We start from the raw sequence: 57,671 nt of genomic DNA, 5'->3' as shown, positions 1-57,671 counted from the left end.
AGGTGGTGTCCTTCGCGGACTCACGGCCCTTCGCGTCCTTGGCGACCGCGTGCACCTTGTACTTCGTCGCCGAGGCCAGGTGCTGGTCCGGCTCCCAGCTCGCGCCGTCCGCCGCGATCTTCCCCTCGACCTCCGACCCCTTGGGGTCCGAGACCTTGACCGTGGCCAGCTTGCCCTGCTCGGCGGAGATCTTCAGCGCCCCGCTCGTGGCGACGGAGTCGGCCCCGTCCTTCGGCGCGATGTTCACCACCGCCTGCGAGGCGCTGGTGTCCTCGGCCTTCGTCCCCCCGCGCTTGCCGCCCTTGCTCCCGCTGTCGGTGTCTCCCCCGCCGCATGCCGTCACCAGCAACAGCAGCGCACCCAGCACCAGAGCCAGCAGACCCGTGGCCCCGCGCCCACGCCTCCTGCTGTCCGCCCCGGCCGATGCCCCCGATATCGGCTGCCCGTTCAATGTGGTCGTCTCCCCTCGCACGGCCTGGCCCCGCCAAGACCCTGGGAGCCTGCAAGGCTCCCTCCCCCGCGCGCTGCACATGCGCGCTCAGCGAAAGATAATCACACCGACTGTGGGCAGATCTCCTCACGAATGTCACCGTTCAGTCCCAACTCGTCCCGGGGCTCGGCCCGGTCGCGGGCGGCGGCGGTGACGGGGCCGGGCGGTCCGGACGGCGCGACCGATTCGGTCGCGCCGTCCGGACCGGCTCCGGGAACACCGGAGGGCTCGTCAGCGGAGTGCGGAGCCCGCCTTCCACTGGCTCCAGTTCAGGTTCCAGCCGCTCAGCCCGTTGTCCGGGGCGACCTTCTTGTCCTTGGAGTTGACGACCTCGACGACATCCCCGATGAGCGTCCGGTCGAAGAACCAGCCCGCCGGGGTGGAGCTGCTGCCACCCTGCACGTCGCGCAGGCCGATGCAGCCGTGGCTGACGTTGGTCGAACCGAAGATGTCCTCGTCGGACCAGTAGTTGCCGTGCAGAAAGGTGCCGGACTCGGTGAGCCGGATCGCGTGCGGGACGTCCTTGATGTCGTACTCGCCGCCGAAGCCGACGGTCCGCCCGTCCATCCGCGTCACGTCGTGCATCTCGCTGACCACCATCTTGCCGTTGTACGTGGTCGTCGTCGGGGAACCCGCGGTGATCGGGACGGTGGAGACGAGCTGTCCGTCCCGGCGCACCTGCATCGTGTGCGCGGCCGAGTCCACCGTGGACACCTGCTCCCGGCCGACGGTGAACCTGATCGTCTTGCGCTGGCTGCCGTACACCTGCGCCGCCCCCTCCACATCGCGCAGCCCGACCTCGACCGTGACCTCGGTGCCCGGTTTCCAGTACGCGGCGGGGCGGAAGTCCAGGCGGTTGTCGCCGAACCAGTGCCCCGCCACCTCGACCGCCGGATCGGCGGTCACCCGGATGGCCCGCTGTACGGCCGCGCGGTGGGTGAGCGGCCGGTTGAACTCGAAGGAGACGATCATGCCGGTGCCGACCGTCGACCGGTTCTCCGGTTTGAAATAGCCGATGAAACGGTGCTCGGGGACCACCGTCGTGAAGGTGGTGTGGCGGGCCGAACGATGGCCCGCACCGTCCACGGCCACCGCGTCGACGCTGTACTTCGCGGCGAGCCCCAGCCGGCCCGCCGCCCCCTGCGGGGACCAGGAGAGTCCGTCCTGCGCGATCAGGCCGCGCACCTCCTGCTTCTGCGCGTCCTCGATCCGGGTCACCCTGACGCTCTCGAGCCGCCCGTCGGGAACCCTCACCCCGACCCGGCTGTCCGCCCGGACGTCCTCGGCCCCGTCCTGCGGGGTGATCCGGATCAGGTCCTGCGACGACCCCGCCTTCCCGCCGATGATCGAATCCGTACCCGAGCAGCCGGTCAGTGCCGCCAGTACGGCCAGTACGGCGAGCAGTCCCGACCGGGCCGGCACGGTCGCCGGGCTCGCCCCTGCCTTCTTCGCTACGTGGTTCACGCTCCCCCAACGACGGGGGCCGGTCGGGGGAAACGTGAGTGCGGGCCCCGTCGTGGGCAGAACAGAGGGGACGACCACACTCGGGGAGCCGCGGCCGGGACGCCGCGTGCCCCCCTTTCGGTGCCGGTCCCAAGAGCCGCGGGAGGCGAGCAGGTGTCGAGCGCAGCCGAGCAGGAGGCAGTGCCGAAGCCCGATACGGGGCCGGCCGGGTCCGCGGTGGAGCGGGTCCCGGCGACCGGATCCGGACCGTCCACGGGTAACGGGCAGCGGCCGCCCACCGTATGGCCCGGTGCGCCGACGCCCCTCGGAGCCCGCTTCAGAGTGGGCCCGGACGGGGTCGCGGGCACCAACTTCGCCCTCTGGGCGGGCGGGGCGGAGGCCGTCGAGCTCTGCCTCTTCGACGAGGACGGTGCGGAGACCCGGATCGCGCTGAGCGAGCTGACCCACGAGATCTGGCACGGCTTCGTGCCCGGCGTGCGGCCCGGCCGGCGGTACGGCTACCGGGTGCACGGCCGCTGGGATCCCTGGACGGGCGCCCGGTGGAACGCGGCGAAGCTGCTGCTCGATCCGTACGCACGGGCCGTGGACGGTGATTTCACCCTTCCGGCCGAGGTGTACGGCCATGTGAGGGACTGGCCGCAGCAGCAGGTCGCCGACACCGTGCGCGACGAACGGGACTCCGCTCCGTACGTACCCAAGGGGGTGGTCGTCCACGATGACGACGACTGGGCCGAGGACCGCCGGCCCAAGACGCCCTGGGCCGACTCCGTCATCTACGAACTGCACGTCCGCGGTTTCACCGCGCGCCACCCCGGCATCCCCGAGGAGCTGCGGGGCACGTACGCCGGACTCGCGCACCCCGCGGCCATCGGCCATCTCAAGCGTCTCGGGGTCACGGCCGTCGAGCTGCTGCCGGTGCACCAGTTCGCCCACGAGGACCATCTGCTGCGGCGCGGGCTGCACAACTACTGGGGCTACAACTCGATCGGCTACTTCGCCCCGCACGCCGGCTACTCCGCGAGCGGCACCGCCGGACAGCAGGTCGGCGAGTTCAAGCGGATGGTCCGCGCCCTGCACGACGCGGGGATCGAGGTGATCCTCGACGTCGTCTACAACCACACCGCGGAGGCGGGCGAGCTCGGCCCGATGCTGTCCCTGCGCGGCATCGACAACCGGGGCTACTACCGGCTCCAGTCCGACGCCCGCCGGTACGCGGACTACACGGGGTGCGGCAACACCCTGCACGTGGTGCAGCCGAACGTACTGCGGCTGATCACGGACTCGCTGCGGTACTGGGTGACCGAGATGGGCGTCGACGGCTTCCGCTTCGATCTGGCGGCGGCGCTCGCCCGCTCGATGCACGACGTCGACATGCTGTCCCCCTTCCTCGCGGTGATCGCCCAGGACCCGGTGCTGCGCCGGGTGAAGCTGATCGCCGAACCGTGGGACGTCGGCAACGGCGGCTACCAGGTGGGGGCCTTCCCGCCGCTGTGGACCGAGTGGAACGACCGCTATCGCGACGCCGTCAGGGACTTCTGGCGCGGCGCCCTGCCCGACGTGCGCGATCTCGGCTACCGGCTGACCGGATCGAGCGACCTGTACGCGTGGGGCGGCCGGCGCCCGTACGCCTCGGTCAACTTCGTCACCGCGCACGACGGCTTCACCCTGCGCGACCTGGTGAGTTACGAGCACAAGCACAACGAGGCCAACGGTGAGGGCAACCGGGACGGGACCTCGGACAACCGGGCCTGGAACTGCGGCGCGGAGGGCGAGAGCGACGACGACGACGTCAACGCGCTGCGCCGCCGCCAGCTGCGCAACCTCCTCACCACGCTGCTCCTGTCGACCGGGGTGCCGATGCTCGTCGCGGGCGACGAGATGGGCCGCACCCAGGGCGGCAACAACAACGCCTACTGCCAGGACAACGAGATCAGCTGGGTGGACTGGTCCCTGCTGGAACAGCCGCAGTGGCGGGAACTGACCGCGCTGACGGCCCGGGTGCTGGCGCTGCGCCACACCCATCCGGTGCTGCGCCGCCGGGCGTTCTTCTCCGGCCGGGCGCAGGCCCCGGACGGGCTGCGGGACCTGGCGTGGTTCACCCGGCAGGGCGCGGAGATGACGGAGGAGGACTGGTACGCACCGGCCGCGACGGTCGGGCTCTACCTCTCCGGCCGCGACATCCCGGGCCGCGACGCCCGGGGCGAGCAGGTGACCGACGACAGCTTCCTGGCGGTCCTGCACGCCGGGGACCGCCCGGCGGACTTCCTGCTGCCGGGGCCGCCGTGGGCGGACGCGTACGAACTGCTCCTGGACACCTCGCGGGAGGACCAGTCCGCCGCACCGGGCACGGTGCACCGCGGCGGGCGGACCCTGACCGTCCCGGCGCGGTCGGTCCTGCTGCTGCGGGTACGGGAGTGAGCCCCGGCGCTCAGCCCAGGATGCCGCGGTCGTAGGCGACGGCGACGGCGGCCGCCCGGTCCTTGGCGCCCAGCTTCGCGAAGACATGGGTGAGATGGGTCTTCACCGTCGCCTCGCTGATGAACAGGACGGCGGCGATCTCCCGGTTCGAGGTCCCCTTGGCCACGAGTGCGAGCACCTCGCGCTCACGCGCGGACAGCGCCTCGTTGCCGGGTGCGGCCGGCGTCCGGACCCGCGAGACGAGCCGGGAGGCGACGGCCGGTGACAGGACGGTACGGCCGTCGGCGGCGGCGCGGACCGCGGTGAACAGTTCCTCGCGCGGCGCGTCCTTCAGCAGGTATCCGGTCGCGCCCGCCTCGATCGCGGGCAGGGTGTCGGCGTCGGTGTCGTACGTGGTGAGGACCAGGACCTTGGAGCGGGCGCCGCGACGGGTCAGCTCGGTGATCGCCGCGACACCGCCGCCGCCCGGCATCCGCAGGTCCATCAGGACGACGTCGGGGTCGAGCCGGACGGCCATGTCGACGCCCTCGACACCGTCGGCCGCCTCACCGAGCACCCGGAACTCCGCCGCCGACGCGAACATGCCGCGCAGTCCGTCCCGTACGACGGGGTGGTCGTCGACGACGATCAGCGTGATGACGCGTGCGGGTTCCCGGTCCATAGCGGCCAACCGTACTGCGCCGACCGAAAGGCCCTATCCCTGACGGACCATCGGTACCCGGGCGCAGACGGCGGTGCCGAGCCCCGGCCCCGTCTCCACCTCGACCGTGCCCGCGATGCGTTCGGCACGGGCGCGCATGCCGCCGAGCCCGAATCCGCCGGCGCCCCGGTAGGGCGGCAGCGCGGCCGGGTCGAAGCCGCGTCCGTCGTCCCGTACGTCCAGCGAGATCTCGTCGCCCATGTAGGACAGGGTGACGCCGGCCCGGGACGCGGCGGCGTGCCGGGCCGCGTTGGCGAGGGCTTCCTCGGCGATGCGCAGCAGGGTGGCGCCGACCTCGTCGTGCAGCGGTTCGGCGGTGCCGGTGACGGTGAACTCGGCGCGCACACCGGTCCGTTGCGACCAGGTGGTGACCGTCTGCTCCAGGGCGCCGGGCAGGTCGTCGTGTTCCAGCGCGGCCGGCACCAGATTGTGCACGGACCGGCGGGCCTCGCCCAGGCTGTGCCGGGCGAGGGCGGCGGCCCGCAGGAGGTGCTCCCGGGCGAGGGCCGGGTCGGTCCCTGCGGTGGAGGTGACGGCCTGGAGCTGGGCGATGATGCCGGTCAGCCCCTGGGCGATGGTGTCGTGGATCTCCGCGGCCAGCCGGCTCCGCTCGTCGGCCACCCCCGCCTCGCGGGCCTGCACGAGGAGTTGGGCGTGCAGCCCGGCGTTCTCCGCCAGGGCCTGTTCGAGGCGGGCGTTGGCCGACTCCAGGGCGGTGATGGTGTCGGTCTGGGAACGGGCCTGCTCGGCCTCCCGGTTGCCGATCTGGGCGAAGACCATGGTGAGGGATCCGTGCACGGCCAGCACGATGGCGAAGACGACCCAGTTCATGAGGGTGGCGGGCGGCAGACCGCTGCCGGACTGGGCCCCCGCCATGATGACCGCGGTGACCAGCAGCCCGGCCCGCATGGCCCGTCGCGGAAGCACCCGGCCCGCGTCGAAGTACCCGAGCACCGCGTAGATCGAGTAGAAGGGGTTGCACCAGGTCAGCCCGAGGGCCAGCAGCGCGCGGACGACGAAGTAGCCCTGCCCCGCCCGCGATCCCGGCCGGGCCGGGGTGCGGCTCCACCAGAGCTGGAGGGCGAGCGCCGCCGGGAGCAGCACCGCGGCGGCGTACACATCCGTGCGGGACATGATGAGCCCGCTGGTCACGGCCGAGACCACGGTGGCCAGGGCGAGCAGTCCGTACGGTCCGTGCCGGAAGAACCGCTCCCACCACTGCTCGGCCGTCGTCACGGCGGTCACCGCCGCCTTCTCCCCCGTGTCCATGGGTGAAGTCTCCCCCCTGCCGGCTACTCCCACCGGAAGGTGCGGATCGCGGCCGCCGCCGCCAGTACGGTCCACAGCGCCATCACCCCGAGATACGCCCAGCTCGGCCAGGCTCCGGAGGCGGCCCGGTCCAGCGCCTGGGAGGCCGCGCCGAACGGGGTGAACTGGACGATGCGGCGGAGGGTGTCCGGCATGGTCTGCACCGGCACCCAGACGCCCGCGGTGAACATCATCACGAAGAAGACGACCGAGCCGATCGCGGCCGAGATCTTGATGGTGCGGGAGACCGAGCAGACCAGGGCGCCCAGGGCCAGCACGCAGGCGACGGCCAGCAGCAGCGCCAGCAGATAGCCGAACGGCTGCCCGGGCAGCCGCACTCCGAAGGCGATCCGGCCGACGGCCGTCACCAGGACGGCGGAGCCGAGTGCCGCTCCGCCGTGCAGCGCGATCTGGGCACCGAGCAGGGCAAAGGGCCGCACCGGGGTGGTGGACATGCGGCGCAGGATGCCGCGTTCGCGGTAGCCGGTCAGTACGGGCGGCATCGCCTGGAGACCGGCCATGATCATGGCGAGCAGCACCGCCACGGGTACGTACAGGTCGATGACGCGACGGCCGCCGAGAGCGTCGTCCGGGTCCCGGAAGGACGGGATCAGTCCCAGGACCGTCATGAGTGCGGTGGGGAAGACGAGGATCCAGAACAGGCTGCCGGGTTCGCGCAGGAAGAGCCGGGCCTCGGACCTCAGGACCGCGAGCTTCGGGCCGGCGGAGGCGGTGCGGGGCGCGGTGCCGGTGTTCGCTGTGGCCATCTCAGGCTGCCCGTTCTGTCAGGCCGCGCTCGTCGGCGGGGCCGGGATGCTCGGTGAGGTCGAGGAAGGCGTCGTCCAGCGTGGCTTCGGCGACGCGCAGTTGGTGTGCGGTGATACGGAGCCGGGCGAGCAGCGAGATGACGGCGTTGACGGTCTCGTCGGTGCCGTTGATGACGACCCTGCCGTTCCTGTTCTCGCACGAGGCCGCGCCGGGCAGGTGCGCCAGCTCGGCGTCCGGCAGCGGCTCGGAGGGGGTGAAGGAGATGACCGTGGAGCTGCCTGCCCCCGCGATCAGCCCGGACGGGGTGTCGAGGGCGGCGACCCTCCCGCGGTCGATCACGGCGATACGGTCGCAGAGGCGCTGGGCCTCCTCCATGAAGTGGGTGACCAGCAGGACGGTGACGCCGCTGTCCCGTACCTCCTCGATCAGCTGCCAGGTGTCGCGCCGCGCCCGCGGATCCAGTCCGGTGGTCAGCTCGTCGAGGACCACGACCCGGGGGCTGCCCACGAGAGCCAGCGCGATGGACAGGCGTTGCTTCTGGCCGCCGGAGAGCCGGGCGAAGCGGGTGGTGAGCCTGGTGTGGAGCCCGAGGCGTTCGGCGAGCGGCCGCCAGTCGGCGGGGTTCGGGTAGAAGGCGCTGTACAGCTCCAGCGCCTCGCCCACCGTGATCTTCGGCTGGAGTTCGCTCTCCTGGAGCTGCGCGCCCAGCAGGAGTGTCACGCGGTCGTGGTCGGCGACGGGGTCGAGCCCGGCGACGCGGACCGTACCGGCGTCGGGGACGCGCAGCCCCTCGACGCACTCGACGGTGGTCGTCTTGCCCGCCCCGTTGGGGCCGAGAATCCCGAAGATCTCCCCCTCGTCCACGGAGAAGCTCACCCCGTCGACCACGGGGCGGCCGGCGTAGGCCTTGCGCACCCCGTTCACTTCGATGACTGCCATGCCCACGAGCATCCGGCCGCACGGCCGCGGCCGGTATCCGCCATCGCGCTCGAACCGGCATCGTCCGATCGGTTGATGCCGGGGTACGACCACCGGGGCTCTTTCGGGTCCTGGCCGGTACCAACCGTGTGCCCGGCGACCGGTTCCGGCTGCCGGGTCGACGGCCGGGTTGATGGCGTGGAACGAGCCACAGTTCGACTCCGTCTCGACTGGTGGTCACTTACCGGTTGTTCACACTCTTTTCGAACATGACGACTTCGGTCCGGACCTCAACGCCCTCTTGGAATTCAGGCCCCCGAGGCCCCCGGGCAACATCGCGGTAATGGTCGGCGAAACGTCCGCTTAACGAACATGACCAATCCGGCAACGGACGAATTCCAGCCAACTTGTTGACGCGGTCCTGACAGAGGCCACTATCTGCTGACACTCTTCACCCCGTTCTGCGCACTGCTTGCTCTGCCCGGACGGCTCACCCCGCCGCCGGTACCCCCCTCGCAGAAGGAGTCCGCGTGAGATCCACGCTCAGCCGTCGTACCACCGCGACCGGCGCTCTGATAGCCGCAGCAGCCCTCCTCGCCGTAGGAGTCCAGACCGGAACAGCCACCGCCACACCGGGCGCCGGCACGAAGACCGCCCGCACGGCCTCGCAGGCCGACCGGGGTGCGCTGCCCAAGCAGCTCTCCCCCTCGCAGCGGGCCGAGCTGATCCGCGAGGCCACCGCGAACAGGGCGGCCACCGCCAAGGAGCTCGGTCTCGGCTCTCAGGAGAAGCTCGTCGTCCGGGACGTCGTCCAGGACAACGACGGCACCACGCACACGCGTTACGAGCGCACCTTCAGCGGACTCCCGGTCCTCGGCGGCGACCTGGTCGTCCAGGAGTCGAAGGCCGGCACGACCGAGAGCGTCAGCAAGGCCTCCAAGGCGACCGCGGCACAGCTCAAGGCCGTGGACACCACGGCGGACGTCGCCCCGGCGACGGCCGAGAAGCAGGCTGTCGGCCTGGCCAAGGCGGCCGGCTCCTCCAAGGCCGCGGCCGACAAGGCGCCCCGCAAGGTCGTCTGGATGGCGTCCGGCACGCCGCAGCTCGCCTACGAGACGGTGGTCGGCGGACTGCAGGAGGACGGCACTCCGAACGCCCTGCACGTCATCACCGACGCCACCAGCGGCGCGAAGCTCTACGAGTGGCAGGCCATCGAGAACGGCGTCGGCAACACGGAGTACAGCGGCCAGGTCACCCTGGGCACCTCCGGGACGTACAACCTGACCGACACCACCCGCGGCAACCACAAGACGTACAACCTGAACCACGGTACGTCGGGCACGGGCACCCTCTTCTCCGGCACCGACGACGTCTGGGGCAACGGCCTCGCCTCGAACGCGGAGACCGCGGCGGCGGACGCCCACTACGGTGCGGCCGAGACCTGGGACTACTACAAGAACGTCCACGGCCGGACCGGCATCAAGGGTGACGGCGTCGGCGCGTACTCCCGCGTCCACTACGGCAACAGCTACGTCAACGCCTTCTGGGACGACAGCTGCTTCTGCATGACCTACGGCGACGGCAGCGGCAACGCCTCGCCGCTCACCTCGCTGGACGTCGCGGCCCACGAGATGAGCCACGGTGTCACCTCCAACACCGCCGGCCTGGTCTACAGCGGTGAGTCCGGTGGCCTCAACGAGGCGACCAGCGACATCTTCGCCACCGCCGTCGAGTTCTACGCGAACAACTCCACCGATGTCGGCGACTACCTCATCGGCGAGAAGATCGACATCAACGGCGACGGCACCCCGCTGCGCTACCAGGACAAGCCGAGCCGGGACGGGGCGTCCAAGGACGCCTGGTACTCGGGCATCGGCAACATCGACGTGCACTACTCGTCGGGCCCGGCCAACCACTTCTTCTACCTCCTCTCGGAGGGAAGCGGCGCCAAGGTCATCAACGGTGTCTCCTACGACTCCCCGACCTCCGACGGCCTGCCGGTGACCGGCATCGGCCGCGCCAAGGCCGAGCAGATCTGGTTCAAGGCGCTCTCCACCAAGTTCACCTCCACGACCAACTACGCGGCCGCCCGTACGGGCACGCTCGCCGTGGCCGGTGAGCTGTACGGCACGACCAGCGCCGAGTACAAGTCCGTCGCCGACGCCTGGGCCGCGATCAACGTCGGCACCCGCCCCGGTGGCGGCACCGACCCCGGCGGCAAGGTCTTCGAGAGCGCCACGTCGGTCTCCATCCCCGACGCCGGTTCGGCCGTCACCAGCTCGGTCGCCGTCACCGGTGTCACCGGCAACGCGCCCAGCACCCTCAAGGTCGGGGTGGACATCACCCACACCTGGCGCGGTGACCTGGTCATCGACCTCGTCGCCCCGGACGGCACCGCCTACCGCCTGAAGAACTCCTCGTCGAGCGACTCGGCGGACAACGTCCAGACGACGTACACCGTCAACGCCTCCTCGGAGGTGGCCAACGGCACCTGGAAGCTCAAGGTCCAGGACGTCTACTCGGGCGACACCGGGAAGATCAACAACTTCAAGCTGACCTTCTGAACCGGTCGCACCGCATGACCCGTCACTGACGCACCGCCCCGCCCGGGAGGAGATCTTTCCTCCCGGGCGGCTGTGTGCGCTCAGTTCGGATTGTCCGCGTGGGTCAGGGTCTCCCAGGCGACGAAGAGGTTGTTGGACCCGGCCGGCCGCTGCTGCTCCGTGAGGGTCTGGGTGTTGGTCATCGCGATGCCCATCCGGTTGTGCAGCGCGTTGAAGCCGACCTCGGTGACCGGGCCGAGGCCGTCCTTGAGACTCCCCCCGCACAGCGACGCCGGAACGGCCGCCCCCAGCTGGTACTTGGCGTGCAGACCGAGGGCGTGCCGCAGCCGGTCGGCGATCTCCGGGTAGAGGTCCTGTCCCTGGATCCGGCCGGTCTCGGCGATGTGCGAGATGGCGGAGAGGCCGTATCCGGTGTGGGTCAGGTCGCGGCAGGTCTCCTGCGAGAGACCGTCCAGATACGTCGACTGGCCCTGCCAGTAGTTGATGATCTTGTCGCGGGTGTCCAGGCCACTGCCCGGCGCGGTCTTCGGCAGCGAACCGTCCGCGGTCACATAGATGTACGCGGGCACACGTCCGCGGAACTTGGTGACGGCCTTGTCGTACGAGGTCCGGTCCTCCAGGAAGACCGAGATGCCGATCGCCGCCTCGGTCATGCTCAGTTCCCAGTTGCCGTTGCTGTTCGAGCCGTTGATGACCTTCGGCAGGTAGACGTTGCGCAGCATGGTGGCGAAGCGGCCCGCGCCGGTCCAGCCGCTGTACGTGTACTTGATGATCTCGGCGGCCCGCGGCCAGGACGAGCCGGCCCAGCCGGTCTGGAGGGGCGCGTTGCTGTTGGTGTGGTCCTGGATCACGGCCGACCAGGCGTCCATGATCTCGATCGCCTTGGTGGCGTAGCGGCTGTCCTGGGTGATGTACCAGGCCAGGGAGAGCGTGTAGGCGGCTATCGCGTCCTCGCGCTCGTCGGTGCAGCCGTAGTTGGGGTTCGAGTACGAGCCGCATTCGACGACGGCGCGCGGCGTGGCCGTACGGGTGAGCGAGGCGTACTTGCTCGCCATCATCTGGTCGTACGCGCCCTTCCAGGGCTGCGCGCCGGCCTGCACCTTCGCTCGTACGAAGTCGAGCTGGGGGCGGCTGACGAGCACGCCGGGGTGGGTGAAGGCCGCGGGTGCGGCGGCCCGCACCGCCGCGGAAGCCGGGTCCGGGGCGGCCCTGCCGGCCGAGGCCGGGGCCATGGAGACGGCGGTGATCAGTGCCGCGAGGGCGGTGGCGAGGCCGAGGCCGCGCCCGATGGTTCCGGTGCGCATGTGGGGGTGCCTTCCGGTGCGGAGGTGGTCCACAACTCGGCCCGAAGCAGAAGGAGTTCACATCCCTGAACATTGAGCCTAGCTGTGAACGCTGCAATGAGTGAGGAACCTAAAGGCATTCCATGGACACGTCAAGGTCTTGTGTTCAGAAAGCGAAGGCCCCGCACCCGGGCGGCCGAAGGGCCCGGCACCCCGGGACGGATTCCGGGGATGCCGGGCCCCCGGCGACGCGGAAGGTCAGCGCATCAGCACGCCCGCACCCTCGCCCGTCGCCCCCGTCGGCTGTGCGACCAGGCCGAGTTCGGCGCCGGTGGCCAGCAGCCGGTGGGCCGGCAGCACCCGCACGGTGTAGCCGTACGGACCGGTGCGGTCGAGGGCGAGCGGGCCCTCGTACAGCCAGCGGCCCTCCAGGTCCTGGCCGCCCGCCGGTTTCAGCGGGAAGACCTGGGCGTCGGTGATCGCGTCGGCGGAGTCCACCCGGCCGGCCACCGCCTGCACCTCCACGTCGTCCGGATCCAGCACCCCGAGGGTGATCCGGACCCGCAGCGCCAGCGTGGAGCCCAGTTCGGCCGAACCGCCGGCCGCGGTGGGCGCCACCGCCTCCACATGGTCGACGGCCACCCGGGGCCAGGCGGCCCGGACCCTGGCCTTCCAGTCGGCGAGCTCCCGGGCCGTGCCGGCGTCCAGGGAACGCCTGGCCAGGGCGGCCGGGGCGTACAGCCGCTCCACGTACTCACGGACCATCCGGTCGGCCAGCACCTTGGGGCCGAGCGTGCCCAGCGTGCGGCGGACCATCTCGATCCAGCGTCCGGGGAGCCCCTCTCCCCCGCGGTCGTAGAAGCGGGGCGCGACCCGGTCCTCGATCAGCTCGTAGAGGGCGTTCGCCTCCAGGTCGTCGCGCCGGTCCTCGTCCAGCGCGGAGCCGTCGGCCGTCGGGATGGCCCAGCCGAAGTCCGGCTCGAACCACTCGTCCCACCAGCCGTCCAGGACCGACAGGTTGAGGCAGCCGTTGAGCGCCGCCTTCATCCCGCTCGTACCGCACGCCTCCAGCGGGCGCAGCGGGTTGTTCAGCCAGACATCGCAGCCCGGGTAGAGCTTCTGGGCCATCGCCATCCCGTAGTCGGGCAGGAAGACGATGCGATGGCGCACCCGGGGATCGTCGGCGAACCGGACCAGTTCCTGGACCAGGCGTTTTCCGCTGTCGTCGGCCGGGTGCGCCTTGCCCGCCACGACGATCTGGATCGGCCGCTCCGGGTGCAGGAGCAGCCCCCGCAGCCGGTCGCGGTCGCGCAGCATCAGGGTGAGGCGCTTGTAGGAGGGAACCCGGCGGGCGAAGCCGATCGTCAGGACGCCGGGGTCCAGCACCCCGTCGATCCAGCCGAGTTCGGCAGCCTGCGCGCCCCGGGTGCGCCACGAGGCGTGCAGCCGTTGCCGCACCTCGGCCACCAGTTGTTCGCGCAGGGTGCGGCGCAGGTCCCAGAGCTGCCGGTCGGGGATCTGCGCGGCGGCGTCCCACCGGCCGGGGGTGCCCCCGGACTCGGTGCGCAGCCGGTAGACCTCGGGGGCGACCCAGGTGGGGGCGTGGACCCCGTTGGTCACGGAGGTGATCGGCACCTCCGGGGCGTCGAAGCCCGGCCAGAGTCCGGCGAACATCTGCCGGCTGACCGCGCCGTGCAGGGTCGAGACCCCGTTGGCGCGCTGGGCGAGCCGCAGGCCCATCACCGCCATGTTGAAGACGCCCGGGTCACCGCCGGTGTACGTCTCGGTGCCCAGGTGCAGGATGCGTTCGGCCGCGACGCCCGGCAGTTCGCCGTCGTCGCCGAAGTGGCGGGCGACCAGGTCGCGGTCGAACCGGTCGATGCCGGCCGGGACCGGGGTGTGGGTCGTGAAGACGGTGCCGGCCCGGACGGACTCCACCGCGGAGTCGAAGTCGAGGCCGGTTCCGGACAGCTCCCGGATGCGTTCGAGGCCGAGGAAGCCGGCGTGCCCCTCGTTGGTGTGGAAGACCTCGGGATCCGGATGGCCGGTGAGCCGGCAGTAGGTCCGTACGGCACGCACCCCGCCGATGCCCAGCAGTATCTCCTGGAGCAGCCGGTGTTCGCTGCCGCCGCCGTACAGCCGGTCGGTGACCTCGCGTTCACCGGGCGCGTTGTCCTCGACGTCGGAGTCGAGCATGAGGAGGGGCACCCGGCCGACGTGGGCCTGCCAGATCTGGGCGTGCAGGGAGCGGCCGCCGGGGAGGGCGAGGACCACCTGGCTCGGGGTTCCGTCGGCCTCCCGCATCAGCGTGAGCGGCAGTTCGTTCGGGTCGAGGACGGGATAGTGCTCCTGCTGCCAGCCGTCCCTGGACAGGCTCTGGCGGAAGTAGCCGTGGCGGTAGAGGAGGCCGACGCCGACGAGGGGAACGCCCAGGTCGCTGGCGGCCTTGAGATGGTCCCCGGCGAGGATGCCGAGCCCGCCGGAGTACTGCGGCAGAGCCGCGGTCACGCCGAACTCGGGTGAGAAGTAGGCGACGGCGGCGGGAAGCCCGGCGCCCTGCGCGCACTGTTCCTGGTACCACCTGGGCCCCTCCAGGTACTCCCGGAGGTCGGCGGAGACCTCGGTCAGACGGTGCAGGAACTGTTCGTCCCGGGCCAGCTCGGCCAGGCGTCCGGCGGACACGGTACCGAGCAGGCGTACGGGATCGCATTCCGCCGCCGCACCGGCCGCCGGGTCGACGGACCGGAAGAGCTCACGGGTCTCGGTGTGCCAGGACCAGCGCAGATTGCGCGCGAGGCCGCTGAGCGGTTGAAGGGAATCGGGGAGGACGGGACGCACGGTGAATCGACGAATGGCCTTCACGTATTCCACCTTTACAGGGGACCTACGAATCCGAGGGGACGCACCACGGTGTGCGCCGCGCCGTCACCCTCGACGGTAGCCGTGCGCGGCACCCGCCTGCCACGGCGCACGGGCGGCCGGGGATGTGCGACCCCGGACGGGCGGCCGCCGTCCGGGGCCGGCCCCACCGGCCCCGCCCCGCACCCGACGCAGATCCAGACACATCCGTCACAGGCGTTATGGCCGATTCCCTCACCTCGTACGGCCTTGTGGGCCTTCGCCCCACAGGGAAAGCTGCCCTGTGGCGCCCGTCGAACCCCGCGTGCACCGGCTCTCCGCAATCCCGCGTGCGCGCGGCGGAGCCCGGCGCATTCAGACCGTCACAGATACGCCCGAGTAGTTAACAAACCACCGGATTGGCCCACCGAGATCCAGGGGAAGGCTTCCCGGGTACCCGGAACGCACGCATTCCGATGACGGCCGGAGGCAATCCATCTCCGGCCCCCGTTCCCCTCGCCCCCGGTCCATCGGTGATCCGCTCACGGTTCGTATGCAATCCGTACGGACCTCTTACGGATTCGGTCCACACCCGTGCACCACACCCCCGCCCCATCCATTCGAGTGCCATTCGAGTGAACGCGGACAGGAGCGGCCATGCCCACACCCCATCAGTCATCCACGGAGCAGCTAGAAAGGACGCAACCCCACCCACGCGGCGCGCGCGTTCAGCCCTCCGCGCCCGTTTCGCGCCCTGTTGAGTCCGAGCTCCAGTCCCCAGGTGATTCCATGATCGGTCGCATTCCCGTCCTCGACGTCCGCCCGCTCGTCGACTGCGGCAGAAGGCCCGCCAAGGCCGTTGCCGGTGAAACCTTCGAAATCACCGCAACCGTCTTCCGGGAGGGCCATGACGCCGTCGCGGCCAATGCCGTCCTGCGGGACCCGAGCGGGCGGCCGGGACCCTGGACGCCGATGCGCGAGCTCGCCGAGGGCACCGACCGCTGGGGCGCCGATGTGACGCCGGACGCCGAGGGCCGCTGGACGTACACCGTCGAGGCCTGGAGCGACCCGGTGGCCACGTGGCGCCGTACGGCACAGATCAAGATCCCCGCGGGGATCGACACCGCGCTCGTCCTCGAGGAGGGCGCCGAGCTGTACGAGCGGGCCGCCGAGGGCGTACCCAAGAGCGACGGCCGCGAGGCGGTACTCGCCGCGGTCGACGCACTGCGTGACGGGTCCCGCCCGGCCGCGGCCCGGCTGGCCGCGGCGCTCACCCCCGAGGCGGACGACGCGCTGGGCCGTCACCCCCTGCGTGAACTGGTCACCGCCTCGCGCCCGCACCCGCTCGTCGTCGAGCGCCGGCGTGCGCTGTTCGGCTCCTGGTACGAGCTGTTCCCCCGTTCCGAGGGCGCCAGGACCGAACCGGCGAAGGCCCCGCGCAAGGGCCGCGCGGCGAAGACCTCCAAGCCGCCCCGGATCATCGGCGGCACCTTCCGCACGGCGGCCGAACGGCTGCCCGCGGTCGCCGCGATGGGGTTCGACGTGGTGTATCTGCCGCCCGTCCACCCCATCGGGACGACCCACCGCAAGGGGCCCAACAACTCCCTCTCCCCCGCCGCGCACGATGTGGGCGTGCCCTGGGCGATCGGTTCCGCCGAGGGCGGTCACGACGCCGTCCACCCGGATCTCGGCACCCTCGAGGACTTCGATCATTTCGTCGCCGCGGCGCGCAATCTGCGCATGGAGATCGCGCTGGATTTCGCCCTCCAGTGCTCCCCCGACCATCCCTGGGTGGAGAAACACCCCGAGTGGTTCCATCACCGTGCGGACGGCACCATCGCCTACGCGGAGAATCCGCCCAAGAAATACCAGGACATCTATCCGATCGCCTTCGACAAGGATCTGCGCGGGATCGTCACGGAGACGGTACGCATCCTGCGGTTCTGGATGGATCACGGTGTGCGGATCTTCCGGGTCGACAATCCGCACACCAAGCCGGTGATCTTCTGGGAAAAGGTGATCTCCGACATCAACCGCACCGACCCCGATGTGATCTTCCTCGCCGAGGCATTCACCCGTCCCGCGATGATGCGCGCCCTCGCCACCGTCGGTTTCCAGCAGTCGTACACGTACTTCACCTGGCGCAACACCCGGCAGGAAATCACGGATTACGTGACCGAGCTGTCCGGTGAATCGGCCTCGTACATGAGGCCCAATTTCTTCGTGAACACCCCCGACATCCTTCCCGGATACCTCCAGGAAGGCGGCCGGCCCGCCTTCGAGGCACGGGCGGTGCTCGCGGCGACCCTCTCCCCCACCTGGGGGATGTACGCGGGGTTCGAGCTGTGCGAGAACACCCCGGTCCGCAGCGGCAGTGAGGAGTACCTCGATTCGGAGAAGTACGAGATCCGGCCCAGGGACTGGGAAGCCGCCGAGCGCGAGGGCCGGTCGCTGGCCCCGCTCATCACCTCGCTCAACCGGATCCGGCGCCGCCACCCGGCGCTTCAGCAGCTGCGTGACGTGCACTTCCACTCGTCCGACAACGACGCCCTGATCGTGTACAGCAAGCGCTCCGGTTCGAACATCGTTCTGATGGTCGTCAACCTCGACCCGCACCACACCCAGGAGGCGACCGTCTCGTTGGACATGCCGCAACTCGGCCTCGACCGGCACGAGAGCGTGCCGGTACGCGACGAGCTGACCGGCACTTCCTATCACTGGGGCAGGACCTTCTATGTGCGTCTGGAGCCGGGCGTCACGCCCGCGCACATCGCCGTCCTGCGACCGTCCCCGCCGACCGGAGGGTCACCCACACCATGATCGTCAATGAGCCCGTCCACGACACGTTCGAGGACACCCCGGTCAAGGACCGCGATCCCGACTGGTTCAAACGTGCCGTCTTCTACGAGGTCCTCGTCCGGTCCTTCCAGGACTCCAACGGCGACGGCATCGGAGATCTGAAGGGGATCACCGCCAAACTGGACTATCTCCAGTGGCTGGGCGTCGACTGCCTCTGGCTGCCGCCGTTCTTCAAGTCGCCGCTGCGCGACGGCGGTTACGACGTATCCGACTACACCGCCGTGCTGCCGGAGTTCGGCGACCTCGCCGACTTCGTCGAGTTCGTCGACGCCGCGCACCAGCGCGGCATGCGCGTGATCATCGACTTCGTCATGAATCACACCAGCGACCAGCACGACTGGTTCCAGCAGTCCCGTACCGACCCCGACGGTCCGTACGGCGACTACTACGTCTGGGCCGACGACGACAAGCAGTTCCAGGACGCCCGGATCATCTTCGTCGACACCGAGACGTCCAACTGGACCTTCGACCCGGTGCGCAAGCAGTACTACTGGCACCGGTTCTTCTCGCACCAGCCCGATCTCAACTACGAGAACCCGGCGGTGCAGGAGGAGATCATCTCCGCCCTGCGCTTCTGGCTGGACCTGGGCATCGACGGCTTCCGCGTCGACGCCGTGCCCTACCTCTACCAGCGCGAGGGCACCAACTGCGAGAACCTCCCGGAGACCCACGACTTCCTCAAGCGGGTCCGCAAGGAGATCGACGCCAACTACCCGGACACCGTGCTGCTCGCCGAGGCCAACCAGTGGCCAGAGGACGTCGTCGACTACTTCGGCGAGTACCGGGGCGGCGGCGACGAGTGCCATATGGCGTTCCACTTCCCCGTGATGCCGCGGATCTTCATGGCCGTACGGCGCGAGAGCCGCTACCCGGTCTCGGAAATCCTGGCCAAGACACCGGCGATCCCGTCCGGCTGCCAGTGGGGCATCTTCCTGCGCAACCACGACGAGCTGACGCTCGAGATGGTCACGGACGAAGAGCGCGACTACATGTACGCGGAGTACGCCAAGGACCCGCGGATGCGGGCCAACATCGGCATCCGCCGCCGGCTGGCGCCCCTGCTGGACAACGACCGCAACCAGATCGAGCTGTTCACCGCGCTGCTGCTGTCCCTGCCGGGCTCCCCGATCCTCTACTACGGGGACGAGATCGGGATGGGCGACAACATCTGGCTCGGCGACCGGGACGCCGTGCGCACCCCCATGCAGTGGACGCCCGACCGCAACGCCGGCTTCTCCTCCAGCGATCCGGGGCGGCTCTACCTCCCCACGATCATGGATCCGGTCTACGGCTACCAGGTCACCAACGTCGAGGCGTCGATGGCCTCGCCCTCGTCGCTGCTGCACTGGACTCGGCGGATGATCGAGATCCGCAAGCAGAACCCGGCGTTCGGCCTCGGCTCGTACAGCGAACTGCCCTCGTCCAACCCGGCCGTGCTCGCCTTCACCCGTGAGCACGGGGACGATCTCGTGCTGTGCGTGCACAACTTCTCGCGGTTCGCGCAGCCGACGGAGCTCGATCTGAGGTCCTTCAGCGGGCGTCATCCGGTGGAGCTGATCGGCGGGGTGCGCTTCCCCGCCATCGGTCAGTGGCCCTACCTGCTGACTCTCGCGGGACACGGCTTCTACTGGTTCCGGCTGCGCAAGGACGCGCCGCCGAGCTGACCGTCCGCCGGTTCACAGGCTCCGGTGCGGGGCGGTTTCCGCCGCTCCGCACGGGGCACTCTTCCCCTCATATCGAGCGCTAACACAGCCTTCTTGGATCTTCCTGGCGTTTCGATCACACCGAGTCGAGTCCGTACGGATCATCCTGACCCGACACGTCCCGCACAGCCGGACAGCCAATGCCGCAATCCGGGACACTCTTCGCATCCTGTGGTGTGCCCGGGGAAAGGACGCGATGCCATGTCGGAGGCTGCATCCGCTCAGGTCACCCTGGCGAACAGCACAGCCCTGCTCCCGTCTCTCGGACCGCTGCTCCATGAATGGCTGCCCCGGCAGCGGTGGTTCGCCGGCAAGGGGCGGCCCATCACCGCCTTCTCGCTCGTGTCGGCGACCGAGATACTGCCGGTGGAACGCACCGGCGACGCCGGCCCGGGACTCCTTCATCTGCTCGTCCGGGTCCATCAGCCCACCATGCCCGCCCAGCCGCCCGTCGACTGCTACCAGTTGCTCCTCGGTGTACGGTCCACGCCGCCGTCCCGGCTGGCACCCGCCCTCATCGGACATGTGACGGACGGCCCGCTGGCCGGCCGCACGGTCTACGACGGACTGCACGACCCGCGCCTCGCGTCGCTGCTGCTGGAGCGGCTGCGCACCCCCGGCCGCCTCGGCGCGCTCCGCTTCGACCGGGGCCCGGCCCCGGTCCCCGACGGCCTCGCCCCCCGGGTGCTGGACACCGAGCAGTCCAACTCCTCGCTCGTCTACGGCAACGCCTACATCCTGAAGATCTTCCGCCGGGTGTTCCCGGGCACCAACCCCGATCTGGAGCTGCCGCTAGCGCTCGCCCGCGAGGGCTGCGGCAGGGTGCCCGCCCCCGTCGCCTGGTTCGAGGCCGCCGTACCGGAACGCCTCACACTCGGCGTGCTCCAGCCGTACCTGCACGACGCGCAGGACGGCTGGCAGCTCGCCCTGCGCGCACTCGCGACGGGCCACGACTTCTGCCGCGAGGCCCGTGCGCTGGGGCGGGCCACCGCCGAGGTGCACACCTCGCTCGCCACGGCCCTGCCCACGCCGGCGCTGCGCCGCGCCCAGACCGACCAGCTGGCCGCCGCCATGGTCCAGCGGCTGGAGGCGGCCGCCCACGCGGTGCCGGAGCTGGTGCCGTACGTCCCCGGACTGCGCACCGCCTTCGACGCCGTGACCGCGCTGGGCCACCGGGGACACAGCTGGGCCGCCCAGCGCGTGCACGGCGACCTCCATCTCGGCCAGACCCTGCGCGGGACCGACGGTTTCTGGTCACTGATCGACTTCGAGGGCGAGCCCGCCCGCCCGCTCCCGGAGCGCCGCAGCCCGCAGCCACCGGTGCGCGACATCGCCGGCATGCTCCGCTCCTTCGACTACGCGGCCCGCTCCCACCGGCCCTGGAACGCCGAATGGGCGGCGCGCTGCCGGGGCGCCTACTGCGACGGCTACGCCGAGACCGCGGGCACCGACCCCCGCAGCGAACCCGAGCTGCTGCGCGCCCACGAGACCGACAAGGCGGTGTACGAGGTGCTGTACGAGGCGCGGCACCGGCCCGACTGGCTCCCGGTCCCGATGGCCGCCATCCACCGCCTGGCCACCGTCGCCGACTGATGCCGGGGCTCCCTCCCGTACCGCGGCATCTCCCGTCCGCCCGCCCCGCCCCGCCAACACCTCCCGAGGAGGCTGTCCCTGTGACCGCCCGCAAGCCGTCCCGCAACGCGCCCGATCCCGCCCCGCCCGCCATCGAAGCCGCTCTCTCCGCGGCCCCCGCCGATCATGTGGACGCCGTCACCGCCGCCGGTCCGGCGACCGGGACCATCGCGCCGGCGGAGTCGGACACTCCGCCCGCCGCCCCGGTCACCGCACCGGCGACGGCCACCGCACCGGCCAAGCGGACGAAGCGGGCCGCCGCGCCACCGCGCCCCCGCCGCGCCGGGGCCGGCCAGGGGGTCCGGCCGGCCCGCGCGCTGGACGACGGGGACCGGGCCCGCCTCCTGGCGGGTGAGCACCACGCCCCGCACGACCTGCTCGGCGCCCACCAGATCCGCGGCGGGGTGGTCTTCCGGGTCCTGCGTCCGTACGCCCGGTCCGTCACCGTGCTCGCCAAGGGGCTGCGGGCCCAGCTGCACGACGACGGCGACGGGTTCTTCTCCGGGCTGCTGCCGATGCCGGCCGTCCCCGAGTACCGGCTCCTGGTCGCCTACGAGGACAACGAGATCGAGATCCACGATCCGTACCGCTTCCTGCCGGCGCTCGGCGATCTCGATCTGCACCTGATCGGCGAGGGGCGGCACGAGGAGCTGTGGACCGCGCTGGGTGCCCGGCCGATGGAGCACCAGGGCGTCACCGGCACCCGGTTCACGCTCTGGGCGCCCAACGCCCGCGGGGTCCGGGTCTCCGGGGACTTCAACTACTGGGACGGCGCGGGCTTCCCGATGCGTTCGCTCGGCTCCACCGGGGTGTGGGAGCTGTTCCTCCCCGCGATCGGGGAGGGGGCGCTGTACAAGTTCGACATCTGCCGCCCGGACGGCACGCACACGCTGCGCGCCGACCCGATGGCCCGCCATGCCGAGGTGCCGCCGTCCAACGCCTCGGTCGTGACGGCCGCGCACCACGTCTGGCAGGACCAGGAGTGGATGGCCCACCGCGGGGACGTCCCGGTGCACGAGGCGCCGCTCTCGGTCTACGAGGTGCACCTCCCCTCCTGGCGCCCGGGCCTCACCTACCGGCAGCTCGCCGAGCAACTCCCCGCGTACGTACGGGATCTGGGGTTCACGCATGTGGAGCTGATGCCGGTCTCCGAGCATCCCTTCGGCGGCTCCTGGGGCTATCAGGTCACCGGCTTCTACGCGCCGACGTCCCGGATGGGGTCGCCGGACGACTTCCGCTTCCTGGTGGACGCCCTGCACCGGGCCGGGATCGGGGTCATCGTCGACTGGGTGCCCGCGCACTTCCCGCGCGACGAGTGGGCGCTCGCCGAGTTCGACGGCCGGCCGCTGTACGAGCACGCGGATCCGCAGCGGGCCGCGCACCCGGACTGGGGCACGCTGGAGTTCGACTACGGCCGCACCGAGGTGCGCAACTTCCTGGTGGCCAACGCCACTTACTGGTGCGAGGAGTTCCACATCGACGGGCTGCGGGTGGACGCGGTCGCCTCGATGCTCTACCTCGACTACTCGCGCGAGGACGGGGAGTGGGCGCCGAACGAGCACGGCGGCCGGGAGAACCTGGACGCCGTCGCCTTCCTCCAGGAGATGAACGCCACGGTCTACCGGCGCAACCCCGGCGTCGTCACCATCGCCGAGGAGTCCACCGCCTGGGACGGCGTCACCCGGGCCACCCACCACGCCGGCCCCGGCGGCTTCGGCGGTCTCGGCTTCGGACTGAAGTGGAACATGGGCTGGATGCACGACTCGCTGGAGTACGTGTCGAAGGAGCCGGTGCACCGCAAGTACCACCACAACGAGATGACGTTCTCGATGGTGTACGCGTACAGCGAGAACTACGTGCTGCCGATCTCGCACGACGAGGTCGTGCACGGCAAGCGGTCGCTGGTCAGCAAGATGCCGGGCGACTGGTGGCAGCAGCGCGCCAACCACCGCGCCTACCTCGGCTTCATGTGGGCCCACCCCGGCAAGCAACTGCTGTTCATGGGGCAGGAGTTCGCGCAGGGCGCGGAGTGGTCGGAGGGTCACGGCCCGGACTGGTGGCTGCTCGATCCGTCGTACGCGGCGGAGAGCGACCACCGGGGCGTACGCACACTGGTGAGCGAACTGAACACGGTGTACGGGGCGACGCCCGCGCTCTGGCAGCGCGACACCGTTCCGGAGGGCTTCGGCTGGATCGACGGGGGCGCGGCGGAGGACAACGTCTTCGCCTTCGTGCGCTACGACGCGGACGGTTCGCCGCTGATCGCCGTCTCCCACTTCTCCCCGGTGGTGCGGCACGACTACCGCATCGGGGTGCCGGACGGGCCGGAGGCCTGGGTGGAGGTCCTGAACACGGACGAGCTGCGGTACGGCGGCGGCGACGTACGCAACGAGGAGCCACTGAAGCCGGAGGCGGTGGCGGCGCACGGCAGGGACACCAGCATCACGCTGACGCTCCCGCCGCTGGCGACGGTGTGGTTCAAGCCTGCGTGAGTGCCGTCCGGAGCCCCGCGGGTGCGCCCGCACCCGCGGGGCCGGGCTTCAGACCGCCGCCGGCAGCACGTCCTCCAGCTCCTGGAGCAGCCGCCGCTTGGGGCGGGCGCCGACCATCGACTTCACCGGTTCGCCGCCCCGGAAGACCATCAGGGTCGGCATCGACAGCACCCCGTAGCGCGCGGTGATGCCCGGGTTGTGGTCGACGTCGATCTGGACGATCTTGAGCCGTTCGCCCTCCTCGGCCGCGATCGCGCCCAGGACGGGGGCGAGCTGGCGGCACGGGCCGCACCAGTCGGCGGTGAATTCGACGAGGACGGGCAACGGTGCGCCCAGTACCTCACCGTCGAAGGTCTCGTCGGTGACCTCGGCGACGCCCTCTACGTGGATCATCTGTCATCCTCCCAGTTCACATCGTGGTTCGGGGCCGCCCGGCAGCTCGGCCGACGCCTCCAGTTCGGCGCGGGCCAGCTGGGCGCCCACCTCGGTACGTACCGTCTGCAGCTGCTCGATGAGCGAGTCGAGCTCGCCGAGCTTGCGCCGGTAGACGGCGAGCGAGGCGGGGCAGGCGTCACCGGCCGGATGTCCGGCCCGCAGACACTCGACGAAGGGCCGGGTCTCCTCCAGGTCGAACCCGAAGTCCTGGAGGGTCCTGATCTGCTGGATCAGCCGCAGATCGTCCTCGTCGTAGGTGCGGTACCCGTTCTCCGCCCGCCGCGTGGGCAGCAGCCCGCGCGACTCGTAGTAGCGCAGAGTCCGCGTCGTCGTTCCGGCCCGTTCGGCCAGCTCCCCGATTCGCATGCAACGACCGTAAACCTTGACGCGGACGTCAAGGCAAGGGCGGACACACGCCGGGCCGGTACGGAGACTCCGTACCGGCCCGGCGTGCATGGGGGCGCTACGCCTTCGCGACCGAGACCTTCCGCTCGCCGTCGCGCGGCTCGGGGACGTCCTGGCCTCCGCCGCCGTGCGGGTCGTCCGCGTTGAGCATCGACTCCTGCCAGGGGTGCTCGCCGGCGAGGACCCGGTCGACGCGTTCCTTGTCGATCTCCTTGGTCCAGGTGCCGACCAGGACCGTGGCGACGGCGTTGCCGGCGAAGTTCGTCAGGGCGCGGGCCTCGCTCATGAAGCGGTCGATGCCGACGATCAGGCCGACGCCGTCGACCAGCTCGGGGCGGTGCGACTGGAGGCCGCCCGCGAGGGTGGCGAGCCCGGCGCCGGTGACCCCGGCCGCTCCCTTGGAGGCGATGACCATGAAGGCGAGGAGGGAGATCTGCTGGCCGGCGCTGAGCGGGTCGCCCATCGCGTTGGCGATGAAGAGCGAGGACATCGTGAGGTAGATCGCGGTGCCGTCCAGGTTGAACGAGTAGCCGGTCGGCACGGTGATCCCGACGACGGGCTTGCTGACGCCCAGGTGCTCCATCTTCGCGATCAGCCGCGGCAGGGCCGATTCGGACGAGGAGGTGGACAGGATCAGCAGGAACTCCCGGCCCAGGTACTTCAGCAGGGCGAAGATGCTGACACCGGCCACCAGGCGCAGGATCGTGCCCAGGACCACGAACACGAAGAGCCCGCAGGTGACGTAGAAGCCGGCCATGATGACCGCGAGGGACTTGAGCGCGTCCACCCCGGTCTCGCCGACCACCGCGGCCATGGCGCCGAACGCGCCGACCGGGGCCGCCCACATGATCATGGCGAGGATCCGGAAGACCAGGCGCTGGATGTGGCCGATGCCGCGCAGGACCGGCTCGCCCGCCGGGCCCATGGCCTGGAGGGCGAAGCCCGCGAGCAGGGCGATCAGCAGGGTCTGGAGGACCTCGCCCCCGGTGAAGGCCGACACGATGGTGGTGGGGATGATGCCGAGGAGGAAGTCCGCGGTGGACTCGCCGGCCCCGGCCGCCTGCTTCTCACCGGCGGCGCGGGCGGCCTCGGTGAGGTGGAGGCTGGAGCCGGGCTCCAGGATGTTGCCGACGACCAGGCCGATGGCCAGGGCGACGGTCGACATCACCAGGAAGTAGCCGAGGGCGAGCCCGCCGACCGCGCCGACCTTGGCGGCCTTGCGCACCGAGCCGACGCCCAGCACGATCGTGCAGAAGATGATCGGCGAGATCATCATCTTGATGAGATTGACGAAGCCGGTTCCGACCGGCTTGAGCTCGACGGCGGCATCCGGAGCGACGAGGCCCACCAGGATGCCGAGCCCCACCGCCACGATCACGGCGAGATACAGGTATTTCGTACGGTCCCGCTTGGCGGCGGCCACTGCCACGAGGGTCTCCTCGGCTCGTCCTTGTCCCTCCCCCGTCCCTGGGGGCTCCGGCGACTATTCCGCCCCCTGTGACGCCGGTCACCCTTACGTGCATTTCGTTCATACGTTTCCGGCCAGGGCCTGTCCGTCGGACCGGGGCCGAGACCCCGCCCCCGGCCTGCCGGACGGGCCCCGGGCAGACTGTGGCCATGCGCTTCCCCCGTACCCGCCCGCGCAGCCTGGCCGGTCAGCTCTTCGCCATGCAGGTGGTGCTGGTGGCGGCCGTCGTGGCGGGGTGCGCCTTCTTCGCGTACGTATCCGGCCGCGGACAGGCCGAGGAGACGGCGGCCCGGCAGGTCCGGGCAGCGGCCCTGGCCGTGGCCGGCTCGCCGTCCGTACGGGAGGCGATCCGCACCCCGGACCCGTCGGCCGCCCTCCAGCCGTACGCGGAACAGGTCCGCAGGGACACCGGGATCACCTTCGTCACCATCATGGATCCGCACCGGGTGCGCTGGACGCACCCGGACAGGGACCGGATCGGTGAGACCTTCCTCGGGCACACCGCGCGGGCGCTGCGGGGCGAGACGTTCTCGGAGACGTACACCGGCACGCTCGGCCCCTCGATCCGGGTCGTCACGCCGATCCGGGACGGCGGCAGGATCGTCGGCCTCGTCAGTGCGGGCATCACGGTCGAGCGGGTCTCCTCGCAGGTACGGGCGCAGCTCGGCGCGCTGGGGCTCGCGGCGGGTGCGGCGCTCGCGCTCGGCGGCATCGGCACGTACGTGATCAACGCCCGGCTGCGGCGGCACACCCACGGGATGAACGCCGCGGAGCTGAGCCGGATGCACGACTACCACGAGGCCACCCTGCACGCGGTGCGCGAGGGGCTGCTGATGCTCGACGGCCGGCGCAGGATCGCCCTGATCAACGATGCGGGCCGGGAACTGCTCGGCCTGGCGCCCGGTACGGTCGGTCGCCGGGTCGCGGAACTCGAACTGCCCGCGCCGCTGACCGGGGCGCTGCTCGCCTCCGAGGAACGGATCGACGAGGTGCATCTGACGGCGGACCGGGTGATCGTGGTCAACACCCGTCCGGTGGTGGGCGGGGAGCGGCGCGGCACCGTCGTGACGCTGCGCGATCACACGGAACTCCAGGCGCTGTCCGGCGAGTTGGACTCGGAGCGCGGGTTCACCCAGGCGCTGCGCTCACAGGCGCACGAGGCGGCGAACCGGCTGCACGCGGTGGTCTCGCTGATCGAGCTGGGCCGGGAGCGGGAGGCGGTCGGTTTCGCCACGGCGGAGCTGGAGCTGGCCCAGGCCCTGACGGACCGCGTCGTCGGCGCGGTGGGCGAACCGGTGCTGGCCGCGCTGCTGCTGGGCAAGGCGGCGCAGGCGAACGAGCGGGGGGTGGAGCTGGTGCTGGCGGACGACAGTCTGATCGACGACGGGGCGCTGCCCGGGACGCTGCCGCAGCGCGATCTGGTGACCGTCCTCGGCAATCTGATCGACAACGCGGTGGACGCGGCTTCGGAGGCGGTGACCGGCGTCGGTGTCCCCGCACAGCGCACGGGCCGGCCGGCGCGCGCCCGGGTCACCGTCACCGCGCTCGCCGGGGACGGTGAACTCCTGCTGCGGGTCGCGGACAACGGGGCGGGGGTCGAACCGGCCGATGCCGCGCAGGTGTTCCGCAGCGGCTGGTCGACGCACGGCGCCGGCCGCGGCCTCGGTCTCGCACTCGTCCGCCAGGCCGTGCACCGCAACGGCGGGACGGTGTCCCTGGAGCAAGGACCGGACGGCGGCGCGGAGTTCACGGTGCGTCTGCCGCTGCCGCGGGGCAGCGGCGCCCAGAAGGAACAGCAGGAGGGGATCTTGTGATCCGGGTTCTGATCGTCGAGGACGACCCCGTCGCCGCCGACGCGCATCAGCTGTACGTGGAACGGGTCCCGGGATTCACGGTGGCCGCGGTCGCACATTCGCGCGCCGCAGCGGTGCGGGCGCTGGAGCGGACACCGGTCGATCTGCTGCTCCTGGATCTGTATCTGCCCGACGGGCACGGCCTCCAGCTGCTCCGCTCCCTGCGTGCGGCCGGCCACGCGGCCGACGTGATCGCCGTGACCTCGGCCCGCGATCTGGCCGTGGTCCGCGAGGGGGTCTCGCTGGGCGTCGTCCAGTACGTCCTGAAGCCGTTCACGTATCCCACGCTGCGCGACCGGCTCGTGCGCTACGCCGAGTTCCGCGCGACGGCGGGCGAGGCGAGCGGCCAGGACGAGGTGGACCGCGCGCTCGCCACCTTGCGCACCCCGCAGCCCGCCCGGCTGCCCAAGGGCCTGAGCGGACCGACGCTGGAGGCGGTGACCCATGCGCTGCGGGCGGCCCCGGACGGCGTGACGGCGGCGGCGGCCGGCCTGGAGCTCGGGATCTCCCGCATCACCGCGCGCCGCTACCTGGAGCACCTGGTGACCGTGGGGCGGGCGGTGCGCAGTCCGCAGTACGGGCAGATCGGGCGCCCGGAGCTGCACTACCGGTGGGTCCCCGAGGGACGCTGACCGGGCGCCGGGCCACGGCCGCCCGGCATGGCCCGAACGAAAGCCCCTAGGACGTTCCTACGAGCCGTGGTATCGGGTGAACGCACCGTAGTCAGGCCGCCCCGGGCCTCTTACCGTGGGGCCGTGCACCCCACCCCGCCTTTCAACGCCCCCGCTGCGCGCAGACTGCGCGAGGCCCTCGGGATGGCTCCCGGCCATGTCGCCTACGGTCTCGGCGCGCAGTACGGGCTCCGGATCAACGCCGAGACGGTGGCCGCTTGGGAGCGCGGGCTGGAACTGCCCTCCGAGTACGAACTCATCGCACTGGCGGGGGTGCTCTGGTGCGCGCCGGGTGAACTGCTGACCGCCGCGCGGACTCTGCGCGAGCACCGGGTCTCCCGGGAGCTGGCGGTGGACGAGCTGGCGGCACGGGTGGGGATGGCCACCACCGCGTATCTGCGGATGGAGGAGTCGGGCCGGTGGCGGGGCAATGAGCGCCAGTCCGCGGCGCTCAGCGAGGCACTGGGGCTGACGCCCGCCGAGTTCGTGACGGCGACCGGGCGCGAGGAGGAGCTGGCCGAGCTGCTGCGCAGCGCCGTCTCGACGCGCTGGCAGGCGTATGTGCGGCCGGTCGCGAAGCTGGTGCCCCTGGACCGGCAGCTGCTCCAGGGCGTACTGGAGCAGCTGTACTCCGACTACCAGACGCTGATGGTGTCCACGCTGAGCTGGAGCAGCACGGGCGCGGACCGGCCCGGCGGGACCGGGGCCGGGGGCCGCGCGTTCCTGGACCGGATCGTGGATCGGTTCTGGCTGACGACCGACGGGTAGGCGGGCCGGGGACGGCTGCGCGTGTGACCGTCGTCCGGCCGGACGACGGTCACACGCGCCCCGGGGTGCGGCACTGCCCGGTCAGAAGACCGATTCGGCCTCGTGCATCCGGTCCAGGGGAACCGTCTTGAGCTGCGTGACCGCGTCGGCGAGCGGCACCATCTGGATTTCGTTGCCGCGCAGCGCCGTCATCCGGCCGAAGTCGCCCCGGTGCGCAGCCTCCACCGCGTGCCAGCCGAAGCGGGTGGCGAGCACCCGGTCGTACGCGGTCGGCGTGCCTCCGCGCTGCACATGGCCCAGGATGACCGGCCGGGCCTCCTTGCCGAGCCGGGTCTCCAGCTCGACGGCGAGGCGGTTGCCGATGCCCTGGAAGCGCTCGTGGCCGAACTGGTCGATCGCGCCCTTGGCGTACGGCATGGAGCCCTCGGCCGGGTGCGCGCCCTCGGCGACGCAGATGACCGCGAACTTCTTGCCGCGCGCGAAGCGCTCCTCGACCATCTTGACCAGGTCCTCGACCTGGAACTTCCGCTCGGGCAGACAGATGCCGTGCGCGCCGCCGGCCATGCCGGACTCCAGCGCGATCCAGCCCGCGTGGCGTCCCATGACCTCGACGACCATGACGCGCTGGTGGGACTCGGCGGTGGTCTTCAGCCGGTCTATGGCCTCGGTGGCGACGCCCACCGCGGTGTCGAAGCCGAAGGTGCGGTCGGTGGCCGAGATGTCGTTGTCGATGGTCTTGGGGACGCCGACGACGGGCATTCCGGCGTCCGACAGCATCCGGGCGGCCGTGAGGGTGCCCTCGCCGCCGATCGGGATCAGCGCGTCCATGCCGTAACGGCGGCTCAGCTCGGCGCAGTTCTCGGCCGCTTCGCGCAGCCGGTCGCGTTCCAGTCGAGCGGAGCCGAGGATGGTGCCGCCGCGGGCCAGGATGCCGCTGACCGCGTTGAGGTCGAGGGGGCGGAAGTGGCCGTCGAGGAGGCCCTTGAAACCGTCCTCGAATCCGATGACCTCATCGCCGTGACCCACCACGGCACGGTGCACGACCGAGCGGATCACTGCGTTCAGGCCTGGGCAGTCGCCGCCTGCGGTGAGAACTCCGATGCGCATCGTGCTGTATCTCCTGCTCGCTGGGGGCCCGTCCTGTGCTGTGCGGGCCGGGGCAACGGCGTCATCCCCCGTACCGTGAGTCACGACGAGTGTCCCACGTCAGGTCCGTACCTCGCGCTTTCGGCTGCTCCAAGGGCTGCCGGCGGGCTATGGCCAGGGGCTTTCGTCCGGCGGGCGGCCTCTCGGCCCCCGCAGGTATCGTCAAACAGGCGATACCGCTCGAACCGGACAACGTGCCGGACAAGAGATGACGGGAGAGCACGCGTGACGCGCAGCGTGTACGTGACCGGGATCGACCGGGGGGACGGCCGCCAGGTCGTCGACCTGGGCGTCATGGAGCTCCTGACGCGTCAGGTGGACCGGGTCGGGGTGTTCCGGCCCCTGGTCCACGACGACCCCGACCGGCTCTTCGAGCTGCTGCGGGCCCGCTACCGGCTCTCCCAGGACCCGGGGACCGTCTACGGCCTCGACTACCACCAGGCCTCCGCGATCCAGGCGGAGCAGGGTACCGACGAACTGGTCTCCCGGCTCGTCGAGCGCTTCCACCGGGTGGCCGCGGAGTACGAGGTCGTCCTGGTCCTCGGCACCGACTTCGCCGCCACCCAGCTCCCCGACGAGCTGGCCCTCAACGCCCGCCTCGCCAACGAGTTCGGCGCGTCGGTGATCGCGGTGGTCGGCGGCCAGGACGAGAACGCGGAGTCGGTGAAGGCCGAGACGCGCAACGCCTACCGCGCGTACGCCGGTCTGGGCTGCGACGTGCTCGCGATGATCGTGAACCGGGTGGCCTCCGCGGACCGCGACGTGATCGCGGAGCGGCTCTCGGCCACGCTGCCGGTGCCTTGCTCGGTGCTGCCCGACGACCCGGCCCTCTCGGCGCCGACCGTCGCGCAGATCACCGCGGCGCTGGACGGCACGGTGCTGCTCGGCGACGACGCGGGCCTGGCCAGGGACGCGCTGGACTTCGTGTTCGGCGGCGCGATGCTGCCGAACCTGCTGAAGGCGCTGACGCCCGGGTGCATGGTGGTGACGCCCGGGGACCGATCGGACCTGGTGGTCGGCTCGCTGGCCGCGCACAGTGCGGGCACACCGCCCATCGCGGGCCTGCTGCTGACCCTGAACGAGCGGCCGGGCGAGGAGATACTCAAGCTGGCCGCACGGCTCGCACCGGGCACCCCGGTCGTGTCGGTGGCCGGCGGCTCCTTCCCCACCGCCGGGGAGCTCTTCGCCCTGGAGGGCAAGCTCAACGCGGCGACGCCGCGCAAGGCCGAGACGGCGCTGGGGCTCTTCGAGCGCCACGTCGACACCGGGGCCCTCCTGGACCGGATCTCGGTCGCCCGCAGCGGCCGGGTCACGCCGATGATGTTCGAGCACGAACTCCTGGAGCAGGCGCGCGCGGACCGGCGCCGGGTGGTGCTGCCGGAGGGCACGGAGGAACGCGTACTGCGCGCCGCCGACGTCCTGCTGCGCCGCGACGTCTGCGACCTGACCCTGCTGGGCGACCCCGACGTCATCCGCAAGAAGGCCGCCGACCTCGGCATCGACCTGGCCGGCACCCAGCTCATCGACCCGCAGACCTCCGAGCTGCGCCAGGCCTTCGCCGAGCGGTACGCGAAGCTGCGGGCCCACCGCGGGGTGACGGTCGAGCTCGCGTACGACGTCGTCTCGGACGTCAACTACTTCGGCACCCTGATGGTCCAGGAGGGGCTCGCGGACGGCATGGTCTCCGGGGCCGTGCACTCCACGGCGGCGACGATCCGCCCGGCCTTCGAGATCATCAAGACCAAGCCGGACGCGTCGATCGTCTCGTCGGTCTTCTTCATGTGCCTCGCCGACAAGGTCCTGGTGTACGGCGACTGCGCGGTCAACCCGGACCCGGACGCGGAGCAGCTCGCGGACATCGCGGTGCAGTCCGCGGTGACCGCCGCCCGCTTCGGTGTCGAGCCGCGGATCGCGATGCTCTCGTACTCGACCGGCACGTCGGGCACGGGCGCGGATGTCGACAAGGTCCGCGCGGCGACGGACCGGGTGCGCGCGAGCCGCCCGGACCTGATGATCGAGGGTCCCATCCAGTACGACGCCGCGGTGGAGCCGAGCGTCGCCGCGACGAAGCTGCCCGGGTCCGAGGTGGCGGGCCAGGCGACGGTCCTGATCTTCCCGGACCTGAACACCGGCAACAACACCTACAAGGCCGTGCAGCGCTCGGCGGGCGCCGTGGCCGTCGGCCCGGTGCTCCAGGGGCTGCGCAAGCCCGTCAACGACCTGTCCCGGGGCGCGCTCGTCCAGGACATCGTCAACACCGTGGCCATTACGGCGATCCAGGCACAGGGCGAGGAGTGACCCGCATGACCACCACCGAAGAGGACGCGGCAGCCGCCCCGGGAGCGAGCCGTGTGCTCGTCCTCAACTCCGGCTCCTCCTCCGTGAAGTACCAGCTCCTCGACATGCGCGACCACTCCCGGCTCGCGTCCGGCCTGGTCGAGCGGATCGGCGAGGAGACCTCCCGGCTCGTCCACACCCCGCCGGCCGGCGGCGGGGGCCAGGTCCGCGAGCGCCTCGGCCGGTTCCCCGACCACGAGGCGGCGCTCAGGGCGGCGGCCGAGGAACTGGCGGCCGACGGGCTCGGCCTGGACTCCCCCGAACTGGCGGCGATCGGCCACCGGGTGGTGCACGGCGGGCTGCGCTTCACCGAGCCGACCGTGATCACCGACGAGGTGCTCAAGGAGATCGAGCGCCTGGTCCCGGTGGCGCCGCTGCACAACCCGGCGAACATCACCGGCATCCGGACCGCCCAGGCGCTGCGCCCCGACCTGCCGCAGGTGGCGGTCTTCGACACCGCGTTCCACACGACGATGCCGGAGTACGCGGCCCGGTACGCGATCGACGTGGAGACGGCCGACGCCCACCGGATCCGGCGCTACGGATTCCACGGCACCTCGCACGCGTACGTCTCCCGCAAGACGGCCGAGCTGCTGGGCCGGGCCCCCAAGGACGTCAACGTCATCGTGCTGCACCTGGGCAACGGCGCCTCGGCGTCGGCGGTCGCGGGCGGGCGGTGCGTGGAGACGTCGATGGGACTGACCCCGCTGGAGGGGCTGGTCATGGGGACGCGTTCAGGGGACATCGATCCGGCCGTCACCTTCCACCTCAAGCGGGTGGCCGGAATGTCGGCGGACGAGATCGACGTACTGCTCAACAAGAAGAGCGGCCTGGTCGGCCTCTGCGGCGACAACGACATGCGGGAGATCCGGCGCCGGATCGACGAGGGCGACGCACGGGCGGCGCTCGCCTTTGACATCTACGTCCACCGGCTGAAGAAGTACATCGGCGCCTATTCGGCGGTGCTCGGGCGGGTGGACGCGGTGGTGTTCACGGCCGGGGTCGGGGAGAACTCGAGCCCGGTGCGGGAGGCTGCGATCGGCGGTCTGGAGGAGCTCGGCCTCGTGGTGGACGCGGATCTCAACGCCGTACGGTCCGGCGAACCGCGGCTGATCTCGCCGGATTACGCACGGGTCGCGGTCGCCGTGGTGCCGACGGACGAGGAGCTGGAGATCGCGAACCAGACCTTCGCACTGGTCGACAACTGAGCACCCCCGCGCCCCTTTGTATCTTCCACCAGACGGAATATTCCGCAGCGAAACAAACCGATAGGATCCGCCTCATGCGCCGTTCCAAAATCGTCTGCACCCTCGGTCCCGCCGTCGACTCCCATGAGCAGCTCGTCGCTCTGATCGAGGCCGGCATGAGCGTGGCCCGATTCAACTTCAGTCACGGTTCCCACGCGGAGCACCAGGGTCGTTACGACCGGGTCCGCAAGGCCGCCGCCGAGACCGGCCGGGCGGTCGGCGTGCTCGCCGACCTCCAGGGCCCGAAGATCCGCCTCGCGAAGTTCGCCGAGGGCCCGGTCGAACTGGTCCGCGGGGACGAGTTCGTCATCACCGCCGAGGACGTCCCCGGGGACAAGTCGATCTGCGGCACGACCTACAAGGGCCTGCCCGGTGACGTCTCCAAGGGCGACCCGATCCTGATCAACGACGGCAACGTCGAGCTGAAGGTCGTCTCCGTCGACGGCCCCCGGGTCCGCACCATCGTCATCGAGGGCGGGGTGATCTCCGACCACAAGGGGATCAACCTGCCGGGCGCCGCGGTCAACGTCCCGGCCCTGTCCGAGAAGGACGTCGACGACCTGCGCTTCGCCCTGCGGATGGGCTGCGACCTGGTCGCGCTCTCCTTCGTGCGCGACGCCGACGACGTCAAGGACGTCCACAAGGTCATGGACGAGGAGGGCCGCCGGGTCCCCGTCATCGCCAAGGTCGAGAAGCCGCAGGCCGTCGAGCACATGGAGGGCGTCGTCATGGCGTTCGACGGTGTGATGGTCGCCCGCGGCGACCTCGCCGTCGAGTACCCGCTGGAGAAGGTCCCGATGGTGCAGAAGCGCCTGGTGGAGCTCTGCCGCCGGAACGCCAAGCCGGTGATCGTGGCGACCCAGATGATGGAGTCGATGATCACCAACTCCCGTCCGACCCGCGCCGAGGCGTCCGACGTCGCCAACGCGATCCTGGACGGCGCGGACGCGGTCATGCTCTCGGCGGAGTCCTCGGTCGGCGCGTACCCGATCGAGACGGTCAAGACGATGTCGAAGATCGTCGTCGCCGCCGAGGAGGAACTCCTCTCCAAGGGCCTCCAGCCCCTGGTCCCGGGCAAGAAGCCCCGCACCCAGGGCGGTTCGGTGGCCCGCGCGGCCTGCGAGATCGCGGACTTCCTGAACGGTGAGGCCCTGGTCGCCTTCACCAAGTCCGGCGACACCGCCCGCCGCCTGTCCCGCTACCGCGCCTCGCAGCCCATCCTGGCCTTCACCACGGACGAGTCCACCCGCAACCAGCTGGCCCTCAGCTGGGGCGTCGAGGCCCACGTGGTCCCGCACGTGGACAACACGGACGCCATGGTGGACCTGGTCGACGCGGAGCTGCTGAAGCTGAACCGCTACAACGCCGGCGACACGATGGTCATCACGGCCGGCTCGCCCCCCGGTGTCCCCGGCACGACCAACATGGTGCGCGTGCACCACGTGGGCGGCCAGGGCCGCGACTGACCGCGCCCGCCCCGGACATGACTGTGGGCCGCACCCCCGAGGGGTGCGGCCCACAGCCGTTGTGCGGCTCCCGGACGGGATCGTGGTGACTAGCTGTTGCCGCCGGTGAAGTAGTTCTGCAGGCCCGGCACCGTCAGCGTCCCGCCGAACTGGCCTGCCTGCGTCACCTTCACGTGGGTGAAGAAGGCGAACGGCACGTTCAGCGGCGGCGGGGTCTCCGGGCTGAAGGTGATCGGGATGAGGCCGAAGAGGTTGCCCTTCAGCTCCTCCGTGTACATCGTCACCGTGCCGTTGCGGATGGTGGAGGTGGAACCCTTCCGCGCCTTGACGTGGCCGGTCACGCCCGACTGCGGGCCCACCGTCAGCTGGTGGAGGTCCTTGATGTCGACGGAGGACGCGGTGAACTTCAGCACCTTCTTCGTGGTGCCGTCGCCCTTCTCCACCTCGACGATGCCCTTGTAGTCGAGTCCGCTCAGGGTGAGCAGCGAACTCTCCAGGATCCACGGGTCGTTCGGGAGGCGGGGGATGCCCTGCTCCAGATCGGCCGCGGCCAGCGCCTTGGGGTCGGCGGTCGGACACGGGAAGGGCTGCTTGGCGCCGTCCGGGATGTCCTCGTCCTTCTTCGGGTCGAGTCCCTTGACGTCCTCGTCGAGCTCCTTGACCGGCTTGCCCGCCTTGTCCGCCGCTTCGCGGATGGCGTCGGTGGTCTTGTCGGCCGCGTCCTTCGCCGCGTCCGTGGCCTTTTCGACGGGCTTGTCGGCCGCCTCGCCGGTGGCGCTCGCAGAGGGCTCCGGGGACGCGGTCGTGGCGCTCGGGGACGGGCTCGCCGTCGGCTCGTCCGGTCCGTCGAAGAGGTCCTTGAGCTTGTCGCCCCAGCCCAGCGGGTCGAGCGGGTTCGTCGACTTCGTGGGCGTGGGAGACGGGCTCGCCGTCGCGGCCGGGGCGTCCGCACTCTGCTTGGCAGCGTCGGCCGCCGCGTCGTCCGTGGCGCTCGCCGACGGGGTGGCCGAGGGCTTCGGGGTCGCCTCGTCGCTCGTGTCCGGCGCGGGCTTGCCGCTCTCGGTGGCCGACGGGGACGGCGTCTTCGACGCCGAGGGCGACGGCTGCGCCGACTCGCTCGGCTCGTCGGAGCGGGTCACACAGGGGCCGGGCGCGAAGGGGATGTCCGTGTTGTCGTCGGCCATCGCGAGCTTGGGGGTGAGCCCCATCCCGACGAAGACGGCCGTCGGCATCGCGGCGAGCGCGAACGCCCTCTTGCCGGCGGGCATGTGCAGCTTGGTCAGCAGCGACTTCCTGGGGGCGGCGTGACGCGGCCCTCTTCGCTCCTGGAGCCCGTCCTCGCCCAAGGCGTTCACCTGACTGTCGTCACCCCGCACGATGCCTCCCGCCGTCGACCTCAACTGTCGTGTCGTACTTCGCCGGCTGCTGCTCGGGGACGCCCATCCCGTGGAGCGCGCCCTCGGGAATCCCGGCGGGCCGCTCGTCCTTCGTGAACGAGAGGTTGTCCCGTGTCCCCTCGGCGGGAACGCCCGCGGCCGGCCCGGCCTCGTCCGCCTTCGGCGAGCCCGGGGCCCAGGAGATGGAGAGTGCGCCACCGATCAGGGAGAGCAGGAAGCCGATCAGGAAACCGCCGATATTGGCGACGGGTATGGATATCAGCGCCAGCAGGATCGACGCGACACCGGCGAACACCCGGACAATGCTGTGGAACCACATCGTCAGGCCCAGCGTGATCAGCAGGACGCCGATGATGAGCGATCCCGCGCCCGCGGTGGTGGACATCGCCAGCGTCATGTTGCCGAGGTGCATGTTCGCGTACGGGAAGTACGCGATGGGTACACCGCCCAGGATGGTGAACAGACCCGCCCAGAACGGCCGGTTACCCCGCCAGGTGCGGAAGCCTCGCCGGAAGGCGCTGAGGTAGTGCTCGTTCTGCCCTGTGGACTCGGGGCTCATGGAAAACAGCTCCCTGGAACCGGTACTGCTGTGAGAAAGAGAAGGGTGGGTGGCCGGGGGCCCGCTGAGCGCCCCCGGCCACCCGGGCGAGTGCTTAGTAGCACTCCTCGACGCCCTTGTGGAGCGACAGCTTCAGGTCGGGAAGCTTGAACGTTCCGGCCGTCGTGGCCCATGCCTGCTGCTTGACGTCCGTCAGCTTGGCAACCTCGGCGCGCTGCGAGAACCCGTAGGGGTTGGCCTGGGTACCCGGCTGGATACCCGGGTTCTTCAGCGCACCGGCGGCGACGCCGATGTCGATGTTCGTGAACTCGGCATCCGCGCCGAGCGACGAGACGTCGAGGTAGAGGTCCTTGGCGTAGACCTTCTCCTTGCCGGTGCCGGCCTTGAGCTGCAGCGTGACGCTGCCGATGCCGAACGGCAGGTCGGGCGTGACGACCGACTGGCACATGTTGGTGATGGTGGCCTCACTGAACCCGGACACGGCGACCGGAGCGGCCATGTCCTTGCCCTTGAGGTCCTTGCCCGTGGCCACGCTGCCGTACTGGATGAAGTCCTGGCCGACCAATTCCTTGGCGCTGACCTTGAACTCCTGGCCGGACACGCTGAAGGACGCGGCGAGCGCACCCTGTGCCAGACCGACACCCACCGCGGCGGTGGCTATGACGCTCGGCACCATGACGACAGCGAAACGCTTCCATCTCGTGCCACCGCGAACCATGGAACTCATACTTTTCCTCCTTCTCGGACGTACATCTCCGGCCTGGCATCCTGCCCGACCTGGGATGGGAGAAGTGCTACGTCCTCGGAAAGGAGAGCGCCCGCAAACGGGGACGTGAACCGCGCCCGAATCACCGGCGATCACCCCCGAGCGACAACCACTGGCCACGCGTTCGCGCAGCCTGTTCGGACAGGCCCTGCCGGTCAGCAGGAACCCCCCTGTCCGGAATCGGCGCCACTGCCGCCGACCCACTCGGTGGGGACCCAACAGTGCCGCCGCACCGACTGGCAGCCGGACTGGCGTTATTGGACCGAGCGTGGCCGATCGTGGTCCATTCGCGGCTGTGACACAAGGGGGTTCGTTACTCGCTAGTAACGGCCCGATAACCAACCCACGACCGGGCGGCACCGACCGGCCACACAGGGTTGCCCCGACCCCGGAGACGAAAGCCACCATTGGGGACCGAAGTCGGACAGATCCCAATGATCGATTTACTGCGAGTAACAGCCCGCGCTTTTATCAAGATTTGGTAAAGCGAGGGCATCTCTTATCGCCTGAACGCGAAAACGGCCGCGACCCCCACCGGGGGCCACGGCCGTGTTATCAGATCAGAACAAGACGCGTGCGAGTGCGGTGCGCGCGGCGCCGACGCGCGGATCATCGGGGCCGATCACCTCGAAGAGCTCCAGCAGCCGGACCCGTACCCGGTCGCGGTCGTCACCGAAAGTACGGCGGACCGTCTCGACGAGACGCCCGAAGGCGTCCTCGACGTGACCGCCCACCAGATCGAGGTCGGCCGCGGCGAGCTGGGCGTCCACATCGGCCGGATTCCCGGCGGCGTCCTGGCGGACCTGCTGCGGGTCCGTCTTCTGGACGCGGGCCAGGAGTTCCGCCTGGGCCAGGCCGAGCTTGGCCTCGCTGTTGGCCGGGTCGTCGGAGAGGACGTTCTTGTACGCCTGGACGGCGCCGGCGAAGTCATTGGCGTCCAGCGCCTGCGCGGCCGCCTCCAGCAGGGCGTCGTACGGACCCGCGGGCACCTCATGGACGGCCTCGGCGTCGGCGTCCGGGCCGGCCGCGTCCTGGTCCACCACGATGCCGGTGAGCCCGAACCGCTCCTCGCCGACCTGGATCAGCTGGTCCAGGGTCTGGCGGATCTGGGATTCGGGGGCCGCGCCCTGGAAGAGGGGCAGCGCCTGTCCGGCGACCACGGCGAAGACCGCCGGGATGCCCTGGATGCCGAACTGCTGCATCAGCATCTGGTTGGCGTCGACGTCGACCTTGGCCAGCAGGAAGCGGCCGTTGTACTCGTGGGCCAGGCGCTCCAGGAGCGGGCCCAGCTGCTTGCACGGCTCGCACCACTCGGCCCAGAAGTCGATGACGACGGGGACTTCGGCGGAGCGCTGGAGAACGTCGTTCTCGAAGCCCGCCTCATCGACGTCGATCACGAGGGAGGAAGCGGGTACGGCTGCGGGTCCGCCCTGCCGGGCGGACTCGGCACGGGCCTGCTCCGCCTTCACCTTGGCCTCACCGGCCGCCTTCACCGCGGCGAGGTCGACGACGCCGCTCATGGACATGTTCCTAGGCTGCATGCGTACATCCTCCCCCCTCGGCAGGCCGTTCTGAAAAGCGATACGCGAACCGCGTCCGTCCGCAGCCCCCGCCGGCGTGCGAGGTGCACGGACAGACACGGTCCCAGGGCCCCTGAAAGACCCGGTTCGGCGCCCGGTCCCCACCCGGCGCCTGTGGCTGTCGTTCGTTCGTGGCGCCACAACGGCTGGGCCGTCGTTCTTACGCTACGACCCGTAGCGTAACTGGCCACAGCCCCTGAAGCACAAGAGTGTTCGGTGATCTGTCTCACGGCGAACGCGACCCCTCGGTTCTACCTACTGGCGGGTATGGTCGCGGAATGCTGAGCCACAGCCACCCCAAACCCTCACGAACGGGACGCCCGCGCAGTGCCGCGGCCGATGAGGCGATCCTCGAGGCCACCAGGGCCTCGCTGGTCGACCTCGGCTGGTCGAAGCTGACGATGGGTGATGTGGCGACCCGGGCCGGCGTGGCCAAGACGACGCTGTACCGGCGCTGGGCGGGCAAGAACGAACTGGTCGTGGACGCGGTCGCGGTGCTCTTCGACGAGCTGGAACTGCCGGACCTGGGCAGCCTGTCCGCCGATGTGCAGGCGGTGGTACTGCAGTTCGCCGCGCTGCTGGAGCGGCCGGAGACCCGGACCGCACTGATGGCCGTGGTCGCGGAGTCGACCCGTGACGAGGCGCTGCGCACCCGGATCCGTGACTCGATCGTGGACCGGCAGAAACGTCTCGTCCTCCAGGGGCGGCAACGCGCGCAGGAGCGCGGCGAGCTGCCCGTCGAGCCGGACGAGGCCACGGCGGCCCTGACCGCCGACCTGATCTTCGATGTGATCGCCGGCGCGGTGGTGCACCGGGCGCTGGTGAGCGCCGAGCCGGTCGACGAGGACTGGGCCCGGCGCTTCACCCTGCTGCTCCTCGCGGGCCTGGGCGCGGCCGCGGCGGGTTAGGGCCTCTCGTTCGGATCATGCCCGGCTCGCGGGGTCCGGCACGCACCCTGATCCGGCCTGATCCAGACGTAAGACCCCAGGCGTGCTGATCACGAGCGCAGACGATCACGGACTTCGCCTCTCCGGGGAGGGGCCGGCCCGCCGACCGGCCGGCCCCTCCCCGGAGATCAGCCTTCGACGCGGATCAGGAACGGACTCATGTCGTCATCGGCGTCTACAGCCTGAAAGCCCGCAGATCCGAGAATCGCGATCAACGTCGCGTACATGTGCTCGGTCACGAAGCCGAAGTGCCGGAATGCCGGCGACTGTATCTCTCCCTTCTGCGCACTCTCCGCTGCGGCGCGGCTGAGGGACGGACCGATGAGCCACTGGACGAAGACTCCTCCCCCGGAGTCATCTGCCGGGTCCGCCCAGACCAGTGCCCCCAGCCCGGCAGACACCTGGTTGATGTCCTGGTGCACGGCGAATCCGGCCATCGTCAACGCTTCGGCCACCCTGCCGGCCAGATCGTTCCGTTCGGCGATCTCCGCCGCACTCGCCTTTTCGATTCCGAACACATCACTACCTGCTGTCATTTCGCCACGAGGCCAGGAAAAGGGGTGGGTGACCCACCGGGTCACCCACCCCATTGCATCAAGGCCGGCGGGGCTCCCGCGAGGCCTCAGAAGCCCGGCGGCTCCGTGTAGGTGCCCCACTCCTCGCGCAGCACCCCGCAGATCTCGCCGAGGGTCGCCTCGGCGCGTACGGCGTCGAGCATCGGCGCGATCATGTTGGAGCCGTCGCGGGCGGCGGCCAGCATCGCGTCCAGCGCGGCGGTCACCCGGACGTCGTCGCGGCCCTCCTTGCGGCCGGCGAGCTCACGGACCTGCTCGCGCTCGACCTCGTGGCTGACCCGGAGGATCTCCAGGTCGCCGGTGACCGAGCCGAGCGCGACGTTGACGCCGACGACCCGCTTGTCGCCCTTCTCCAGCGACCGCTGGTACTGGAAGGCCGATTCGGCGATCTCGCCGGTGAACCAGCCGTCCTCGATGCCGCGCAGGATGCCGGAGGTCATCGGTCCGACGGGGTGCTGCCCGTCGGGATGGGCGCGGGTGCCGCGCTCCCTGATCTGGTCGAAGATCTTCTCGGCCTCCGCCTCGATCCGGTCGGTGAGCTGCTCCACGTACCAGGAACCGCCCAGCGGGTCGGCCACATTGGCGACGCCGGTCTCCTCCATCAGCACCTGCTGGGTGCGCAGCGCGATCTCGGCGGCCTGCGCGGAAGGGAGCGCGAGGGTCTCGTCGAGGGCGTTGGTGTGCAGGGAGTTGGTGCCGCCGAGCACGGCGGAGAGCGCCTCGACGGCGGTCCGTACGACGTTGTTGTACGGCTGCTGGGCGGTGAGGGAGACCCCGGCGGTCTGGGTGTGGAAGCGGAGCCACTGGGCCTTGTCCGTCTTCGCGCCGTACGTCTCCTTCATCCAGCGGGCCCAGATCCGGCGGGCGGCGCGGAACTTGGCGATCTCCTCGAAGAAGTCGAGGTGCGCGTCGAAGAAGAAGGAGAGGCCGGGGGCGAAGGTGTCGACGTCGAGCCCCCGGGAGAGGCCGAGCTCCACGTAACCGAAGCCGTCGGCGAGGGTGTACGCCAGCTCCTGCGCGGCCGTGGCCCCGGCCTCGCGGATGTGGTAGCCGGAGACCGAGAGCGGCTTGTAGGCGGGGATGTCGCGGGCGCAGTGCTCCATCAGGTCGCCGATGAGGCGCAGATGGGGCTCGGGCTGGAAGAGCCACTCCTTCTGCGCGATGTACTCCTTGAAGATGTCCGTCTGCAGCGTGCCGTTGAGCACGGCCGGGTCGACGCCCTGGCGCTCGGCGGCGACCAGGTACATGCAGAAGACGGGGACGGCGGGGCCGCTGATCGTCATCGACGTCGTGACGTCGCCGAGCGGGATGTCCTTGAAGAGGACCTCCATGTCGGCTGCGGAGTCGATGGCCACACCGCAGTGGCCGACCTCACCGAGCGCGCGGGGGTCGTCGGAGTCCCGGCCCATCAGCGTCGGCATGTCGAAGGCCACGCTCAGCCCGCCGCCGCCCGCGGCGAGGATCATCTTGTAGCGCTCATTGGTCTGCTCGGCGTTGCCGAAGCCGGCGAACTGGCGGATGGTCCAGGTGCGGCCCCGGTAGCCGGTCGCGTGGAGCCCCCGGGTGAAGGGGTACTCGCCGGGCCAGCCGATCCGGTCGAAGCCCTCGTACGCGTCCCCGGGGCGGGGGCCGTAAACGGGCTCGACCGGGTCCCCGGAGAGCGTGGTGAAGTCCGCGTCACGCTTGCGGGCCTTGTCGTAACGGGCCTGCCAGCGGAGGCGGCCTTCCTCGATCGCGTCAGCGTCCATACCCATCAATTTACTAGGACGTCCTAGTAAATGTCGATGGCAAACCGCCCGGTGCTCGGCACGGGGCGGTTCGGGGTGCAGGTGTGGGTCAGGCCTTCGCGGTGGCGGCCGGGGCCGCGTCCGTGATCAGCGGCTCGACGTCACGGACGACCTTGCGCTCGACGAAGAACGCGGCCGTCGGGATGGTGCCGGAGATCAGCACCCAGAGCAGCTTGCCCATCGGCCACTTCGCCTTGGAGCCCAGGTCGAAGGCGAAGATCAGGTAGATGATGTACAGCACGCCGTGGATCTGGGAGACGACGAGAGTGAGCCCCTCACCCTTGTCGAAGCCGTACTTGAAAACCATGCAGGTGCAGAGCACCAGCAACATGACGGCGGTGACGTAAGCCATCACCCGGTACCGGGTCAGCACGCTGCGTTTCATGCCATCGAGCGTAACCGGACGTCCGGGGCGATCTTGCAGCGGGCCGGGGCTCCGGAACCGCTCCTCTCAGATCTCCTCGAAGTCCTGCGCCGCGATGCGCAGCGGCCGCAGCAGCGCGAAGATCTCCGCGCACTCCTCGGCGTCGTACACCCCGAGTCCGAACTCCATCGCGACCAGGTCCTGGGTGGCGGACTCGACGACCTCGCGGCCCTTGTCCGTGATGGAGGCGAGGGTTCCGCGGCCGTCGTTCGGGTTGGGGCGCTTGTCGACCAGGCCGGAGCGCACCAGCCGGTCCACGGTGTTCGTCACGGAGGTGGGGTGGACCATGAGCCGCTCGCCGATCTTGGACATCGGCAGCTCGCCGGCCTTGGAGAAGGTGAGCAGCACCAGCGCCTCGTAGCGCGCGAAGGTCAGCCCGTACGGTTTGACGACCGCGTCGACCTCGGCGAGCAGGATCTGCTGCGCGCGCATGATCGAGGTGATCGCCCCCATGGAGGGCACCGGGCCCCAGCGCTGCTGCCAGTGTTCGTCGGCGCGGGCGATGGGATCGAAGGGGAGACTGAGCGGCTTCGGCACGGCCACGACCTTACCCATGGGGAACTTGCCGGTCCTCACCGTCTCGAACTTCGGTCCGAATGCGGTGTGCGGGTACGGATGCGGGCGCCGTTCTGCGGACCTCCGCGACGAGCGTCAGCAGGCACAGCGTGCCCAGGACGCCCGCCCCCGCGACCACCTGGTGCACGGGAAAGAACTCGGCGGCCAGTCCGGCCAGGGCCATGCCGACGCCCTGGAGCGTCATCAGTCCGGCCGTGAGCAAGGTCATGGCCCGGCCGCGCAGCTCCTCGGGGACGGCCTCGACGAACCACTGGTCGAGGCCGATGACGTACGCCGATCCCGCGCCGGCCAGCAGCAGCGCGACGGCGGCCAGGGCGACGCCGGGACGCAGCCCGTACAGCACGAGGGGCAGCAGCCCGGCGGCGGCGAACGGCAGCACGATCAGGGAGCGGGCCCGGGGGCTCAGCGCGGCGCCCGCGTACAGCTCGGCGGCGATGTGGCCGACCGGCATCGCGCACATCAGCAGCCCGAGTGCGGCGGTGCCCACGCCGATCTCGTCGGCGTACGGGGCGGCGAGCGCCTCCGGCGCGACGACGAACACCGGGGGCAGCCAGAAGAGCAGCATCAGGGCACGGATCCTGCGGTGGCCCAGCACCAGGCGGGCCCCGGAGAGCGACTCCTTCAGCAGCGTGCCGCCCGTCCCGGCTCCGGTGCGGGCGGGCCGGTCGCGGGTGCCGAGGCGCAGCAGGGCGGCCGAGCAGAGGAACGTGCCGACGGTGATCGTGATCGCGCCGCGCGGGGAGACCACGGCGAGCAGCAGCCCGCCCACACCGAAACCGGCGAGCAGAGCGCTCTGCGAGACGATCCGCAGCAGCGAGCGTCCCAGTACGTACAGGTCGTCCTCGCCGAGGATGTCGGTGAGCGCGGCCATCCTCGTACCGGTGAAGACGGGTGAGACGGCGGCGACGAGGCAGCGCAGCACGAGGAGTCCGGCGACGGGCGTGCCCGGCAGGACCATCACGGCGACGCAGCCGGCGCAGATCAGGTCGCAGGTGACCAGGACCCGGCGGGCGGGGTAGCGGTCGGCGATCCCGGCGAAGAGGGTGCCGCCGACGAGGTACGGGAGCATGCCGAGCGCGAAGGTCAACGCGCTGAGCAGGGGCGATTCGGTGAGGTCGTACACGAGGACGGTGAGCGCGAGCTCACTGACGACGACGCCGAGCAGCGAGAGCAGATGCGCGGCGAAGACGGCCCGGAACTCGCGTACGGCGAAGACGGCGCGGTAGCCGCGCGGGGCGGGCGCGCAGGGGTTCCGCGTCGCGCCCGGCATCGCGTCCTCGGCCGGCGCCCGGAGCGCGGGCGGTTCGCTCGGGCCGGCAGGACCAGCGGGGCCCGGCGCCGCAGGCGTCGCGTCCGCAGCCGGTTCGCTCGGGCCGGCAGGACCAGCGGGGCCGGGCACCGCCGGCGTCGCGCCTGCGGCCGGCGCCCGGAGCGCGGGCGGTTCGCTCGGGCCGGCAGGACCAGCGGGGCCGGGCACCGCCGGCGTCGCGCCTGCGGCCGGCGCCCGGAGCGCGGGCGGTTCGCTCGGGTCGGGAGGACCGGCGCGCTCCGGGTGCGGGGCCGGGAGAGGGGCCGGCCCGGTGGGGGCGGGGCTCGCGGCGCGCGGGGCGGGCGGCGTGGCCCCGGGCGGGGCCTGCCGGTCGCGGGGGGTGTCCGTCGCGTCGCGGGGGCCGCCCGCCGGGGGGTCGGTGTCTCTCGGCATGGGCGCAGCCTGCGGGAACCCACCTCCCGATCCGTAGACTTTCGGTCCCAGCCGAATCTTCGCGAGCCGAGAACGAGACATGCCCGTCCATCTGCATTTCGACGAGAGCGACCTGCTGCGCTGCCGCTTCGCGGTCTCACCGCTCTGGGAGACGCAGGCCGCCGTGCGGGTGCTGGGGCGGCCCGAACGCCAGGGCTACCACCTGCCGTGGCTGCGCAGGATCCGGGACGCGGCCGCCGGGCTCGACCTGGAACCGCTGTGGCTGCTGATGGTGGAGGGCGGGCACAGCCCGGACTTCTTCTGCCCGCCGCCGATCGGACCGCTCGCCTCCTTCGAGGAGGAGATCGCGGGGGTGCGGGCCGTCGATCCCCGGCTGGCCGGCAAGGACCTGGCCTGGACGCTGGCGGACCGGCCGAAGGTGCTGCACTCCCCCGCCGGGCAGGCGCTGCTGGCCGATCCCGCGCGGACCGTACGGGAGGTGGCCGATCTGCTGGAGCGGGCCTGGCGGGTGCTGATCGAACCGCACTGGCCCCGGCTGCGCGCCCTGCTGGAGGCGGATGTGGCCTATCACTCGCGGCGGCTGGCCGCGGTCGGCTTCGAGCGGCTGCTGGGTGAGCTGAGCCCGCAGCTGAGCTGGGCCGACTCGACGCTCACCATCACCCGTACGCGGGCCCGCCACTCCCGGGTGCTCGGCGGGCAGGGTCTCGTCCTGATGCCGTCGGTCTTCGCCTGGCCGCACGCCGTCGGCGGTTTCGAGGACCCCTGGCAGCCCGCGGTCATCTACCCGGCGCGCGGCATCGGCGGGCTCTGGACGGAGCCGGGCGACAGCACACCGGACGTGCTCGCACGCCTGCTGGGCCGGGCCCGGGCCGACGTCCTGTGCGCGCTCGACGAGCCGGCCGGCACCGGCGCGCTCGCCCACCGGCTGGGCCTCGCCGCGTCCTCCGTGTCCGGCCATCTGTCGGTGCTGCGGGCCGCGGGGCTGCTGACGTCGCGCCGGTACGGCCACCAGGTGCTGTACGAGCGGACGCCGCTCGGCATCGCGCTGGCCGTGCCCCCGCACCACCCGCCGCAATGAGCGGAGCCCCCGGCCGGGTTTCGGCAGGGGGCTCCGGAAGTGCGGGCGCGCGCGGCGTCAGCCGGCCAGGTAGCGCTCGACCGTGTCGACCTTGGAGGTCAGACCGTCGGTGACACCCGGGCGGATGTCGGCCTTGAGTACGAGGGAGACCCGTCCGGCGCGTGCCTCGACGGCCGCGACGGCGCGCTTGACGACGTCCATGACCTCGTCCCACTCACCCTCGATGGAGGTGAACATGGCGTCCGTGCGGTTGGGCAGTCCGGACTCGCGGACGACCCGGACGGCGTCGGCGACGTACTCGCCGACGTCCTCGCCGACACCCAGCGGGCTGACGGAGAAGGCGACGATCATGCGCTGACCGTTCCTTCGCGGCGGGCGCGGGCGGCGATGACGCCGTCGGCCTCGTAGCGCTTGAGCACCTTGTCGCCGTACAGCCCGCCGAACGGCAGCACACAGAGCACGAAGAAGAACGCGACGCGCTTGAGCGGCCACTTGGTCTTGTTCCAGACGTCCAGCAGCAGGACGACGTAGATCACGAAGAGCACGCCGTGCAGCATGCCGAGCGGCATCATCAGGAAGTCGATGTCGGAGACCCGGCTCAGGACCGAGCCGAAGAGGATCAGCGCGGGGAAGGAGAGCGCCTCGGGAATCGAGATGAGGCGCAGCCGGTGCAGGGCGGTAGCGGTCTTGATGTCCACGGGGGCACCTTCGGTGGGAGGATCGTGACTGCTTGTGAACGAAGGCACAAGCGCCACCATTGTGGCATCGCCGCTCCGGGCGTCCGGCGGCGGGGGCGTTCCCGGAGCCGTCCGGGCCCGCTCCTCCGTGCGGAGTACGTCCCGGTTACGTCCGCGTCCGGTACCGGATGCGTATCAGGAGCGGTTCAGAGGCCCGATCGCGTCACAGGCCCTGTCCTGCCGGCGGCCCGTGCCGCTACCTTCGCCGGGTGGCGATGTTCCGACTCCAAGGCAGCAAGACGCTCGCCGTCGATCTGACCGGTGATGCCGTCAAGGCGAAGAACGGCTCGATGGTCGCGTACGACGGCCGGGTGACGTTCAAGAAGATGACGGGCGGCGGTGAGGGTCTGCGCGGCATGGTGACCCGCCGGCTGACCGGTGAGCAGATGACCGTGATGGAGGTGACCGGGCAGGGCACCTGTTTCTTCGCCGACCGCGCGAGCGAGATCAATCTGGTCTCGCTGCGGGGTGAGAAGCTGTACGTCGAGGCGAGCAATCTGCTCTGCACCGACGCGGGGCTGCGCACCGGCACCACCTTCACCGGGCTGCGCGGCGGCGCGACGGGCAACGGCCTGTTCACCACCACCGTCGAGGGCACGGGCCAGGCGGCGATCATGTCGGACGGTACGGCCGTGGTCCTGCGGGTCTCGGCCCAGTACCCGCTGTTCGTCGACCCGGGCGCCTACATCGCCCACCAGGGCAACCTCCAGCAGCACTTCCAGTCCGGGGTGAACTTCCGGACGCTGATGGGCGAGGGATCGGGCGAGTCCTTCCAGATCCGCTTCGAGGGCGAGGGGCTCGTCTACGTCCAGCCCAGCGAGCGGAACACGATCGGGGGCAACGTCTGATGCCGTTCCGTGAGATCAACTCGAAAATGGTCGAGGCGACGGTGATCCCCGGCCAGAAGATGTTCAGCCAGCGCGGCGCCATGCTCGCCTACCGCGGCGAGGTGTCGTTCACGCCGAACATCCAGGGCGGCCAGGGCGGGGTGATGTCGATGATCGGCCGCCGGATGGCGAACGAGGCGACCCCGCTGATGACGGTCGAGGGAAGCGGCACGGTGATGTTCGGCCACGGCGGCCACCACATCCAGGTGATCAGTCTGACCGGCGACACCCTCTATGTGGAGGCCGACCGGCTGCTCGCCTTCGACGGGTCGCTCCAGCAGGGCACGATGTTCATGGGCTCGCAGGGCGGGGTGATGGGCATGGTGCGCGGCCAGGTCACCGGGCAGGGCCTGTTCACCACGACGCTCAAGGGCCATGGCGCGGTGGCGGTGATGGCGCACGGCGGGGTCATCGAGCTGCCGATCTCCCCGGGCCGCGATGTACATGTGGACCCGCAGGCCTATGTCGCCCACCACGGCGACGTACGCAACAAGCTCTCCACCGCGCTGGGCTGGCGCGACATGGTGGGGCGCGGATCGGGCGAGGCGTTCCAGCTGGAGCTCAGCGGCAGTGGTGCGGTGTACGTCCAGGCGTCGGAGGAAAAGCTGTGAGCACACCGGTGGTCTTCGATCCGATGACGCTGCCGTCGGACGACAACGTCAACGCGTACACCTTCTGCGTGGAGCTCAAGGGGAGCCAGTGGTTCCTGCAGAAGGGCAAGATGATCGCCTACTACGGGCGGATCGAGTTCAACGGCATCGGGCACGGCCGCTTCGAGCGGCTGGTCCGTACGAGCTTCCACTCGCCGCTGCACGCGAGCGACTGGGTGGTGGCCGAGGGCAGCGGCAAGATGCTGCTCGCGGACCGGGCCTTCGATGTGAACTCCTACGACCTGGACAACGGGAACCTGACGATCCGGTCCGGCAACCTCCTCGCCTACCAGCCGTCGCTGGCACTCAAGCAGTCGATCGTGCCGGGGTTCCTGACGCTGATCGGCACGGGGAAGTTCGTCGCCGCGTCCAACGGGCCGGTGGTCTTCATGGAGCCGCCGCTGCGGGTCGACCCGCAGGCTCTGGTCGGCTGGGCGGACTGTCCTTCGCCCTGCCACCACTACGACCACGGCTACATGGCGGGCGTGATGGGCGGGCTGCGCGCGCTCACCGGGATCGGTGGCGCGTCGGGCGAGGAGCACCAGTTCGAGTTCGTGGGCGCGGGCACGGTGCTGCTCCAGTCCTCCGAGGTCCTGATGGCCGAGCAGCCGACGGGGGCGGTTCCGCAGCAGGCGGGGGTACCGGGCGGCGGTCAACCCGGGTCCGCACCCCGCATGCCCGGCCAGCTGGGGGATCTCCAGCGTCGCTTCGGCTTGTGACCGGTAGTCTGCGGAGTGTGATGTCGAACGTCTGCGCCCCGCCTTCGGGCGCGTGCCGGGCATCACACACTCCCACTTCGTCCGGCTTTCAACTTCTTAGGTAGAATCCATATATGGAGACCGAGACGGCCACCCGCTGGCTGAGCGACGCGGAGCAGTGCGCCTGGCGCACCCACCTGGACGTCGGCAGACTGCTGACGCACCAACTGGAGAAGGACCTCCAGCCGTTCGGCCTGACCATGAACGACTACGAGATCCTCGTCAATCTCTCGGAGTCGGACGACCAGCGCATGCGCATGAGCGACCTGGCCGGCGCCACGCTGCAGTCCAAGAGCAGACTCTCGCACCAGATCACCCGCATGGAGGCCGGCGGCCTGGTCCGGCGGGAGAACTGCGAGTCGGACCGGCGCGGGCTGTACGCGGTCCTCACCGAGGCCGGTGCGGAGACCATGCGCAAGGTGGCACCGCACCACGTCGCATCCGTCCGCAAGCACTTCATGGACCTGCTGACGCCCGAGGCGCTGGACGAGCTCCATGCGGCGCTGGTCCCGGTCGCCGAGCACCTGCGCAAACGGCGCGTCTGACACCACCCGGCGGGCCGGGCGGCGCTCAGCGCGCGCCCGGCAGCCACAGCTCGAACCGGGCGCCGCCCTCCGCCGCACCGGTCACGGCCAGCCGGCCCCCGTGCCGCACGGCCACGTCGCGGGCGATGGCGAGGCCCAGACCGGCCCCGCCGTCGTCACGGGTGCGGGCGTCGTCCAGACGCACGAAGCGCTCGAAGATCCGCTCGCGTTCCGCCTCCGGCACCCCGGCCCCGTCGTCGGTGACCGCGACGACGACACCCCCGCGTTCACCGCGCACCAGGACGGCCACCGAACGCTCCGCGTGCCGTTCGGCGTTGTCCAGCAGATTGCCGATCACCCGGGCCAGCTGGCCGCGCGAACCGGTCACCTCCAGTCCACCGGACTCCGCCGCGGACACCGTCACCGGGATCCGGTCACCGGTGCGCTGCGACACCTCCTCCCGGACCAGCGCGCCGAGGTCCAGCCGCGCCTTCCCGGGCCGCTCCCCCGCGTCCAGCCGGGCCAGCAGCAGCAGGTCGGCGGCCAGCGCCTGGAGCCGTACGGTGTCGGCGACCGCGCCCGTCACATCCAGCAGCTCCGGATGCGCGGCGCCCACCTCCAGCTGGGTGCGCAGCGAGGCGATCGGGCTGCGCAGTTCGTGCGAGGCGTCCGCGACGAAGCGCCGCTGCCGGTCGACCGAGGCCTCCAGAGCGGTGAGGGTCTCATTGGTGGTACGGGCCAGCCGGGCGATCTCGTCGCGCGAACCGGGCTCCGGCACCCGCCTGCTCAGATCCTCGGACGCGGTGATCGCGGCCATCTCGCGCCGGATGCCCTCGACGGGGCGCAGCGCCCGCCGGGTCACCAGCCAGGTCACACCGGCGACGACGAGGAGCACCACGGGCAGCCCCGCCAGCATCGCTCCGCGCACGCTGGCGACGGCCCGCTGTTCCGCGGCGAGCGGGGCGCCGGCGTGGACGGTGAGGGTCAGGCCCGCGGAGTTCGTCGCCTCGACGGACGCGAACCGGTAGTCGGCGCGGTCGCCGTCGACGGTGGCGGTGCCGTTGGTGAAGCCCGGGTCGTCGGTGGAGACCTCGCCGCGGCCGGGGTCGGCGCTCGCGGCCGCGTCATCGTCGTCACGGTCCTCGCCCCCGTGACGGTCGCCGCCCCCGTCCTCGCCGCCCCCGTCCCCGCCGCCCGACGCCGAGGGGGCGGGCGGGGGCTGCGGGGTGACGTGGCCGGTGCCGGTGCCGGAGATCGCGTCGAGGTCCTTGGAGACGGCCACCACCCGCCCGTCCTCGTCGGTCACCTGGACCGGGTGGTCCTCCTCGTCGCCCGTCTCCAGCTTGTCGTACGGCACGTCCAGGGCCAGCTGCCCGGCGACCTCCCGGGCCACCACCTCGGCCTGGAGGCCCGCCTGGTCGGTGAGGTTGGCGCGCAGGACGAGCAGAACGGCGAGCCCGGCGGCGGTCAGCGCGAGGGCGACCACCACCGTGGCGCCGAGCGCGGCCCTGGCCCGTACGGATCTCACAGCGCCTCCAGGCGGTAGCCGGCGCCGCGCACGGTCCGGATGGCCGCCGCGCCGAGCTTGCGGCGCAGGGTGCTCACGTACACCTCGACGATGTTGGGGTCGCCGTCGTAGGCGAAGTCCCAGACGTGTTCCAGGATGTCCGCCTTGCTCACCACCTGTCCGGCCCGCAGCGCGAGCTGTTCGAGCACGGCGAACTCCTTCGCGGTGAGGGTGATCTCCTCCTCGCCGAGGTGGACGCGGCGGGCGGCGGTGTCCATGCGCAGGGAGCCGGCCGTGACCACCGGGGAGCCGGAGCCGCCGCGGCGGCGCAGCAGGGCGCGGATCCGGGCGACCAGCACCACGTAACTGAACGGCTTGGTCAGATAGTCGTCGGCGCCGGTGTCGAGCCCTTCCGCCTCGTCGTACTCCCCGTCCTTCGCCGTCAGCATCAGGATCGGCACCTCGTGGCCGGCGGCGCGCAGGGCGGCGCAGATCCGGTAGCCGTTCATCCCCGGCAGCATGATGTCCAGGACGACGAGGTCGTACGCGCCCTCGGAGGCGCGGTGCAGCCCCTCGAGACCGTCGTGCACGACGTCCACGGCGAATCCCTCGGCGGTGAGCCCCCGGGCCAGGGAGATCGCCAGCCGCTTCTCGTCCTCCACGATCAACAGGCGCATGTGCACAGCGTCGCAAACGGAAGCTGAAGACGGCTTCAGGCGGCTTCAGGCTGCGTTCAGCATCACCCCGGCAGAGTGGTCCGCATCGCACCAGCCCATCCGATTCGGGGAGGAACCCTCATGAAGCGAAAGTTCGTCATCGCAGCAGTCACCGCGGCCGTGCTCGTCGGCGGCACAGCGGCCACGGCCGTGGCCTTCGCGGACGACGACAGCCACGACAGCGCCCGGAGCAGCACCGCGAGCGGCGCCACCGCCCGGGTCGCCGTCGGCGACGCGGCCGCGGCAGCCGTCCGGGCCGTCCCGGGCACGGTGACCGAGGCGGAGCTCGACGACGAGGACGGCGGGCTCGTCTGGGAGCTCGATGTGTACGGCTCCGACAAGTCCTGGCACGACGTGACCGTGGACGCGGGCAACGGCAAGGTGCTCGGCAAGCACGTCGACGACGACCGCGACCGCCACGCTCCCCGGCAGACCTCCGTCACGCTCGACGAGGCGGTCGCCGCCGCGCTGAAGTCGGCCCCGGGGACGGTGACCTCGGTCGAGCTGGACGGCCACGACGGCCGAAGCGGCGGGGCCACGCACTGGGAGGTGGACGTCCGGGGCAAGGACGGCAGGACGCACGAGCTGAATGTCGACGCGAAGACGGCCGCGGTGACGGCGGATCGGTCGGACGACCGCTCGGACGACCGCCCGGACGGCCGGCACGGGGACGACGGCAAGGGCGACGACCGGGACGACGACTGAGCCGGTGACCGGGCGGCCGGGCCGTCAGGGGGCGTAGGCGGAGAGGACCGTCCCGTTCTCGAGGCTCGCGATCACCATGTCGCCCCGGGCGATGAGCGAGACCGACGCCGGGTCGAGCCGGCCCTCCCAGGGGTCCGGCCAGCCCTTGATGTCCCCGCCGCCCTCGGTCCTCACCTCGCCCTCGGCCGCGAGGCGGACGGCGGTCGGGCCGTGCCACTGCACGATGACCGCCCGGTCACCGACGACGGACGGCACGCCCGTCTGCGCCAGCGCCTCGTCGCACTCACAGGTCGCCCAGCGCAGCGCGCCGTCGGCCAGGCCGAAGGCCAGGATCCGGTCCGTGCTGCTCACCACGACCGTGCCGTCCCGCGCGAGGGCGGGGCGGTAGGCGATGTCCGTGCCGGGGGCGATGGTGCGGCGCTTGTCCGGGGCCCTCACATCCACGACCGTCAGGCCGTCCGGACCGGCGCACAGGAGCTGGGCGCCCTTCAGCACCGGGGTACGGCAGGTGAGGCCACCCGCCGGAACGGCGGCCGTGCGTGAACCGTCCGCCGTCTTCAGGACGGTGATCGCGTCGCCGGCCGCCACGAGCCGCCCGTCGTCGAGGACGAGTTCGGCCTCGTCGGCCGGCTCCTGCCACGCCTTGTCCCAGACCGGTTCGTGCGAGCCGGTCAGCCGGCGGGCGGTCAGCCGTCCGGTGGCCGCGCCCGCGGCCTTCGTGGCGTAGTAGAGGACGTCGCCCGACTGTACGGAGTCGGCCAACCGGGCCCCGTCCGGCAGTGGTTCGCGCCATCTCTCGTCGCCGTCGGCGAGGTCGCGGGCGACCAGGGAGCCGCCCTCGAAGGCGAACACGGTGGCGCCCAGGACGGCCCCGACCGACGTGGGGGCGGACCCCGGCCCCGTCTGCGGGCCGCGCCAGCGCCGCTTGCCGTCCGCCGCGCTCAGCACGGTGACGCGGCGCGGACCGCCGCACACCAGCGACGCACCCGCGAGCACGCACTCCACCCGGCCGTCGTCGGCGACCTGGGCCTGCCACGCCTTCCAGCCCTCCGGCCGGGTGGAGACATCGGCCGCCGCCGCCCCGAAGTCGCCGGTGCGGCCCGGGTCGGCGCCCGGGAAGACGGCGGCCCCCGACCGGGCGCTGGCCGCGCCCGAGGCGGACGCGGCCGGCCGAGAACCACCGCCCGCGCCGTCGTCCCCGTCGAACACCCCTGGCAGCAGCACGGAACCGAGCACCACGCACACCACCGCCGCCACCGCCGCCAGCCCGATCCACAGACCCCTGTCGCCCTTTCGCCCGCCCGGGACGGCCACGGGCACGACGGGCGTCGGGGCGAAGGCGGCCGGGTGGTGGGGCGGGAGCGCCGGTGCCGCGGGGGACGGTGCGGCGGCCCGCGCGCAGGCGCGGGCCGCCGCCGCGTGGGCGGCGAGCTGGCCGCGTACCGCGTCCGTCCAGGGGAAGACCCCGGGAGCCGGCGGGTCCGGCAGCAGCAGGTCCGCCAGCTGCCGGGGCGTGGGCCTGGCCCCGGCGTCGCTGTGCAGGCACGCCTCGATGACGGTCCTCAACCGCTCAGGTACGTGGCTGAGTTCGGCATCGCCCCGGGAGATCCGGTAGATCACGGCGGCCATGTCGGAGTCGTCGAACGGCCCGTGTCCCGTCGCCGCGAACGTCAGTACCGCGCCGAGGCAGAACACGTCGGACGCCGGTACGAGGAACCGCGAGCCGTTGACGTGTTCGGGCGAGATGTAGCCGGGGCTGCCGACCACCACTCCGGTACGGGTCAGCTGGGTGGCGTCGAAGCCCTGGGCGATCCCGAAGTCGATGACCTTGGGCCCGTCCGGCCCGAGGAGCACATTGCCGGGCTTGAGGTCGCGGTGCAGGACGCGCACGGCGTGCATGTCCGCGAGGGCCAGGGCCAGTCCCGCACCCAGGGCGCGGACCACCGGTTCGGGCAGCGGGCCGCTCCGGGTCACCGCCTCGGCGAGCGAGGGGCCCGGCACGTACTCGGTGGCGAGCCAGGGCAGCCGGCCGCCCGCGTCGCCGCCGACGTGGGCGGCGGTGTGCGGACTGCGTACGGCGGCGGCGGCGTCGATCTCGCGGCGGAAACGGATCCGGAAGCCGTCGTCCAGATCCAGATCGGCCCGGACGGTCTTCAGCGCGACCAGCCCGTCGGGGCCGCCCGCAGCGCCTGCCGGCCTGGCGAGGTACACCTCGCCCATGCCGCCCGCGCCGAGCAGGCCGAGGGCCTGGTACGGGCCGATCAGCCGGGCACGGCCGGGCGCAAGCGGCTCGATCATCACACGGTCCCCGTCTTCGTGGGTCGTTTCACTCGGGCAGCGGTACGGAGACCGCGGTGCCGTCGTCGTACACGATGTGCACGACCCCGCCCACCGGCAGCATGTCCGGGGCGAGCAGTTCCTTGCCCAGTTCGACGCCGTTGGCGTGGTCGTAGGACGGCGTCCTGCTCGGGCCCGGGGCACCGGGGACCGCGGTCTTCTTCAGCGGGCCGAGGGTGCCGTCGGGGCGGAGGGCGACCGTGTACAGGGCCGTACTGTCCGCCCAGACGAGCGTGTCGGCGACGATCAGCGGGGCGGAGACCAGGTTGCTCATGCCCTGCCGCGGGTGGATCTTGAGCGGGAAGCGGCCGAGGGTCCGGCCGTCCGCCTGTCCCACGACGACGATCTCGTCGGGCACGCTCTTCACGTACGCATCGCCCCTGTGCAGCACGACCACCCGGTCGTCGAGCGCGGTGAGCGCCGCCCCGGCCACCAGCGCGGAGTCCACCTCGACCTTTCCCCGCGCCTGGAGGTTCCCCGTCGTGAACCGCAGCACGGTCGTGTCCATGCCGAAGCCGGAGGGGTCATCGCCGCTGGGGGTACTCGTCGTGCAGAACGCGGACGTTCCCCGCACCCTCAGGTCGCCGCACCCGGAGCTCGCGGACTGCTGCACGGCATCGCCCCCGGCCGTACCCAGCAGTGTGCCGTCCTCGGGGCGGAAGGCCTTCGGGGCCTCCTCGCCCACGGCGTACACGACCTTGCCGTCGGTGGCGACGGGCCAGAAGTTGCCCTTCTGCGCGCTGGATATGTCCTCCGCCGCCAGCGGCTTCCGCCACCTCTCGGTGCCCGTCGCGCGGTCGTACGCGGCGAGTTCGGCTCCCTTCTCCGAGTCGGCGGCGGCGAAAACCAGGTCGCCGACGACGAGCGGTGCGCTCTCCAGGCCGAGGGCGCTTCCCGATCTGGTCTCCCAACGGCTCTTCCCCGTCCGGGCGTCCAGCGCGTGGAGCCGGCCGCCCGCGGAGAGCAGGACGGTGTCGTCGTACACGGTGGGCAGGGTGGCCCCGGCCGGCATGAAGAACGCGCCGCTCGGCCCCCAGCCCGCCTCACGTCCTTTCATCTCCTGCCCCGAGTCGAAGGTCCACACCGGGTGTCCGTCGCCCGCCGACAGGGCCTCGTACGTGCCGTCCACCGTGCGGCAGACCACGATGTCCCGCCCCGCCGAACAGCCGAGCGGGGACGCGGTGAACTTCCCCTTCCACGACTTCGTCCACCCCGCAGGCCGCACCTCACGCCCGTACGGAACGGTGCCCGACGCGTCCGGGCCGCCGTTCTCGCCCACGCCCGCCACGATGGTGGCCGCGGTGGATCCGGGTGAACCGGCCTTCGCGGAGCCCTCGCCCTTCCCCCGCCAGGCCAGATAACCGCCCGCGGCCGCGCCCAGCACGACCAGGGCGACGAGGGCCGGACCCAGGGCGCTCCTTCGTCGGCGCGGGGGTTCCGCGAGGCCGGGACCCTGGGTGGGCGCGATGTGCACGCCTGGCACGAAGTCCGTGCCCTGGGTGGGCAGTTGATGCGCCGCCGCGCGGCTTCCCGTGGCCGCCTCGGTCGGCGTGTAGCCCGGGAGCAGCGGGCCGTCCAACGCGGTGACCCGGGCCAGCTCGCGTCCGTACTCCGCGATCTGCCCGCTCACCGCTACGGGCCACCCGACGGCGGCGCCGGGCGTGAGGCGTTCGGCCAGCTCCGCTGCCGCGGGGCGCGCGGCGGGGTCGGCGGTGAGGCAGTCCTCCAGGACCGCGCGCAGGGGGGCGGGCACCTCGTCCAGGTCCGCCTCGACGTACTTGACGCGGTAGAGGACGGCGGCGACCGGGCCGTCGCCGAAGGGGTCGTGGCCGGTGGCGGCGAAGCAGAGCACGGAGGCGAGGCAGAAGACGTCGGAGGCCGGGACGACGCGGCCGCTGCCCGCCACGTGTTCCGGGGACATGAAGGAGGGGCTGCCGACCATCCGGCTGGTGGTGGTGAGCGCGGCCGAGCCGGAGTCGCGGGCGATGCCGAAGTCGATGAGGCGGGGGCCGTCGGCGGCCAGCATCACGTTGCCGGGCTTCACGTCGCGGTGGACGATGCCCGCCGCGTGCACGGCCGCCAGGGCGCGGGCGAGCCCGGCGCCCAGCATCCGCACCTCGGCCTCGCCCATCGCACCCGCCCCGCGCACGGCGGCGGAGAGCGTCGGCCCGGCCACGTACGCGGTGGCGAGCCAGGGCACCTCGGCGTCGGCGTCCCCGTCGAGCA

At 71.3% G+C, this 57,671-nt stretch carries 46 protein-coding genes (2 of these 46 running past the window's edge); 19 read left to right on the top strand and 27 right to left on the bottom strand.

From position 1 onward, the window contains the following. Together OG782_RS26400 and OG782_RS26395 are read right to left on the bottom strand one after the other, a co-directional pair. Nucleotides 1-451: the start of an Ig-like domain-containing protein gene (locus OG782_RS26400; RefSeq protein WP_406455001.1), read on the bottom strand. 803 nt of this gene lie to the left of the window's left edge; only the first 451 of its 1,254 coding nucleotides appear in the window; it begins with the start codon at nucleotides 449-451; its stop codon lies beyond the left edge, outside the window. Nucleotides 452-721: 270 nt separating this feature from the next. Then, the gene (locus tag OG782_RS26395; RefSeq protein WP_406454999.1) at nucleotides 722-1,954 is read right to left on the bottom strand and encodes an Ig-like domain-containing protein; all 1,233 of its coding nucleotides are present in this window, start codon (nucleotides 1,952-1,954) and stop codon (nucleotides 722-724) included. A 153-nt stretch (nucleotides 1,955-2,107) separates the two neighbouring features. On the opposite strand from OG782_RS26395, the gene glgX reads away from it, so the two are divergent. Further along, on the top strand, nucleotides 2,108-4,372 hold the full coding sequence (gene glgX / locus OG782_RS26390; RefSeq protein ID WP_406454997.1) for a glycogen debranching protein GlgX: 2,265 nt from the start codon (nucleotides 2,108-2,110) through the stop codon (nucleotides 4,370-4,372). A 10-nt stretch (nucleotides 4,373-4,382) separates the two neighbouring features. Here the strand turns inward: glgX and OG782_RS26385 are convergent, their stop codons facing one another. From OG782_RS26385 to OG782_RS26370, 4 genes are read right to left on the bottom strand one after another with little or no spacing between them, the layout of a single operon-like run. Continuing rightward, the gene (locus tag OG782_RS26385; protein ID WP_406454995.1) at nucleotides 4,383-5,033 is read right to left on the bottom strand and encodes a response regulator; all 651 of its coding nucleotides are present in this window, start codon (nucleotides 5,031-5,033) and stop codon (nucleotides 4,383-4,385) included. A gap of 33 nt (nucleotides 5,034-5,066) precedes the next feature. Next, nucleotides 5,067-6,341, bottom strand: a complete 1,275-nt coding sequence (locus tag OG782_RS26380) for a sensor histidine kinase (RefSeq protein WP_406454993.1) — start codon at nucleotides 6,339-6,341, stop codon at nucleotides 5,067-5,069. 23 nt (nucleotides 6,342-6,364) lie between these two features. After that, a complete protein-coding gene (locus OG782_RS26375; protein WP_406454991.1) occupies nucleotides 6,365-7,147 on the bottom strand; it encodes an ABC transporter permease in 783 nt (260 codons plus the stop codon). 1 nt (nucleotide 7,148) lies between these two features. Then, nucleotides 7,149-8,087, bottom strand: coding sequence for an ABC transporter ATP-binding protein (locus OG782_RS26370; protein ID WP_406454989.1), 939 nt, complete (start codon nucleotides 8,085-8,087; stop codon nucleotides 7,149-7,151). Nucleotides 8,088-8,596: 509 nt separating this feature from the next. Between OG782_RS26370 and OG782_RS26365 the strand changes: the two genes are divergently transcribed. Continuing rightward, on the top strand, nucleotides 8,597-10,630 hold the full coding sequence (locus tag OG782_RS26365) for a M4 family metallopeptidase (RefSeq protein WP_406454987.1): 2,034 nt from the start codon (nucleotides 8,597-8,599) through the stop codon (nucleotides 10,628-10,630). A gap of 80 nt (nucleotides 10,631-10,710) precedes the next feature. Here the strand turns inward: OG782_RS26365 and OG782_RS26360 are convergent, their stop codons facing one another. Beyond that, nucleotides 10,711-11,934, bottom strand: a complete 1,224-nt coding sequence (locus tag OG782_RS26360) for an alginate lyase family protein (protein ID WP_406454985.1) — start codon at nucleotides 11,932-11,934, stop codon at nucleotides 10,711-10,713. A 237-nt stretch (nucleotides 11,935-12,171) separates the two neighbouring features. Continuing rightward, the gene (gene glgP, locus OG782_RS26355) at nucleotides 12,172-14,775 is read right to left on the bottom strand and encodes an alpha-glucan family phosphorylase (RefSeq protein ID WP_406454983.1); all 2,604 of its coding nucleotides are present in this window, start codon (nucleotides 14,773-14,775) and stop codon (nucleotides 12,172-12,174) included. Nucleotides 14,776-15,540: 765 nt separating this feature from the next. Here glgP and OG782_RS26350 point away from each other — a divergent pair. From OG782_RS26350 to glgB, 4 genes are all read left to right on the top strand, one after another. Then, the gene (locus OG782_RS26350) at nucleotides 15,541-17,571 is read left to right on the top strand and encodes an alpha-1,4-glucan--maltose-1-phosphate maltosyltransferase (RefSeq protein WP_406454981.1); all 2,031 of its coding nucleotides are present in this window, start codon (nucleotides 15,541-15,543) and stop codon (nucleotides 17,569-17,571) included. Continuing rightward, nucleotides 17,568-19,274 (top strand): maltose alpha-D-glucosyltransferase, encoded by a 1,707-nt coding sequence (gene treS, locus OG782_RS26345; RefSeq protein ID WP_406454979.1) that lies wholly within the window; start codon nucleotides 17,568-17,570, stop codon nucleotides 19,272-19,274. Before OG782_RS26350 ends, treS begins: the two co-directional genes overlap by 4 nt. Nucleotides 19,275-19,514: 240 nt before the next feature. Continuing rightward, the gene (locus OG782_RS26340) at nucleotides 19,515-20,906 is read left to right on the top strand and encodes a maltokinase N-terminal cap-like domain-containing protein (RefSeq protein WP_406454977.1); all 1,392 of its coding nucleotides are present in this window, start codon (nucleotides 19,515-19,517) and stop codon (nucleotides 20,904-20,906) included. Nucleotides 20,907-20,986: 80 nt separating this feature from the next. Beyond that, nucleotides 20,987-23,437 carry a 1,4-alpha-glucan branching enzyme gene (gene glgB / locus OG782_RS26335; protein WP_406454976.1) on the top strand — a complete coding sequence of 817 codons (2,451 nt, stop codon included), beginning with the start codon at nucleotides 20,987-20,989 and terminating at the stop codon, nucleotides 23,435-23,437. Between the two features lie 48 nt (nucleotides 23,438-23,485). Here glgB and trxA read toward each other — a convergent pair whose 3' ends face one another. The 3 genes from trxA to OG782_RS26320 form a co-directional block, all read right to left on the bottom strand. After that, a complete protein-coding gene (gene trxA / locus OG782_RS26330; RefSeq protein WP_406454974.1) occupies nucleotides 23,486-23,830 on the bottom strand; it encodes a thioredoxin in 345 nt (114 codons plus the stop codon). A 3-nt stretch (nucleotides 23,831-23,833) separates the two neighbouring features. Further along, a complete protein-coding gene (locus OG782_RS26325; RefSeq protein WP_406454972.1) occupies nucleotides 23,834-24,238 on the bottom strand; it encodes a MerR family transcriptional regulator in 405 nt (134 codons plus the stop codon). Nucleotides 24,239-24,335: 97 nt separating this feature from the next. Further along, a complete protein-coding gene (locus tag OG782_RS26320; protein WP_406454970.1) occupies nucleotides 24,336-25,706 on the bottom strand; it encodes a cation:dicarboxylate symporter family transporter in 1,371 nt (456 codons plus the stop codon). A gap of 188 nt (nucleotides 25,707-25,894) precedes the next feature. Between OG782_RS26320 and OG782_RS26315 the strand changes: the two genes are divergently transcribed. The 3 genes from OG782_RS26315 to OG782_RS26305 all read left to right on the top strand — a co-directional run bounded on the left by OG782_RS26315 (nucleotide 25,895) and on the right by OG782_RS26305 (nucleotide 29,037). Further along, on the top strand, nucleotides 25,895-27,559 hold the full coding sequence (locus tag OG782_RS26315; RefSeq protein WP_406454968.1) for an ATP-binding protein: 1,665 nt from the start codon (nucleotides 25,895-25,897) through the stop codon (nucleotides 27,557-27,559). After that, nucleotides 27,556-28,230 carry a response regulator gene (locus tag OG782_RS26310; protein WP_406454966.1) on the top strand — a complete coding sequence of 225 codons (675 nt, stop codon included), beginning with the start codon at nucleotides 27,556-27,558 and terminating at the stop codon, nucleotides 28,228-28,230. The genes OG782_RS26315 and OG782_RS26310 overlap by 4 nt, the downstream gene beginning before the upstream one ends. Nucleotides 28,231-28,413: 183 nt before the next feature. After that, nucleotides 28,414-29,037, top strand: a complete 624-nt coding sequence (locus tag OG782_RS26305; RefSeq protein WP_406459288.1) for a helix-turn-helix domain-containing protein — start codon at nucleotides 28,414-28,416, stop codon at nucleotides 29,035-29,037. Nucleotides 29,038-29,118: 81 nt separating this feature from the next. Here OG782_RS26305 and OG782_RS26300 read toward each other — a convergent pair whose 3' ends face one another. Beyond that, the gene (locus OG782_RS26300; RefSeq protein ID WP_406454964.1) at nucleotides 29,119-30,144 is read right to left on the bottom strand and encodes an ATP-dependent 6-phosphofructokinase; all 1,026 of its coding nucleotides are present in this window, start codon (nucleotides 30,142-30,144) and stop codon (nucleotides 29,119-29,121) included. A 264-nt stretch (nucleotides 30,145-30,408) separates the two neighbouring features. Here OG782_RS26300 and pta point away from each other — a divergent pair, with 264 nt between their 5' ends. The 3 genes from pta (at nucleotide 30,409) to pyk (ending at nucleotide 35,233) form a co-directional block, all read left to right on the top strand. Then, the gene (gene pta / locus OG782_RS26295; RefSeq protein ID WP_406454962.1) at nucleotides 30,409-32,481 is read left to right on the top strand and encodes a phosphate acetyltransferase; all 2,073 of its coding nucleotides are present in this window, start codon (nucleotides 30,409-30,411) and stop codon (nucleotides 32,479-32,481) included. 5 nt (nucleotides 32,482-32,486) lie between these two features. Next, nucleotides 32,487-33,728: an acetate kinase gene (locus tag OG782_RS26290; RefSeq protein WP_406454960.1), complete on the top strand. Its 1,242-nt coding sequence runs from the start codon at nucleotides 32,487-32,489 to the stop codon at nucleotides 33,726-33,728. Nucleotides 33,729-33,802: 74 nt separating this feature from the next. Next, nucleotides 33,803-35,233 carry a pyruvate kinase gene (gene pyk, locus OG782_RS26285; protein WP_406454958.1) on the top strand — a complete coding sequence of 477 codons (1,431 nt, stop codon included), beginning with the start codon at nucleotides 33,803-33,805 and terminating at the stop codon, nucleotides 35,231-35,233. 89 nt (nucleotides 35,234-35,322) lie between these two features. Here pyk and OG782_RS26280 read toward each other — a convergent pair whose 3' ends face one another. The 4 genes from OG782_RS26280 to OG782_RS26265 all read right to left on the bottom strand — a co-directional run bounded on the left by OG782_RS26280 (nucleotide 35,323) and on the right by OG782_RS26265 (nucleotide 39,496). Then, nucleotides 35,323-36,609 carry a hypothetical protein gene (locus tag OG782_RS26280; protein ID WP_406454956.1) on the bottom strand — a complete coding sequence of 429 codons (1,287 nt, stop codon included), beginning with the start codon at nucleotides 36,607-36,609 and terminating at the stop codon, nucleotides 35,323-35,325. After that, complete coding sequence (locus OG782_RS26275; RefSeq protein ID WP_406454955.1) at nucleotides 36,599-37,189, bottom strand: DUF6114 domain-containing protein; 591 nt, start codon at nucleotides 37,187-37,189, stop codon at nucleotides 36,599-36,601. Before OG782_RS26275 ends, OG782_RS26280 begins: the two co-directional genes overlap by 11 nt. Before the next feature lie 94 nt (nucleotides 37,190-37,283). Beyond that, nucleotides 37,284-37,916 (bottom strand): DUF6230 family protein, encoded by a 633-nt coding sequence (locus OG782_RS26270; RefSeq protein ID WP_406454953.1) that lies wholly within the window; start codon nucleotides 37,914-37,916, stop codon nucleotides 37,284-37,286. Between the two features lie 599 nt (nucleotides 37,917-38,515). Beyond that, nucleotides 38,516-39,496: a tetratricopeptide repeat protein gene (locus OG782_RS26265; protein ID WP_406454951.1), complete on the bottom strand. Its 981-nt coding sequence runs from the start codon at nucleotides 39,494-39,496 to the stop codon at nucleotides 38,516-38,518. A 317-nt stretch (nucleotides 39,497-39,813) separates the two neighbouring features. On the opposite strand from OG782_RS26265, the gene OG782_RS26260 reads away from it, so the two are divergent. Continuing rightward, a complete protein-coding gene (locus OG782_RS26260; RefSeq protein ID WP_406454949.1) occupies nucleotides 39,814-40,443 on the top strand; it encodes a TetR/AcrR family transcriptional regulator in 630 nt (209 codons plus the stop codon). A 167-nt stretch (nucleotides 40,444-40,610) separates the two neighbouring features. Here the strand turns inward: OG782_RS26260 and OG782_RS26255 are convergent, their stop codons facing one another. From OG782_RS26255 to OG782_RS26235, 5 genes are all read right to left on the bottom strand, one after another. After that, nucleotides 40,611-41,000 carry a hypothetical protein gene (locus OG782_RS26255; RefSeq protein WP_406454947.1) on the bottom strand — a complete coding sequence of 130 codons (390 nt, stop codon included), beginning with the start codon at nucleotides 40,998-41,000 and terminating at the stop codon, nucleotides 40,611-40,613. Nucleotides 41,001-41,104: 104 nt separating this feature from the next. Next, nucleotides 41,105-42,805, bottom strand: a complete 1,701-nt coding sequence (locus OG782_RS26250) for a methylmalonyl-CoA mutase (RefSeq protein ID WP_406454945.1) — start codon at nucleotides 42,803-42,805, stop codon at nucleotides 41,105-41,107. A gap of 88 nt (nucleotides 42,806-42,893) precedes the next feature. Beyond that, entirely contained in the window at nucleotides 42,894-43,229 is a 336-nt protein-coding gene (locus OG782_RS26245) for a DUF3817 domain-containing protein (protein WP_406454943.1), read from the bottom strand. A 66-nt stretch (nucleotides 43,230-43,295) separates the two neighbouring features. After that, nucleotides 43,296-43,805 carry a MarR family winged helix-turn-helix transcriptional regulator gene (locus tag OG782_RS26240; RefSeq protein ID WP_406454941.1) on the bottom strand — a complete coding sequence of 170 codons (510 nt, stop codon included), beginning with the start codon at nucleotides 43,803-43,805 and terminating at the stop codon, nucleotides 43,296-43,298. Nucleotides 43,806-43,815: 10 nt separating this feature from the next. After that, a complete protein-coding gene (locus OG782_RS26235) occupies nucleotides 43,816-45,114 on the bottom strand; it encodes an MFS transporter (RefSeq protein WP_406454939.1) in 1,299 nt (432 codons plus the stop codon). Between the two features lie 511 nt (nucleotides 45,115-45,625). Between OG782_RS26235 and OG782_RS26230 the strand changes: the two genes are divergently transcribed. Next, complete coding sequence (locus OG782_RS26230; RefSeq protein ID WP_406454937.1) at nucleotides 45,626-46,624, top strand: DUF5937 family protein; 999 nt, start codon at nucleotides 45,626-45,628, stop codon at nucleotides 46,622-46,624. Nucleotides 46,625-46,681: 57 nt separating this feature from the next. Here OG782_RS26230 and OG782_RS26225 read toward each other — a convergent pair whose 3' ends face one another. Then, nucleotides 46,682-46,975: an MTH1187 family thiamine-binding protein gene (locus OG782_RS26225; RefSeq protein WP_406454935.1), complete on the bottom strand. Its 294-nt coding sequence runs from the start codon at nucleotides 46,973-46,975 to the stop codon at nucleotides 46,682-46,684. Continuing rightward, on the bottom strand, nucleotides 46,972-47,322 hold the full coding sequence (locus OG782_RS26220; RefSeq protein ID WP_406454934.1) for a DUF3817 domain-containing protein: 351 nt from the start codon (nucleotides 47,320-47,322) through the stop codon (nucleotides 46,972-46,974). Before OG782_RS26220 ends, OG782_RS26225 begins: the two co-directional genes overlap by 4 nt. 254 nt (nucleotides 47,323-47,576) lie before the next feature. Between OG782_RS26220 and OG782_RS26215 the strand changes: the two genes are divergently transcribed. The 4 genes from OG782_RS26215 to OG782_RS26200 all read left to right on the top strand — a co-directional run bounded on the left by OG782_RS26215 (nucleotide 47,577) and on the right by OG782_RS26200 (nucleotide 50,201). After that, on the top strand, nucleotides 47,577-48,209 hold the full coding sequence (locus tag OG782_RS26215) for an AIM24 family protein (protein ID WP_406459286.1): 633 nt from the start codon (nucleotides 47,577-47,579) through the stop codon (nucleotides 48,207-48,209). Beyond that, complete coding sequence (locus tag OG782_RS26210) at nucleotides 48,209-48,859, top strand: AIM24 family protein (protein ID WP_406454932.1); 651 nt, start codon at nucleotides 48,209-48,211, stop codon at nucleotides 48,857-48,859. The genes OG782_RS26215 and OG782_RS26210 overlap by 1 nt, the downstream gene beginning before the upstream one ends. Next, nucleotides 48,856-49,617, top strand: a complete 762-nt coding sequence (locus OG782_RS26205; RefSeq protein ID WP_406454930.1) for an AIM24 family protein — start codon at nucleotides 48,856-48,858, stop codon at nucleotides 49,615-49,617. The genes OG782_RS26210 and OG782_RS26205 overlap by 4 nt, the downstream gene beginning before the upstream one ends. 113 nt (nucleotides 49,618-49,730) lie before the next feature. After that, nucleotides 49,731-50,201 (top strand): MarR family winged helix-turn-helix transcriptional regulator, encoded by a 471-nt coding sequence (locus OG782_RS26200; protein WP_406454928.1) that lies wholly within the window; start codon nucleotides 49,731-49,733, stop codon nucleotides 50,199-50,201. 25 nt (nucleotides 50,202-50,226) lie between these two features. Here the strand turns inward: OG782_RS26200 and OG782_RS26195 are convergent, their stop codons facing one another. Then, nucleotides 50,227-51,708 carry a sensor histidine kinase gene (locus tag OG782_RS26195; RefSeq protein ID WP_406454926.1) on the bottom strand — a complete coding sequence of 494 codons (1,482 nt, stop codon included), beginning with the start codon at nucleotides 51,706-51,708 and terminating at the stop codon, nucleotides 50,227-50,229. Then, a complete protein-coding gene (locus OG782_RS26190; RefSeq protein ID WP_406454924.1) occupies nucleotides 51,705-52,364 on the bottom strand; it encodes a response regulator transcription factor in 660 nt (219 codons plus the stop codon). Before OG782_RS26190 ends, OG782_RS26195 begins: the two co-directional genes overlap by 4 nt. Nucleotides 52,365-52,484: 120 nt before the next feature. Between OG782_RS26190 and OG782_RS26185 the strand changes: the two genes are divergently transcribed. Continuing rightward, complete coding sequence (locus OG782_RS26185) at nucleotides 52,485-53,108, top strand: PepSY domain-containing protein (protein ID WP_406454922.1); 624 nt, start codon at nucleotides 52,485-52,487, stop codon at nucleotides 53,106-53,108. Nucleotides 53,109-53,132: 24 nt separating this feature from the next. Here OG782_RS26185 and OG782_RS26180 read toward each other — a convergent pair whose 3' ends face one another. Continuing rightward, entirely contained in the window at nucleotides 53,133-55,406 is a 2,274-nt protein-coding gene (locus OG782_RS26180; protein ID WP_406454920.1) for a protein kinase domain-containing protein, read from the bottom strand. 28 nt (nucleotides 55,407-55,434) lie between these two features. Beyond that, a protein-coding gene (locus tag OG782_RS26175; protein ID WP_406454918.1) for a protein kinase domain-containing protein crosses the window boundary here: on the bottom strand, nucleotides 55,435-57,671 show its 3' portion. The gene runs 235 nt beyond the window's last position; the window shows 2,237 of its 2,472 coding nt (coding positions 236-2,472); its start codon lies off the right edge, out of view — the gene reads right to left on this strand; its stop codon occupies nucleotides 55,435-55,437.

This window comes from Streptomyces sp. NBC_00876, assembly GCF_045207435.1.
GTDB lineage: Bacteria > Actinomycetota > Actinomycetes > Streptomycetales > Streptomycetaceae > Streptomyces.
Note: the sequence above shows the minus strand (reverse complement) of the source record. Positions and strands in the feature narration are given on the sequence as shown.

Excerpts from the sequence above, each read along its gene's own strand:
- OG782_RS26315 (WP_406454968.1), top strand. The coding sequence starts at position 25,895 with ATGCGCTTCCCCCGTACCCGCCCGCGCAGCCTGGCCGGTCAGCTCTTC.
- OG782_RS26290 (WP_406454960.1), top strand. The coding sequence starts at position 32,487 with ATGACCACCACCGAAGAGGACGCGGCAGCCGCCCCGGGAGCGAGCCGT.
- OG782_RS26375 (WP_406454991.1), bottom strand. The coding sequence starts at position 7,147 with ATGGCCACAGCGAACACCGGCACCGCGCCCCGCACCGCCTCCGCCGGC.
- OG782_RS26180 (WP_406454920.1), bottom strand. The coding sequence starts at position 55,406 with ATGATCGAGCCGCTTGCGCCCGGCCGTGCCCGGCTGATCGGCCCGTAC.
- OG782_RS26245 (WP_406454943.1), bottom strand. The coding sequence starts at position 43,229 with ATGAAACGCAGCGTGCTGACCCGGTACCGGGTGATGGCTTACGTCACC.
- OG782_RS26225 (WP_406454935.1), bottom strand. The coding sequence starts at position 46,975 with ATGATCGTCGCCTTCTCCGTCAGCCCGCTGGGTGTCGGCGAGGACGTC.
- OG782_RS26360 (WP_406454985.1), bottom strand. The coding sequence starts at position 11,934 with ATGCGCACCGGAACCATCGGGCGCGGCCTCGGCCTCGCCACCGCCCTC.
- OG782_RS26230 (WP_406454937.1), top strand. The coding sequence starts at position 45,626 with ATGCCCGTCCATCTGCATTTCGACGAGAGCGACCTGCTGCGCTGCCGC.
- OG782_RS26210 (WP_406454932.1), top strand. The coding sequence starts at position 48,209 with ATGCCGTTCCGTGAGATCAACTCGAAAATGGTCGAGGCGACGGTGATC.
- OG782_RS26305 (WP_406459288.1), top strand. The coding sequence starts at position 28,414 with ATGGCTCCCGGCCATGTCGCCTACGGTCTCGGCGCGCAGTACGGGCTC.
- OG782_RS26385 (WP_406454995.1), bottom strand. The coding sequence starts at position 5,033 with ATGGACCGGGAACCCGCACGCGTCATCACGCTGATCGTCGTCGACGAC.
- OG782_RS26350 (WP_406454981.1), top strand. The coding sequence starts at position 15,541 with ATGATCGGTCGCATTCCCGTCCTCGACGTCCGCCCGCTCGTCGACTGC.
- OG782_RS26235 (WP_406454939.1), bottom strand. The coding sequence starts at position 45,114 with ATGCCGGGCGCGACGCGGAACCCCTGCGCGCCCGCCCCGCGCGGCTAC.
- OG782_RS26270 (WP_406454953.1), bottom strand. The coding sequence starts at position 37,916 with ATGAGTTCCATGGTTCGCGGTGGCACGAGATGGAAGCGTTTCGCTGTC.
- pyk (WP_406454958.1), top strand. The coding sequence starts at position 33,803 with ATGCGCCGTTCCAAAATCGTCTGCACCCTCGGTCCCGCCGTCGACTCC.
- OG782_RS26300 (WP_406454964.1), bottom strand. The coding sequence starts at position 30,144 with ATGCGCATCGGAGTTCTCACCGCAGGCGGCGACTGCCCAGGCCTGAAC.
- OG782_RS26185 (WP_406454922.1), top strand. The coding sequence starts at position 52,485 with ATGAAGCGAAAGTTCGTCATCGCAGCAGTCACCGCGGCCGTGCTCGTC.
- OG782_RS26200 (WP_406454928.1), top strand. The coding sequence starts at position 49,731 with ATGGAGACCGAGACGGCCACCCGCTGGCTGAGCGACGCGGAGCAGTGC.
- OG782_RS26325 (WP_406454972.1), bottom strand. The coding sequence starts at position 24,238 with ATGCGAATCGGGGAGCTGGCCGAACGGGCCGGAACGACGACGCGGACT.
- OG782_RS26265 (WP_406454951.1), bottom strand. The coding sequence starts at position 39,496 with ATGCAGCCTAGGAACATGTCCATGAGCGGCGTCGTCGACCTCGCCGCG.
- trxA (WP_406454974.1), bottom strand. The coding sequence starts at position 23,830 with ATGATCCACGTAGAGGGCGTCGCCGAGGTCACCGACGAGACCTTCGAC.
- OG782_RS26250 (WP_406454945.1), bottom strand. The coding sequence starts at position 42,805 with ATGGACGCTGACGCGATCGAGGAAGGCCGCCTCCGCTGGCAGGCCCGT.
- treS (WP_406454979.1), top strand. The coding sequence starts at position 17,568 with ATGATCGTCAATGAGCCCGTCCACGACACGTTCGAGGACACCCCGGTC.
- OG782_RS26380 (WP_406454993.1), bottom strand. The coding sequence starts at position 6,341 with ATGGACACGGGGGAGAAGGCGGCGGTGACCGCCGTGACGACGGCCGAG.
- OG782_RS26215 (WP_406459286.1), top strand. The coding sequence starts at position 47,577 with ATGTTCCGACTCCAAGGCAGCAAGACGCTCGCCGTCGATCTGACCGGT.
- OG782_RS26260 (WP_406454949.1), top strand. The coding sequence starts at position 39,814 with ATGCTGAGCCACAGCCACCCCAAACCCTCACGAACGGGACGCCCGCGC.
- OG782_RS26190 (WP_406454924.1), bottom strand. The coding sequence starts at position 52,364 with ATGCGCCTGTTGATCGTGGAGGACGAGAAGCGGCTGGCGATCTCCCTG.
- OG782_RS26340 (WP_406454977.1), top strand. The coding sequence starts at position 19,515 with ATGTCGGAGGCTGCATCCGCTCAGGTCACCCTGGCGAACAGCACAGCC.
- OG782_RS26275 (WP_406454955.1), bottom strand. The coding sequence starts at position 37,189 with ATGAGCCCCGAGTCCACAGGGCAGAACGAGCACTACCTCAGCGCCTTC.
- OG782_RS26370 (WP_406454989.1), bottom strand. The coding sequence starts at position 8,087 with ATGGCAGTCATCGAAGTGAACGGGGTGCGCAAGGCCTACGCCGGCCGC.